Below are 56,247 nucleotides of genomic sequence, written 5' to 3' on the forward strand. Positions count from 1 at the left end.
CGGGCGGCCTCGGAGCCGGCCGATGGCTGACTCCCCCCGCCGCGGAGCCCCCGCACCCGACTCCGAGGCCGCCCGCGTCTACCGCCACCTCAAGGAGGTGTTCGGCGCCGACGGCCCGCGCCGCATCCGGAAGACCGTCGAGCGCGCCGAGCCCAAGGGCGACGCGATCCCGTTCGGCAAGGGCCGCGACCCGCACGACCTCGGCGACGTCCTCGACTCCCTCACCGTGAAGCTCGGCTGGACGGCGCCGCTGACGCAGGGCGACCTGATGTCGTCGTGGACGGCGATCGCCGGCGAGGAGACCGCGAAGCACTCGACTCCGGTGGGCGTCGTCGACGGCGTGCTGACGGTCGCGTGCGAGTCCACGGCGTGGTCGACGCAGCTCCGGCTGATGCGGATCGAGATCATGAACCACATCGCCGTGAACTTCCCCGACGCGGGCATCGCGTCGATCCGTTTCCAGGGCCCGGACGTCCCGAACTGGAAAAAGGGTCCCAGGTCGATTCCAGGGCGTGGTCCGCGCGACACCTACGGCTGAGGACGCATTTTCGGTCGACCGCCGATCTTTCGCGCCTCAGATCGCCGTCCAGCGCTTCGGATCGACCCGGCACGCGGTAGAATGGAGGGCCGCCGAACCGCAGTGACGCCGCCGCGCGGGCGATCTCCAGATCACCGTGCGCGTCGCGACGGACCGTCAGAGGAGAACTCCACAGCTATGACTCACGAGCCGAACGACTCCACGTCACCCGCAGCGAACGACCTGGACGCGAACGGCTCAGCAGCCCCCTCCGCTCCGCACGAGAGCATGTCGACCAAGTCGTCCGGCGACTACGGCGCGAACCAGATCCAGGTCCTCGAGGGCCTCGAGGCGGTCCGCAAGCGCCCCGGCATGTACATCGGATCCACGGGTCCGCGCGGTCTGCACCACCTGGTCTACGAGATCGTCGACAACGCCGTCGACGAGGCGCTCGCGGGCTACTGCGACAACATCGAGATCCTGATGCGCGCCGACGGAGGCGTCACCGTCTCCGACAACGGCCGCGGCATCCCGGTCGACATGCACCCGACCGAGGGCATCTCCACGGTCGAGCTGGTCCTCACCGTGCTGCACGCCGGCGGCAAGTTCGGCGGCGGCGGCTACGCGGTCTCCGGCGGCCTGCACGGCGTCGGCTCCTCCGTGGTCAACGCGCTGTCGACGCGCCTCGACGTCGAGGTCAAGCGCCAGGGCGCCGTGTACCGGATGAGCTTCACCGACGGAGTGCCGGACGCCCCGCTCGAGAAGGGCGAGGCCAGCGACGAGACCGGCACGACGATCACCTTCTGGCCCAACGCCGGCATCTTCGAGACGGTCGAGTTCGACTACGAGACCCTGCGCGCGCGCTTCCAGCAGATGGCGTTCCTCAACAAGGGCCTGCGCATCGCGCTGACCGACCAGAACGAGGTCGAGTTCGAGGGGGAGGGCGAGAACGAGACCGAGGGCGACCGGACCGACGTCTTCCACTACGAGAAGGGCCTCGTCGACTACGTCGAGTACATCAACTCGCTGAAGAAGTCGGACCTCGTGCACTCCGAGATCATCGATTTCGAGTCCGAGGACACCGAGCGCCGCATCTCGCTCGAGGTCGCCATGCAGTGGACCACGGCCTACACCGAGAGCGTCCACACCTACGCGAACACCATCAACACCCACGAGGGCGGCACCCACGAGGAGGGCTTCCGCGCCGCGCTGACCACTCTGGTCAACCGCTACGCGCGCGCGAACAACCTGCTCAAGGAGAAGGACGAGAACCTCTCGGGCGACGACATCCGCGAGGGCCTCACCGCCGTCGTGTCGATCAAGCTCGGCGAGCCGCAGTTCGAGGGCCAGACCAAGACGAAGCTCGGCAACACCGAGGCGAAGGCGTTCGTGCAGCGCGTGGCCGGCGAGCAGCTGGCCGACTGGTTCGACCGCAACCCGAGCCAGGCCAAGGACATCATCCGCAAGGCGATCCAGGCGGCCTCGGCCCGCATGGCGGCGCGCAAGGCGCGCGAGACCGCCCGCCGCAAGGGCCTGCTCGAGGGCGGCGGCATGCCGGGCAAGCTCAAGGACTGCCAGTCCAAGGACCCGTCGATCTCCGAGATCTTCATCGTCGAGGGCGACTCGGCGGGAGGATCCGCGGTGCAGGGCCGCAATCCCGAGACGCAGGCGATCCTCCCCCTCCGCGGGAAGATCCTCAACGTCGAGAAGGCCCGGCTCGACCGCGCTCTCGGCAACAACGAGGTCCAGGCGATGATCACGGCGTTCGGCGCCGGCATCGGCGAGGACTTCAACCCCGACAAGGCGCGGTACCACAAGATCATCCTGATGGCCGACGCCGACGTCGACGGCCAGCACATCACGACGCTGCTGCTGACGCTCCTCTTCCGCTACATGCGCCCGCTGATCGACCTCGGCTACGTCTACCTCGCGCAGCCGCCGCTGTACCGCCTCAAGTGGTCGAACTCCCCGCACGAGTACGTCTACAGCGACCGCGAGCGCGACGCCCTGATCGCGCACGGCTCGGCGACCAACAAGCGCATGCCCAAGGAGAACGGCATCCAGCGCTACAAGGGCCTCGGCGAGATGGACTACAAGGAGCTGTGGGAGACCACGATGGACCCCGCCACGCGGACCCTCCTCCAGGTCACGCTCGACGACGCGGCCGCGGCCGACGAGATCTTCTCCACTCTCATGGGCGAGGACGTCGAGTCCCGCCGTTCCTTCATCCAGAAGAATGCGAAGGACGTGCGCTTCCTCGACATCTAGTGGTCGAGGAAGCGGACGTCCTTCGAAAGACGGCGGCCGGGCGGTCCAGTGGACCGTCCTCGCGACCACCTCGAACACGTGACGGCGGCCCTCGATGGGCCGCATCCTCGACCAGAACACGACAGTAGCCCTCACCGGCCCGCACACCTGACACCCAGCGCGACCGCCGCCCCCGCTTCTCCGGGGCACGGACCCACCTGAGAGACCAGAGATCATGGCAGAAGAATCCACCACCCCCACCGGCCCGGACGAGAGCGACGACATCGTCACCGAGACCGGTGTGGTGATCCACGGTCACGACAAGATCGAGCCGGTCGACCTGCAGCTCGAGATGCAGCGCTCCTACCTCGACTACGCGATGAGCGTCATTGTCGGGCGCGCCCTGCCGGAGGTGCGCGACGGCCTGAAGCCCGTGCACCGCCGCGTGATCTACGCCATGTACGACGGCGGCTACCGTCCCGACAAGGCGTTCTCGAAGTGCTCGCGCGTCGTCGGCGACGTGATGGGCCAGTTCCACCCGCACGGCGACTCCGCGATCTACGACGCGCTGGTCCGCCTGGTGCAGCCGTGGAGCCTCCGCTACCCGCTCGCGCTCGGGCAGGGCAACTTCGGCTCCCCCGGCAACGACGGCGCCGCCGCCCCCCGGTACACCGAGACCAAGATGGCGCCGCTCGCGCTCGAGATGGTCCGCGACATCGACAAGAACACCGTCGACTTCCAGGACAACTACGACGGCCGCACGCGCGAGCCGGCGATCCTGCCGGCCCGGTTCCCGAACCTGCTCGTCAACGGCTCCGTCGGCATCGCGGTCGGCATGGCGACCAACATCCCGCCGCACAACCTGCGCGAGGTCGCCGCCGGCGCGAAGTGGGCGCTCGAGAACCCGGACGCGACGCGCGAGGAGCTCCTCGAGGCGCTGCTGCAGCGGATCAAGGGACCCGACTTCCCCACCGGTGCGCAGATCCTCGGCGTCCGCGGCATCCAGGACGCGTACCGCACCGGCCGCGGCTCGATCACGATGCGCGCCGTCGTCTCCATCGAGGAGATCCAGGGCCGCACCTGCCTCGTCGTCACCGAGCTGCCGTACCAGGTGAACCCGGACAACCTGGCGATCAAGATCGCCGAGCTGGTCAAGGACGGGCGCGTCTCGGGCATCGCCGACATCCGCGACGAGACCTCCGGTCGCACCGGCCAGCGCCTCGTCGTCGTCCTCAAGCGCGACGCCGTGGCGAAGGTGGTGCTGAACAACCTCTACAAGCACACGCCGCTGCAGGAGAACTTCGGCGCGAACATGCTCGCGATCGTCGACGGCATCCCGCGCACGCTCTCGCTCGACGGCTTCATCCGCGCGTGGGTCGACCACCAGGTCGAGGTCATCGTGCGCCGCACCCAGTACCTCCTCGACGAGGCGGAGGCGCGGATCCACATCCTGCGCGGCTACCTCAAGGCGCTCGACGCGCTCGACGAGGTCATCGCCCTCATCCGCCGCTCCCCCACCGTGGAGGAGGCGCGCGACGGCCTGATGGAGCTGCTCGACATCGACGAGGTGCAGTCCCGCGCCATCCTCGACATGCAGCTGCGCCGCCTCGCGGCCCTCGAGCGCCAGAAGATCATCGACGAGCACGACCGGATCCAGGCCGAGATCGAGGACTACAAGTCGATCCTCGCGAGCCCGGAGCGCCAGCGCACGATCATCTCGGACGAGCTCGACGAGATCGTCGACCGCTTCGGCGACGACCGCCGCACCGAGATCCTCTTCGGGTTCGACGGCGACATGAGCGTCGAGGACCTGATCCCCGAGGAGGAGATGGTCGTCACCGTCACCCGCGGCGGCTACCTCAAGCGCACCCGGAGCGACTCCTACCGGGCGCAGCACCGCGGCGGCCGCGGTGTGCGCGGCGCGCAGCTGAAGGCCGACGACATCGTCGAGCACTTCTTCGTCACCACTACGCACCACTGGCTCCTGTTCTTCACGAACACCGGCCGCGTGTACCGCGCCAAGACCTACGAGCTGCAGGAGGCCGGCCGCGACGCCAAGGGCCAGCACATCGCGAACCTGCTCGCGCTCGAGCCGGGGGAGCAGATCGCGCAGATCCTCGACATCCGCGACTACGAGGCGGCCCGCTACCTCGTGCTCGCCACGCGCGACGGCCTCGTGAAGAAGACGGCCCTCTCGGAGTACGACACGAACCGCTCCGGCGGCATCATCGCGATCAAGCTGCGCGACGGCGACGAGCTCGTCTCGGCGCTCCTGGTCGAGGAGGACAGCGACGTGCTGCTGGTCTCCCGCAAGGGCATGTCGATCCGCTTCACCGCGTCCGACGAGGCGCTGCGTCCGATGGGCCGCTCCACCTCCGGAGTCCGCGGCATGTCGTTCCGCGGAGAGGACCGCCTCCTCGACGCCAACGTCGTCAGCGACGAGGGCTTCGTGTTCGTGGTCACCGAGGGCGGCTACGCCAAGCGCACCGCGGTCGACCAGTACCGCCTCCAGGGACGCGGCGGGCTGGGTATCAAGGTGGCCAAGCTGGAGGAGAAGCGCGGCGACCTCGTGGGCGCCATCATCACCGGAGAGGACGACGAGGTGCTCGTCGTGCTCGCCAGCGGCAAGGTGGTACGCTCTGCGGTGGCCGAGGTACCGGCCAAGGGTCGCGACACCATGGGAGTCGTCTTCGCACGATTCGCTGAGGACGACCGCATCATCGCACTCGCCAAGAACACCGAACGCAATCTCGACGCCCAGGACGAGGATCCCGACGCCGCGGCGCCGGCCGAGTCCGCCCCGGTGTCGGAGGAGGATGGGTCCGTAGATGAGTAGCACCGTCGCCGAGAAGCTCGCCAGGAAGTCCGCGAAGAGCCCGGCGGCGAAGCAGGTCCGCCTGAAGCTGGTCTACGTCGACTTCTGGTCGGCCGTGAAGCTCTCGTTCCTGCTGGGCCTGACGCTCGCGATCATCACGATCGTCGTCGTCTACCTGGTCTACACGGTCCTGGCCCAGACGGGAGTGTTCGACGAGGTCAACGGCCTCGTGCAGGACATCGCCGGCGCCGAGGCGTTCGACCTCAACACGATCATCTCGCTGCCGCAGGTCATGGGCTTCGCGATCGTCGTCGCGGTGCTGAACACCATCGTCACCACCGCGCTCGGCGCGATCGTGGCGCTGCTGTACAACCTCAGCGTCAAGATCACCGGCGGCCTCCTGGTGGGCTTCACCAACCAGTAGGGCGCACGGTCCGGCCGATTGGGATTCCTGCTCGATGTCGGGTAGAGTCTCCTCTGGCCATTCCGGGGGTATAGCTCAGGCGGTTAGAGCGCTTCACTGATAATGAAGAGGTCCCAGGTTCAAGTCCTGGTACCCCCACCCGGTCCGAACGGCCCGTCACCTCGCGGTGGCGGGCCGTTCGACTCTCGGAGACGGATCGCCCCGTCTCCGGCCCGGGGCCTTAGCTCAGTTGGTAGAGCGCCTGCTTTGCAAGCAGGATGTCAGGAGTTCGAATCTCCTAGGCTCCACACTTCCTCCCCGCTCGCGGGTGCTCCCCCTTCGTCGGCCCTTCTGGTCCACCGGCCCACGGCACTCCGGGTCCTCCGCCGTCGCGGGGTCACCGTGTCGAGGTCTTCGGCGGCCTCTCCTGTCGCCGACCGTGCGGTCCCCGCGATCGAGGTCGCCACTCGGACGGCCGAGTCGCCCGCTCAGCGGTCCACGCAGGCGAGGCCGAGGAACTGCTGGACCGAGAGGGTCTCGGACGTGCCGTCGCGGATGTCGCCGACGATGATCTCACCGACGGAGAGCGTGTCGAACTGCTCGGCCGTGAAGACGACCGGGCGGGCGAGCACGGAGCGGTCGGTCGCGTAGGCGCCCAGCGCGAGGTCGACGCCGAGCGGGAACCGCTCGATCACCGTGTCGGCCGGCCAGACCGTGGATCCGGAGAGGTCGGTCGCGCCCAGCTGCGTGACCGGGGACGGGGAGACCCAGCGGGTGACCCTCCGCAGCCCGTCGCCGATGGTCAGGGGGGCGGAGTCGGAGGCGGCGAGGTCGAGGCCGTCGACGGACCCCGAGCACACGACGACGACCCCGAGGACCTCGCCTCGCTCGCCGCCCCGTCCGAGCCCGACCGCGGCCGTGGTCACCGGCTCCTCGGAGGCGCACCCCGAGAGCGCGAGGTTGCCGAGCAGAACGACGGTGCTCGCGAGCGCGGCGCGACGGTGCATGGGTCCTCCCGCGGCCACCCTACGCGGGCAGGGCGAGGGCCAGAGCGGCGAGAGCCTGCGGAAGGGAGGGAGCGCCCTCCGCTCGGAAGACCACCTCTCCGGCCGTGTCCCGCACGACGACCGTGGGGGTCGAGCGGATGCCGGCGGCCTCGGCCTCGACGGGGTGGAAGGCCACGTCGCGCTCGCGGATCTCGGCGGCGGGGACGAGCTCCGCGGCGCGCTCCAGCACCGAGCGCGCGGCATGGCAGGCGCCGCAGAAGGCGGAGGTGTAGAGCTCGACGATCACGACGAAGGGAACGCCGGGGCGCGGCCGGGGATTCCCGGGCACCGTCAGCGGAGGAGCCAGGCCTCGTTCATGGTGAGGGCCGCGTCGACGAGCTCGACGCGCTCCAGCTCCTCGACGTCGCTCAGGGGGAACCAGGCGGCGGCGTCCGTGGAGCCGTCCACCTCGTGCGTGAGCTCCCCGCCCACGATGCGGGCGCGGTACACGACGCGGATGGCGTGCAGGGGGCCGGCCTCGGGGTCGCTGCGGCGGTGCGCGGGGATCACGTGCGAGTCCACGCCGATGAGGGCCTCGAGCTCGGCACGGTAGCCCGTCTCCTCGAAGATCTCGCGGACCGCGGCGTCGGCGGGCGACTCGCCCTCGTCGATCCCGCCGCCCGGAAGCGTCCAGGCCGACCAGGGGCCCTGGCTCCAGTGCGCGAGCAGCATCCGCTCACCGTCGATGATCACGCCGTACGCGGCGACCCGGATGTCCACCGCAGAAGCCTAACCCGGGCATGCAAAGGAGCCGGACCCCTTGAGGGGCCCGGCTCCAGCGACGAGAACGTCAGGAAGCGGTCGAGGCCGCGTTCTGCGCGGCGCTCTGCGGCTCGTCCTCGGCGACCCACAGCTCGTCGTCGGCGCGGAACGTCTGCCAGACGGCGTAGCCGATGCCGCCGACGGCAACCAGCGCGGCGCCGATCGCGAAGACCGTGCCGACCTTGCTCTTCTTCTTCGGGGGAGTGGTGAGCTCCTCCCAGCGCGCCTTCGAGATCTCGGCGAGCTTCGCGCGGTTCTTCGAGTCCTTGGCGGCCTCGAAGGCGGCGGCGGCCGTGCCGCCCACAGCGGCGAAGGTCGGGACGACCTTGTGCTTGTAGGCGTGGCGGGCCGAGGAGTACGTGCCCTCGACGGCCGAGACGCCGTTGTCGTAGACCGGCTTGACGCGCGAGTCGTACGTGTCCTTGACGAAGGGGACGAGCTCCTTCTTGGCGTACTTCGACGCGTGGCGGCGGCTCTTCTCGAGCACGGAGGCCGCGTGCGCCAGCACCTCCTGCTGCTCGCCCCAGACCGCCTCGGCGTTCTTGCGAAGACGCTTGAGGTCCTTCTTGTGCTTACGTGACAGACCCATGTTGGTCCTCCATCGGCTACGAGCAGCGAACGCCTCAATACTGCCACTCATCGATCGGCGTCCGCATCGCGCACCCAGCGCATTGACACCGGGCGTTGCAGGGGCCTACAGACGCGCTGTGCGAGAATCCGAGCATGCCTTTGCACACCGCAGTCGCGACGTTCCACACCAACAAGGGCGACATCGTCGTCAACCTCTACGGGAACCACGCTCCCAAGACGGTCCGCAACTTCGTCGGTCTCGCGACCGGCGACATCGAGTGGACCCACCCCGCCACGGGTGCGAAGACGAAGGAGCCGCTCTACAACGGCACCGTCTTCCACCGCATCATCCCCGACTTCATGCTCCAGGGCGGCGACCCGCTCGGCCAGGGCATCGGCGGCCCGGGGTACCAGTTCGACGACGAGATCAACTCGGAGCTCGACTTCACCCAGCCCTACATCCTCGCGATGGCGAACGCCGGCAAGCAGGCGGGCCGCGGCACCAACGGCTCGCAGTTCTTCATCACCGTGGCGCCGACCACCTGGCTCCAGGGCAAGCACACCATCTTCGGCGCCGTCGCCGACGAGGAGTCGAAGAAGCTCGTGCAGTCGCTCTCGGCTGTTCCCACCGACGGCCGTGACAAGCCGCTCGAGGACGTCGTGATCGAGAGCGTCGAGATCACCGAGGTCTGATCGCCTCATCCACCACTCATTCGAGGGCCGGGTCCGTCAGGGCCCGGCCCTCGTTCTCCCCGGAGGCACGTCCGTGACCCAGGTTCCGCCGAGCAGCATCTACTCCTGCTACCGACACCCCGACCGGCAGAGCTTCGTGCGCTGCCAGCGGTGCGGCCGCACCATCTGCGGCGAGTGCCAGACGCCGGCTCCGGTCGGCGTGATCTGCCCGGACGACATGGCGCAGCAGCGCGCCACCGCACCGCGCACCCGCGGTCCCCTCCTCTCCCGCGTGCGGGCCATGACCCGTGCCGACCAGCCGACGGTGACCTACGCGATCATCGCGCTCTGCATCGTGCTGTGGATCGTCGAGATCCTCCCCTTCGTCGGCGGGCCGGCGGTCAACGCGCTCCTGTACGCCCCCGCCTACACGCTCCCCGGCTTCGGCGCCGGCTTCGAGCCGTGGCGGATGCTCACCTCGGTGTTCCTCCACAGCACGTCGCTCTTCATCGTCATCCCGTTCCACCTGGTGCTGAACATGTACACGCTGTGGGTGTTCGGCATGGTGCTCGAGCGCATGCTGGGCCGCGGGCGCTACCTCACCCTCTTCCTCCTGAGCGGTTTCGCCGGATCGGTGGGCGTCCTGCTCCTCGCGAACCCGTTGACCCCGGTGATCGGCGCCTCCGGTGCGATCTTCGGGCTGATGGGCGCGTACCTGGTGATCCTCCGGCACCTGGGCGGTCAGGCGTCGCAGCTGCTGGTGCTGGTCGGACTGAACCTCGTCATCGGCTTCCTGCCCGGGATGAACGTGGCGTGGCAGGCGCACGTCGGCGGTCTGGTGGCGGGCGCGCTCATCGGGCTGGTCTTCACGAAGACGCGGCAGCGCGCCCAGCGGCGCACGCAGAACCTCCTCGTCGGGCTCATCGGAGTCGGACTGGTCGCGATCACCGCCGGCGCCTACGTCCTCGGCTGATCCCTCCCCCTCCCGCAGCGGCGGGTCCGGCAGTGCCTCGCGCACTCCCGGGCCCGCCGCTTCGTCGTTCCCGTGGCGACCGTCTCCACCGCTGTCCACAGGTGCTCTCAACAGGTGGGGAGGAAGTTATCCACAGAGTTGTTAACACTGGGGAGAACGTCCCGGGTGTCCTCCTCGGGAGGACGATCCGGGGACGGCGGCGCGTCCGAGGACCGGCGGACTGGTGCGGATCCGGGCCCTCCTCACCTCGAGCAGGCCAGCGCGGCGGGGACCGCGGAGTTCTCCACAGGAGATTCCACAGCTGGGGATAATTACAGCGGTGTAGTTCTCCGGCGGACGGCCACCAGGGCCGTCGCCTCACGGTCGTTGTCGCGGTGCAGCGAGGTGGCGAACCCGGCCGCCTGGAACGCCGAGGCACTCGCCGCGGCCTGATCCGCGCCGACCTCGATCACGACGACGCCGTGGGGTGCGAGCCACGCCCCCGCCTCCTGAGCGATACGGCGGTGCAGGGCGAGCCCATCCGACCCGCCGTCGAGCGTGAGCATCGGCTCGTGCACCCGGGCCTCCGGCGGCATGAGCGCGATCGCCGCGGTGGGGACGTAGGGGGCGTTGACGACCACGACGTCGATCCGCCCGCGCTCACTCCGGGGGAGCGCGTCGAAGAGGTCGCCCTCGTGGACGTCGCCGCGGCCTGCGAGCGTGCGGCGCGCGCAGGCGACGGCGGCGGGGGAGAGGTCGGCCGCGAGCAGGCGGACGTCCGGCCGCTCCTCCGCGATCGACCGGGCGAGCGCGCCGGATCCGCAGCAGAGGTCGAGCAACACCGCGCCGTCCGGGAGGACCTCCAGGGCGCAGTCGACCAGCCACTCGGTGCGCACGCGGGGCACGAAGACGCCGGGTGCGACGGGGACGCGCAGGCCGCGGAAGGCGACCCAGCCGAGGATCTGCTCGAGGGGCTCGCCCGTCTCGCGGCGACGGAGCAGCAGCTCGAGGTCGGAGGGGGAGTCGGCGGCCTCCTCGAGCAGGCCCGCCTCCTCCTCAGCGAAGACGCAGCCGGCGGTGCGCAGACGCTCCACCGACGACGAACGCCCCGTCGGCGGACCGGACGGGGCGTCGTTCACGACTGGGGGAGGCTCAGCGCCAGCGCGTCGTCATCAGGAAGCCGATGAACGCGATGCCGAAGCCGATCAGGATGTTGAGGTTGCCGAGATCGGGGATCGGCAGGGTGCCCTGGCTCACGTAGAAGACGATGATCCAGGCGAGTCCGAGCAGCATGAAGCCGAACATCACCGGCTTGAACCAGACCGGATTCGGTGCGTTCTCGCCGGTCCGGGCCTCGTCGCGCTCGGGCTTCGGGCTCTTCGTCGCTCGTGCCATGCCGACCACTGTACCTGGCGGAGGCTCCGGGCCGGGAGCGCCGGGGCTGCGCGGGTGCTGTGCGGACTCGCGGAGCGGCCGGTGCAGGCGCTCGAGTGGTCCCATCGGCCCTCCTCAGGCGGCGACTCGGGAGGGCTCTCCACAGGTCCGGATCATGCGCCACAGCCGGTCACGGCTCGCGCCTAGACTCGTCGCATGACCGCCCAGAACCCCGACGGGGCGGCTCTGCGGCCGCGAGCGAAGCGACGGAGGGCCCGCCCGGTCCGACGACTCTCGTTCTTCGGAGTCGTCGGCGAGCTCCTGATGACCGCCGGCGTCCTGGTCCTGCTCTTCCTGGCCTGGCAGCTCTGGTGGAACGACGCGGTGATCGCGGGCCGGCAGACGACGCAGGCCGCGGAGCTCCGCGAGACCTGGGGCGATTCCTCTCCGGCACCGCAGCCGACCGAGGCCGCCCCGACGGAGCCGGTCGTCGCGTCGGTCGCCGCCCTCGACACCTCCTTCGGCAACCTCTACATCCCGCGCTACGGCGAGGGGTGGGTGCGCACGATCGCCGAGGGCATCGACGCCGAGAACGTGCTCGACGAGGGGAGCATCGGCCACTACCCCGGGACGCAGATGCCCGGGCAGGCCGGCAACTTCGCGCTCGCCGCGCACCGCAGCGCGTACGGCGGAGGCATGCACTTGATCGACGAGCTCCAGCTCGGCGATCCGATCTACATCGAGACGGCGGACGGCTGGTACACCTACCGCTTCCGCAACCTCGAGTACGTCCAGCCCTCCGACGTCCAGGTGATCGACCCGGTTCCGTGGACTCCGGACGCGGCTCCGACCGACCGCCTGATCACGCTGACGAGCTGCAACCCGCTCTACTCGACGGCCGAGCGGATCATCGCGTACGGCGTCTTCGACTCGTTCCAGCCGCGGTCCGCGGGCGCCCCCGCCGAGATCGCCGCCTCGCTGGCTCAGGAGGGCTGACCGTGTACGCAGCGCTGTGGCGGCTTCTGCCCGGGCCGTGGTGGGTCCGGCTCCTGATCGTCCTCGTCCTCGTCGCGGCGGTCCTGGTCGCGCTCGACGAGTGGGTGTTCCCCTGGGTGCAGTCGCTCGTGCTCGACCGGAACGTGACCGTCGGCTCGTGACCGGCGGCGCGGCCCCGCGGATCCTGGTCGTCGACCACCACGACAGCTTCGTCTTCACGCTCGTCTCGTATCTCCGCGAGCTCGGTGCCGAGGTCGACGTGGTCGAGTTCGACGACCTCGGGACGACGGCGCTCCTGGCTCTCGCGGAGGAGGCGGACGGAGTCCTGGTCTCACCCGGACCGGGCCGCCCCGAGGACGTCCCCGCGTCGACGGCGCTCGTGCAGCGGGCGGAGGCGACCGGGCGGCCGCTGCTCGGAGTCTGCCTCGGCCACCAGGTGCTCGCCCACGCTCTCGGCGCCCGCGTCACGGAGGCGCCGGAGCTGCTGCACGGCCGGACGTCCGCGGTCCTCCACGACGGAGATCCGCTCTTCGACGGCCTGCCCTCCGGATTCGCCGCGATGCGGTACCACTCGCTCGCGGTCGACGGTGAGAGCCTTCCCGAGGAGCTGCGGGTGACGGCGCGGACACCGGAGGGAGTGGTCATGGCCGTCCGGCACCGGAGTGCTCCGCTCGTGGGCGTGCAGTTCCATCCGGAGTCGGTCCTCACCGAGGGCGGGCGGCGCCTTCTCGAGAACTGGCTGCGCGAGGTGAGGCCGGGCGGAGCATCCGTATCGGCCGACGACACGCCCGGACTCTCGATCCCGGCTCGATGAGGCGGAATTCGCCGGGCTTATCGGGCTCGTTATCGAGTCGGAAGCATTGAGAATGATCAGCGACCACCGTCCCCCGAACGGGGATGCCGCCCTGAGTGCGTTCTCACGTAGAAATCCGCCATCTGACGGCTAAATGACGGCGGGCGGAGGAGAACGCCGCGACAGGGTATGAGCGTGACCTTGTCCACCCCCTTGCGCACCCCCCGATCAGGTGGCGGGATTTGACGGGCTCCCGGCGGAGGATGCGGCCCCTTTTCGCTGCATAATCAGAGGGCGTCGACAGGGGGTCGGCGCCACAAGAGAAGTCCGGGGGGACCAGATGGTCGCATCGATCTCCTGGGCTTTCTCGGGAATCCGAGAGCTCGAGAATCTCGGACCGCGCATCGTCGTCAAACCCGGCACCGTTCCGAGCATCACCGGTTCGGGATTCGGCACCGCCGATCTGAGCGTCGTGCTGATGACGGTCTCGCCTCTGCGCGTCCTCCGCGGGACGTGGCCGGCCGACGACACCTCCTTCCTCACTTTCAGCTTCCTCATCGACGGCTTCGTGCGCATGGTCGCCCCGGACCGAACGGTGCTGCTGCGTCCGGGCTCGATCTCGTACCAGCAGGGGACGACGACGTTCACGACCGAGTCGACGACTCCGGCCACGATCCTCCACCTCTCGCTGCGCGCCGACGAGATGCGCCGCTACGGCTTCGACACGTCGGCCCCGGTCTACGCGCTCGACCCCGACGCCCGGTCCACCCGCGCCGCGTACGCCTTCACGACCGCCTTCGCCCTCGCGGCGGAGTCGGGGACGGGGCTGCCCGGCGAGGGCGAGGTCACCGGCTTCGCCCACGTGGTCAAGCAGCTCCTCACCAGCGCGTTCCTCGCGGCGGCGAGCTCGCAGCCCGGCACCACGAGCGTGCGAGCCGCCACGCTCGGGCGCGCGCGCACGGTCATCGACCGGACGCACCGCACGCCGCGCTGCACTCCGGAGGCGGTGGCCGACGCGGTCAACGTGTCCACCCGCTCCCTCCAGCGGCTCTTCGAGGATGCGGGCACCACGGTCGCGAGCGAGATCGAGCGATCCCGGGTCGCCAGCGCCGTGGAGCTCCTGCGCCGCCGCCCGCGGGAGGTCCCGCTCGAGGCGATCGCCGCCGCGTCCGGATTCTCCTCGGCGGACCACCTCCGCCGTGCGCTCAAGCGCCGCGAGGGGCTCACCCCGAGCGACATCCGCGGCAGGATCGCGCGCCCCGCCGATGGATCGGCAGCCGGCGAGGTCGTGCTGCTCCAGCCCCCGCTCGCCGACGCGCGCAGGGCCTAGCCGTTCAGCTCGGGGCCGTCGGCCCCCGTGGAGCATCGAACCCGACGAGCAACGTCCGGACGAGCCCTTCTCGGCGCGCAGAGCAGCGACCCGGCCTCCACCGGGCACCGTCGGCCGACGCCGCAGCCGCAGCGGGCTGCAGGCCGGGTCAGCCCGCGCAGTATCCGAGCTGGACGGTCGATCCCTGCGGGACGTCGCCCGGAGCCAGGGACTGGGTCGTGATGGGCGGGTTCGCCCGGGTCGCGTCGCAGGTCTCGTCCGGGACCTCGACCCCCACGAGCTGCAGCTTCTCGGAGGCGAGGGTGGCCAGTGCGCTGCTGAGGGACGTCCCGACGAGGTCGGGGAGCGTGACCTGGCCGGAGGAGACCGTGAGGTCGACCGGCGTGCCCGGGGCGACCTGCTGTCCCGCTCCGGGGGAGGCGGAGAGCACGACGTCGCCCGGGACGGTCGGCGAGTTCTCGCGGGTCTGGGAGCCCTCGACGAAGCCGACGGCGGTGAGCGCGTCGATGGCCTCGGCGAGGCTCTGCCCGACGGTGTCCGGCACGGCGACGGGCTGGGGGCCCTGGGACACGACGATGCGGATGACCGTCTCGGGCGCGACGATCGTGCCCGAGCCAGGATCCGTGCGGATCACCTCGCCCTCGGGGACGGTCGAGCTGTACTCCGCGACCTGGCTCGGCACGAGGTCGAGCTCGGTCAGGGTCGACTGCGCGCTGTCGTAGGTGGTCTCGGTGAGGGTGGGGACCTCGCGCGACTGCGACGGCAGCGTCGACGCGGGCTGGAGCGTCAGCACCCAGATCACGAGTGCGGCGACGATCACGGCCAGCACGACGATCGAGGACCAGATCCAGAGGACCGGCGGGCGGCGCTGGGTGCGGACGATCGAGTTGTCCTCGGCCAGCTGGCGGAGGGCGAGCTCGGAGTCGTTGACTCCGCCCTGGCTGCGGGCCGCGAAGAGCGAGGTGGTCAGCTCGTCGATCGGGCGGTGGTCGGGGAGGCGTCCGGCGGCGGCGTCGCGCAGGTCGTCACGGAACTCCGCAGCTCCCTGGAAGCGCTCGTAGCGGTCCTTCGAGAGTGCTCGGGCGACGACCGCGTCGAGTGCTGGGGTGACGGCCGGGTTGATGGAGCTCGGCGCCGGCGGCGTCTCGCTGACGTGCTGGTAGGCGACGGCCACCGGGGTGTCGCCGCGGAAGGGCGCACGGCCGGTGAGGAGCTCGAAGAGCACGATGCCGGCGGAGTAGAGGTCGCTGCGGGCGTCGACCTGCTCGCCCTTCGCCTGCTCGGGGGAGAAGTAGGCCGCGGTGCCGAGGATCGCCGTGGTCTGAGCGACCGTGGCGGCGGAGTCGGAGACGGCGCGGGCGATCCCGAAGTCCATCACCTTCACCTGGCCCGACGGGGTCAGCATGATGTTGCCGGGCTTGATGTCGCGGTGGACGACGCCTGCGCGGTGCGAGTACTCGAGGGCGGTGAGGATGCCCTCCGTGATGCGGACGGCCTCGTCCACGTCGAGGGGGCCCTCCGCGATCAGGTCCTTGAGGAGGCGGCCCTCGATGTGCTCCATGACGATGAAGGGCCGGCGCGACTCGGCGCCGTTGTCGTCGAGCGAGACCTCCTCACCCGCGTCGAAGACCCGGACGATCGTGGGATGCGACATGCGCGACGCGGATTGCGCCTCCTGGCGGAACCGCAGGCGGAAGGCGGAGTCGGAGGAGAGGGAGAGCTTCAGCTCCTTGATGGCGACGGTGCGGCCGAGCCGGGTGTCGGTGCCGAGGTACACCTCGGACATCCCGCCGCGGCCGAGCCGGGGCCCGACCTGGTACCGTCCCGCGATCAGGCGACCCTCATCCGTCACGCGCACGCTCCCGCCCTGTACTTCCGTGTGGTGCGGCCCCGAGGAGCCACGGCAAGTGTACCTATGGGCCCCTGGTGTTCCGGGCGGGGGCGCGACGCGACGGCCGCGAGGCGCCGGGCCGGAGCGGTGCCCCGGCCCGGCGCGCCGCCGCTACTCGGAGGGGGTGGGCGTCGAGGTGGCCTTCGAGGTGGGGGTCGGCGCCGGGGTCGGAGCCGGTTCCTCGACGGTGACGGAGAGGGTGGGCGAGGCCGCCGACTCCGACTCGCCGCAGAGCACGGTGTACGTGACGTCGATCGTGCCCGCCGTGGTGCCGGCCTGGATCGTCGCGGTCGTCGAGTTCGACGGGTTGGTGCTCGTCACGCTCGCGCCCTCGCCGGTCGCGGTCACCCGGTAACCGCTCACGGAGGTTCCGCTCGGGCACTGGTTGTAGTTGCTCCAGGTGACGTTGAACGTCGCGCCCGCCTCGACGCTGGAGGCGGCGGGGGTGACGGTCGGCACGGCGGTCGGTGCGTCCGGGGTCGCGACCTCGGTGAAGACGGAGACCTCGATGGTCGTGCCCTTCACCACGTTCGCGGTGGGGTTCACGTCCTCGACGAGTCCGACCTGCTCGGCGGTGGGGGCGCTCGGGCCGTCCGCGCGGCGGACGCCCATGCCCAGGGCCTCGAGCTCGGTCTCGACGTCGTCGAAGGAGCGCCCGACGTAGTCGGCCTTGTCGATGACGACCGTGTTCGAGGTCGGCGTCGGCGTGGGACTCGGAGTCTCGGACGGCGTCGGCGACGGGGCAGTGCTGGTCGTCGCGGTGGGGGAGGCGGCCGGGTCGCTGCTCCCGCCGGTCGTCAGGGCGAAGATCGTGCCCGCGATGACGACGGCGAGGATCACGATGAGGGCGATCAGCGGCCAGGTCCAGGGGCTGCGCCTGCGCGGCTCCTCGGAGGCCTCGAGCGGCTCCTCGATCGGCACGAACGGAGCGGCGGCCGCGGCCGCGGGCGCGCCGGAGGGGAGCACCGTGGTCGCCTGCGTCGCGCCCTGGTTGGAGGGGAGGACCGTGGTCGCCTGCGTCGCGGGCAGGTCGCTGAGGACCGCGGGGACGGCCAGCGCCGCTCCGCGCACGTCGCCCGAGCGCAGCGCCTGGGCCGCCCGCGCGAGGTGCGCGGCGGTGGCGGGGCGGTCGGCCGGCTTCTTGGCGATGCAGGAGTAGACGAGATTGCGCACCGGCTCCGCGACCGTGACCGGCAGCTCCGGCGGGGTGTCGTTGATCTGCGCCATTGCGATGGCGACCTGCGACTCGCCCGTGAAGGGGCGGCGCCCGGCCAGGCACTCGTACGCGACGATGCCCAGCGAGTAGATGTCGGTGGCGGGGGAGGCGGGCTGGCCGCTCGCCTGCTCCGGGGACAGGTACTGGACCGTGCCCATGACCTGCCCGGTCGCCGTCAGCGGGACCTGGTCGGCGATGCGCGCGATGCCGAAGTCGGTGATCTTGACGCGGCCGTCCGGCGTGATGAGCAGGTTGCCCGGCTTCACGTCGCGGTGCACGAGGCCGGCGGCGTGCGCGGCGTGCAGGGCGAGCGCGGTCTGCGCGACGATGTCGAGGACCTTGTCGGTCGAGAGGACGCGCTCGCGCTCGAGGACGGTCGAGAGCGCCTCGCCGGGGACGAGCTCCATGACCAGGTAGGCCGAGCCGTCCTCCTCGCCGTAGTCGTAGACGTTGGCGATGCCCTCGTGGTTGACCAGCGCCGCGTGGCGGGCCTCGGCGCGGAAGCGCTCGAGGAATCCGGGGTCGCCGAGGTACTCGTCCTTCAGGATCTTGATCGCGATGGTGCGGCCGATGACGAGATCGGTCGCCTGCCACACCTCTCCCATGCCGCCGATGGCGATCCGGGACTGCAGCTCGTAGCGTCCCCCGAAGGTGAGGCCTGTCGTGGGTCTCATTTGTTCAGCACCGCCTCTAGTACCTGTTGTCCGATGGGTGCGGCGATCAGGTTGCCGTACCCGGTCTGGCCGAGCCCTCCACCGTTCTCCACGAGCACGGTGATGGCGTACTGCGGGTCGTCCGCAGGCGCGAAGCCGGTGAACCAGAGGGTGTACGGGTCGTCCCCGCCGTTCTCGGCGGTACCGGTCTTACCGGCCACAGTGACGCCCCCTATTGTTGCATTCGTCGCCGCGCCGCCCTGGACGCTGGCGACCATCATCGCCTTGACGGCGTCCGCGGTCTGCGTGCTCACCGCCCGGCCGAGCGACTTCTCCTGGAACTGCTGCAGCACGCTGAGGTCCTGCGAGCGGATCGAGTCGACCAGGTTCGGCTGCATCACCTCGCCGCCGTTCGCGATCGCCGCGGAGACCATGGCGATCTGCAGCGGCGTCGCACGCACCTCGTACTGTCCGAAGGCGGTGAGGGCCGTCTGGGCGTCGTCCGTCTTCGTCGGGTACGTGCTCGCCTCGACCGACATCGGGATCTCGAGCTCGGTGTCGAAGCCGAACTTCTCGGCCTGCGAGCGGATCGCGTCCGCTCCCAGCTGCACGCCCATCTCGGCCATCGGGACGTTGCAGGAGAGCGAGACGGCGGTGGCCAGCGTGACCGTCTCTCCGGAGCCGCAGAGACCGCCTCCGGAGTTGATCACCTGCGACGAGGAGCCGGGCAGCGTGTACGACTCGACGTTGGGGAAGCTCGAGTCGGCCGTGAAGCGGCCGGACTCGAGGGCGGCCGAGGCCACGACGAGCTTGAAGACGGAGCCGGGCGGGTTGAGCGAGCCGCCGATGGCCCGGTTCACGAGGGGCTCGGAGGAGTCGTCGTTCAGCGCCCGGTAGGCGGCGAGGACGTCGTCGGTGTCGTGGGAGGCGAGCGCGGTGGGGTCGAAGGTGGGCTTCGAGACCATCGCGAGGATGCGGCCGGTGGCCGGCTCCGTCACGACGACGGCCCCCGTGTAGTCGCCGAGCGCGTCGAAGGCGGCCTGCTGGGCGACCGGGTCGATCGAGAGCTCGACCGACGCGCCCTTCGGGTCCTGGCCCGTGACGAGGTTGTTGATCTCGTCGAAGAACTGCGAGTTCGAGGTGCCCGAGAGGTAGTCGTTGAGCGTGCGCTCGATGCCGGTGGTGCCCTGGTTCAGAGTGAAGTAGCCGGTCACGGCGGAGTAGAGCGGGCCGTTCGCGTACTGCCGCTGGAACTTGTAGAGGTCGTCCGACGGCGTCGAGGAGGCGATCGGCTGACCGCCGGCGAGGATCGCACCGCGCTCGGTCGAGAAGCTCTCGTAGAGGGTCCGCGTGTTGCGGCCGTCCTCGTCGAGGGAGTCGGCCTGGATCACCTGGATGGTGGTGGTGGAGAGGAAGAGTGCCACGAACATCGTCAGCACGACGAGGCTCACCCGTTTGAGTTCTCGGTTCATCGACGGATCACACCACCAGACGAGGCTGACTGCGGACTGTGTCGGACAGGCGCAGCAGCACCGCCACGATCATCCAGTTCGCCACGAGGGAGGAGCCGCCGGCGGCGAGGAACGGCGTGGTCAGGCCGGTCAGCGGGATGACACGGGTGACGCCTCCGATGACGATGAAGCACTGCAGAGCGATCACGAACGAGAGGCCGACTCCCAGGAGGCGCCCGAAGTCGTCCTGCCCGGCGAAGCCGATGCGGAACCCGCGCGAGACCAGCAGGAGGTAGAGGCCGAAGATCGCGAAGAGCCCGGCGAGGCCCAGCTCCTCGCCGAGGCTGGCGATGATGTAGTCGGACTGCGGGACCGGCGTGAGATCCGGCATCCCCTGGCCGAGGCCCGTGCCGAGCAGCCCGCCGTGCGCGAGGCCGAAGAGGCCCTGCACGAGCTGGTAGCTGCCGCCCGGATCCGCCCCGTAGCGCTCGGCGCTGAAGGGCTCGAGCCAGTTGGCGAAGCGGTTGCCCACGTAGTCGAGCGTCTGGCTCGCCAGCAGCGCGCCGCCGAGGAACAGGCCGACGCCGATGAGGACCCAGCTGGTGCGGCCGGTCGCGACGTAGAGCATGACCAGGAACAGGCCGAAGTAGAGCAGAGCCGTCCCCAGGTCGCGCTGGAAGACGATGACGCCCATCGTGACCGCCCAGACCACCAGGATCGGGCCGAGGTCGCGCAGGCGCGGGAAGCGCATCCCGAGGACGGTGCGGCCCACCATCGAGAGGGAGTCGCGGTTGCGCACGAGGTAGCCGGCGAAGAAGACCGCGAGGGCGATCTTGGCGATCTCGCCGGGCTGGAAGCTCGCCACGTCGCCGATCCCGATCCACACGCGCGCGCCGCTGACCTCGCGGCCGATGAAGGGCAGGAGCGGCAGCAGGAGCAGCACGATCGCCGCGAACCCGGCGACGTAGGTGTAGCGGAACAGCACGCGGTGGTTGCGGATGACCAGCAGCACCACGATCGCCGCCACGACGGCCAGGGCGCTCCAGAAGATCTGCCGCACCGCCACCGACTCCCAGCCGGTCGCGCCGTCGGCGATGTCGATCCGGTAGATCTCGGCGACGCCCAGGCCGTTCAGCACGGTGGCGATCGGGAGGAGGAAGGGGTCGGCCGCCGGGGCCGCGAAGCGCAGCACGACGTGCACGGCGAGCACGAGCGCCGAGAGGCCGGCGCCCAGCGAGACCAGCGTGGTGTCGATCGAGCCGAGGGCGCCGAGCTGCACGAGCACGATCGCGCCGGCGTCGATGAGGCATGCGCCGATCAGGAGCAGGAGCTCGAGATTGCGCAGCTTCTGGCGGAAGAAGCCCTGCCGCTCGGGGGCGGGGCGGGCGGTGGCCGTGGCGGCGTCCGTCATGGTGCTCCGTTCGCGTCCGTGAGGCGCTCGACGATGTCGACCGCGCCGGCGTAGGAGTCGGCGCTGATCGTCTGCTCCAGCTGCTCGACGTCGTAGGCGCGGAGGGAGTCGAGCGGGATGCCCGTGTCCTCCTTCACCTCCGAGAGCGAGAGCGGGCCGACCGACTGCTGGATGCCCTGGTAGATGATCACGGTGTCCCCGTCGGTGCCGACGTAGAAGCGCGACTGCGTCCAGTCGTAGGCGAAGAGGATCCCGAGGAATCCGATGATGAGCACGAGGGACAGGCCGACGAGCCAGGTGATGCGGCGGCGCAGGTGCCGGCGGCGGTCCTCCTCGATCAGCTCGTCGAGGTAGTCCTCGGACGCGGGCTCGAAGTGGGTGGGGCCCTGCGCGGCGGGAGCGCGGGTGTGCAGGCGGAGGCCGGGGATCCGGACGCGGTTCTGCGAGTCGTCGGTGCTGAAGGGCGTGGGCGCGGCGGCGGATCCGACGACCACCGGCTCCTCCACGGGGGCGAGGATGCGCGCGGTGTCGCCCGCCCCGGGGATGTCGAGGACGACGACGGTGACGTTGTCCGGGGCGCCGTGCGAGAGGCTGTCGCGGATCAGGCGGTCGGCCACCTGCTGGGCGGTCTCGTCGCGGCTGAGCTCCTTGAGGATCTCGTCGTGCGGGACGACGCCGGAGAGGCCGTCGGAGCAGATCAGCCAGCGGTCGTGCGGCTCGGTCTCGAGCGTGAGCGTGTCGATCTCGGGGTTGGTGTGCACGTCGCCGAGGACCCGCATCAGGACGGAGCGGCGCGGATGCGTCATCGCCTCCTCCTCCGTGATGCGGCCGGAGTCGACGAGGCGCTGCACGAAGGTGTGGTCCGTCGTGACCTGCTCGAGCCGGCCGTCGCGGAGGACGTAGATGCGGGAGTCGCCGATGTGCGCGATCGCCACCGACTCGCCGACGCGGGCGATCGCGCTGACGGTGGTGCCCATGCCGGTGAGCTCGGGGTGGTCGACCACGGCGTCGGCCAGCAGGGTGTTGGCCGCCAGCAGGGTGCGCTTGAGCTCGTCCTCGGCCTCGTAGGTGGAGGCGTAGACGCGGTCCGCCTCCGCGATGCGCTTGATCGCGATGGAGGAGGCGACGTCGCCGCCCGCGTGGCCGCCCATGCCGTCGGCGACGACGAAGAGCTGCCGGCCCGCGTAGCCGGAGTCCTGGTTGTTCGAGCGGATCCTGCCGACGTGCGAGACGGCGGCGCTCTCGCGCACCGCGCCGTGGCCGGAGCCGCTCTCCGGAGTGGGGGCCACGCGCTACGACCGCCGCAGTTCGAAGGTGGTGGTGCCGACCTTCACGGGCGTGTCCAGCGGCACCTTGGTGGGCGCGCCGACGCGGCGGCCGTCGAGGAAGGTGCCGTTGGTGGAGTCGAGGTCCTGGATCATCCACTCGTCGTTCCAGAGGAGCAGGCGCGCGTGGTGGGTCGAGGTGTAGTCGTCGCGGATGACCAGCGTCGACTCCGCGGAGCGGCCGATCGTCAGCGGGTCGCCGGTCAGCTCGAGCTCGGTGCCCCGCTTGGGGCCCGAGGTGATCACGAGGCGCTGCGCCGTGTGGACCGTGGCGGCGCCTCCCTGCTCGGCGCGCTCGGCGGCGGCCTCTCGGCTCCTCCGGGCCGAGGGGGCCGACGGAGAGGCGGGCTGCGCGGGCGTGGGAGCCGCGGCGGCCGCGGCGACCACGGGCTGGGCCGCCGTCACGAACGGGGCCTCGGGGGACGCGGCCTGCGCGCCGGGCGGCAGCTTGCGCACGCGCTGCCCGAACAGGTCGGAGCGCAGCGCGTAGACGATGCCGAACACGAAGAACCACAGCAGCGCGAGGAACGCGATGCGCAGGAGGAAGAGAGTGAGCTCGCTCATAGCCGGTCGTCCCAGAATCCCTCGGAGCCGCGTCCGGCTGCCCTGCCGGACGACGGGCGGTCGGTGCGTGCGGGCGCGGAGCCCTGCACGACGCGGTAGACGATCGAGGTGCGCCCGATCGTGATGGTCTGCTCGGGGGCCAGGGGCGCCTGCGTGACGGGCCGGCCGTCGAGCTTGGAGCCGTTCGTGGACCCGAGGTCGTGCACCTGGGCGCGGGAGCCGTCCCAGAGGATCTCGACGTGCTTGCGGGACGTGCCCGAGTCGTCGACGGTGATGTCGGCGTCGCTGCCGCGGCCGATGACGGTGCGCGCCTTCGTGATCGGGTGGCGCCGGCCGTCGATGTCGAGGACGGGCGTGTAGGCGACGGTGCCCTTCACGCTGCGGGAGTCGACCTCGACCATGCCGTCGCTGAGCGCCGGATCGACGGCGAGGGAGATGTCGATCGGGCCGGGGAAGCGGAAGCCCTGCTTGGTGGCGTGCTCGGTGGCGACCGTGGTGAGTTCGTCGATCAGCGTGGCGCCGAGGCGCTGCATCCGGTCGAGGTCGGTCGCGGACATCCGCAGGACGAGGCTGTTGGGGACGAGGATGCGGTCGCGGCTGACCACGGCGGCGGAGGTGTCGAGCTCCCGGCGGAGGGCGGAGGCGAGCTCGACCGGCTGCAGACCCGACTTGAAGGTCCGCGCGAACGCGCCGTTGACGACGCGCTCGAGTCCCTTCTCGAAGTTGTCCAGTATGCCCACAGTCTTCCGATCTTCCGGTTCTTCGCCTTCTCGGCGGTCGCGCACGGATCGAGATGTCTGCGCGCCCGTCGCCGCTTCCTCTTCTTGGTCTGCGCCGCGCACGGCTACGGGCATGTTACTGGGATGGTCTGGATGCGCGATCCTCCGCGGTGGTTTCGCGGCCGGAGTGCCGTGTGCGCGCTCTCACCGGGGCGGCTCGGCGGCGGCTCCCGGGGGAGCGGCGGCCCGGGACGGTGAGCGCCGGTTCGGCTCGGGGGCCGGGGGATGCTACGATTTCTCGTCGGCGCTTCGGTGCCGCTGGTGAGCGCGAGTGGCGGAATAGGCAGACGCGCACGGTTCAGGTCCGTGTGCCCGAAAGGGCGTGGGGGTTCAACTCCCCCCTCGCGCACCAGAGTTCACGAGAACCGGAGTTCGAGAGAACCGGGTTCGAGAGAACCAGAGGAGAAGCCCCCGATCGGATGTCCGGTCGGGGGCTTCTCCCGTTCCCGGGTGCGGTGCGCCGCGGGGCGGGCTCCTGTCGTGTCGTTCTCGCGGACGGCGTCCCGCGGAGGGGCGGTGTTCACCGGGAGGTCGGCGCGAGGTCGTCCGGCGCGGGCACGCTCGCGGGGTGATCGCCCTCCGTGCCGACGTGTCCGCCCTCGATACGCAGGCGCTGCCCGAGCTGCTCCGACGCCTCCGCCGGCACCGGAGCGTGCAGGTGGGGGAGTGCCAGTGGATCGCGGTGCTGCCCGGATCGGGCCCGGTGCTGCTGACGGCCGGCGACCGGCTCGTGCTCGACCTGCTGATCGAGCGGCGCGCGCTGCTCCCCGTGGTGATCGACGCGCTCGAGGCGGAGCTGCGCAGCGGCGGCTTCCGCGAGCGGATCGCGCTGAGCTGGAGCACGCCGGACACGGTGCCCGTGCTGCTGCGCTGACGAGCCGCGGTCAGCGGCGGGTGAGCTCCACGACCGGGATGATGCGGGTGGTGCGCTTCTCGTAGTCGAGGAAGCCGGCGGAGGCGGTGGTGAAGCGGGCCCAGCCGGCGTCGCGCTCCTCCCCGGCGAGGACGCGCGCCCGGACGTCGACGGTGCCGTCGTCGGGGGTCTCGATCGCCAGGTCCGGGTGGGCGACCATGTTGTGGAACCAGGCGGGGTGCTTCGGCGCACCGGCGGCGGACGCGGCGAGCAGCCAGACGTCCTCGGAGGGGTGCAGCGCCATCAGCGGAGTCACGCGCTCCTCACCGGAGCGGGCGCCGCGGTGGTGCACCAGCACGAGGCTCCTCCCGAAGCCGCCCGTGGTCACGGTCCCGCCGTTCGCGCGGAACTCCTCGATGATCGTGTCGTTCCAGTCGGCCATGCTCGTCCTCCTCGACGCGGTGCCGGCACTCGAGTGCCGGGGTCAGGCGCGGGCGCCCAGAGCGTCCTCGCGGCTGCTGCTCCCACCCGGCGGCTGTGCGCCCCCGGTGACGGCGGCGGGATCCGCCAGCGCCCGCCGCCAGGGTAGCTCCGCGGCGCCGACGAGTTCCAGCCTCGAGCGCAGGGCCGCGCGCTCGATCCGCACGCCGCGCGCGAGGTCGCTCAGGGCGCGGGCCGAGACGCGGGCGGCGAGGCGCTCGCGGTCGACGGTGAGCAGCGAGCCGAGGAAGCCGCCGAGCACGACCGCGGTGGGGTTGAAGAGGTTGATGTAGGTGGACAGGCCCTCCGAGAGCAGGTCGACCTGGCGGGCGACCTCGCCCAGGACGGCGGGGTCGCGGGAGGTGCCCAGGGCGATGTCGAGCTCGTCCTGGTCGAGGACGCGGGCGCCGAGGACGTCGAGGAGGGAGCGCATCCGGACCTCGGCCTCCAGGCAGCCGCGCCGGCCGCAGCCGCAGAGGCGGCCGTTCGTGGCGACGAGGGTGTGGCCCAGCTCGGCCGCGAACCCCGAGGAGCCCTGGAGCGGGACGCCGCCGATGATGACTCCTCCGCCGATGCCGCCCGCGCCGCCGGTGACGTAGACCACGTCGGCCACGCCGTGCGCGGCTCCGAAGAGGGACTCGCCGATGGCGCCGAGGGTCGCGTCGTTGCCGACGGCGACCGGGAGGTCGAGGGCGCGGCTCAGCTGAGTGGCGAGGTCGACGTCGCGCCAGCCCAGGTGCGGGGCGCGGTGGACGAAGCCGGAGTCGGCCTGGACGAGGCCGGGGACGGCGACGCCCGCGCCGACCAGCGTGCGCAGCGACTCCCGCTCGGAGCGGAAGCCCTCGACGATTCCGGTGACGACGCGGACCACCGTGGCGGGGCTCGCGGGCTTGGGGGTGTCGAAGCGGACGCGGCGGAGCAGCTCGCCGTGCAGCCCGACGAGGCCGACGATGATCGCGTCGGTGTCGAGGTGGACGCCCACGGCCGCGAACCGGTCGCCGGGGACGACGGTGGCGCTGGGGCGGCCGATGCGGCCGTCGGGCGCGGTGGTCTCCTCCGCCACCCAGCCGAGCTCGCTCAGCTCGCCGACGAGGTTCGCGACGGCGGAGCGGTTCAGCCCGGTGAGGCGGCCGAGCTCGGCGCGGCTGGTGGGACCGGAGCGGTGCACCAGCGTCGCGAGGCTCGCGAGGTTCGTGCGGCGCAGCAGCGCGTTGCTGGAGGCTCCGACTGCTCCTGCCATGATCGCCTGCCTGTCGCTGGACCCCGACGGGTCTCGGATGCACTCGGGCGCGGCTCCCCCGAGGAGAAGCCGCGCCCGAGAACTGTAGAAGAGAAGGACGAGGAGCGCCGCTGGGCGGCGCCCGGCGTTCGCCTAGCGGCCGCCGGCGCGGCGCTTGTTGAAGATGTCGAACGCCACCGCGAGCAGGAGCACGAAGCCCTTGATCGCCATCTGCCAGGCCGCGTCGACCGAGAGGATGGAGAGGCCCATGTTGAGCACGCCCATCACGAGTCCGCCGATGACGGCTCCGACGACGGTGCCCACGCCTCCCTGGACGGCGGCGCCGCCGATGAAGACCGCGGCGATCGCGTCCAGCTCGTAGTTCTGTCCGGCCGAGGCGACCGCACCGCCGGCGCGGGCGGTGCTGACGATGCCCGCGACTCCGGCCAGTGCGCCCATGTTGACGAAGATGAAGAAGTTGACCCACTTCGTCTTGACGCCGGACATCATCGCGGCGAACAGGTTGCCGCCCATCGCGTAGATGTGGCGGCCGAAGACCGTCCGGCCGAGCACGAAGCTGTAGGCGAGGATCAGCACGGCGAGCACGATCAGGATGATCGGGGTTCCGCTGTAGCCGGCGAGCAGCCAGGAGAGGGCCATGATCGCGATGACGGCGATGGCCGACTTCGCGACCAGCGAGCCGATGGGCTCTCGGGGCAGCTCGAGGCGGCGGAGGGTCGCGCGGCTGCGGAGCTGCTGGGCCACGAGGACGACGCAGACGATCAGGCCGAGGACCAGGGTGAGCGCGTCGCGCCCGGCGATGCCGCCGAGGACGCCCGGGAGCCAGCCGGCGCCGATCGCGGTGAACTCGGTGGGGAGGCCGTTGATCGTCCCGCCGGTGAGGAGGACGAGGGTGAAGCCGCGGAAGATCAGCATGCCAGCGAGGGTCACGATGAACGCCGGTATGCCGACGAAGGCGACCCAGAAGCCCTGCCATGCTCCGACGGCGGCGCCGGTGACGAGGGCGACGACGACGGCCGCCCACCAGGGCAGGCCCCAGTTGTTCATCGCGATCGCCGAGATGGCGCCGACCATCGCCACGACCGAGCCGACCGAGAGGTCGATGTGGCCGGCGATGATGACCATCACCATGCCGATCGCGAGGATCAGCACGTAGGCGTTCTGCTGGATCAGGTTGTTGACGTTGCCGGGCAGGAGCAGGCGCCCGCCGGTCAGCACCTGGAAGAGCAGGATGATGATGGCCAGTGCGGCGAGGATGCCGTACTGCCGGAGGTTGATGTTCAGCCGGCGCGAGCGCTTGGGCGGGGTGGAGGGCGTGTTGGCGGGCGTGTCCGCCGGCGCTGTGGTGGTCGTGGCGCTCATCGGGCCTGTTCCTTTCCGGCGGTCATGTAGTGCATGAGGTGCTCCTGGGTGGCGTCGGCGCGATCGATCTCGCCCGTGATCCGTCCCTCGGAGATGGTGTAGATGCGGTCGGCGAGGCCGATCAGCTCGGGCAGCTCGGACGAGATGACGACGACCGCCTTGCCCTGGGCCGCGAGCTCGTTGATGATCCCGTAGATCTCGTACTTGGCTCCCACGTCGATGCCGCGGGTGGGCTCGTCGAGGATCAGCACGTCGGGACCGGAGAAGATCCACTTCGAGAGGACGACCTTCTGCTGGTTGCCGCCGGAGAGCTTCCCCGTGACGGCCGAGACGGTCGGCGCCTTGATGTTCATCTTCGATCGGTACGAGTCGGCGACCTTGTACTCGCGGTGCTTGTCGATCACGCCGAGCCGGGCCAGGCGCGAGAGCGCGGCGGCCGAGACGTTGACGGTGATGTCGCCGATGAGGTTGAGCCCGTAGCGCTTGCGGTCCTCGGTCGCGTAGGCGAGGCCGTTGCGGATCGCCTCGTCGACGGTGCGGGTCTGGATCTCCTCGCCGTCCTTGTAGACGCGGCCGGAGATGCCGGTGCCGTAGCTCCTCCCGAAGATGCTCATCGCGAGCTCGGTGCGTCCGGCACCCATCAGGCCCGCGAAGCCGACGATCTCGCCGGCGCGGACGGTGAAGGAGGCGTCGTCGACGACCACGCGGTTGATGTCGACCGGGTGGTGGACCGTCCAGTTCTCGACGCGCAGCTTCTCCTCGCCGATCTGCGGGTCGCGCGGCGGGAACATGCTGTTGAGGTCGCGGCCGACCATCGCGCGGATGATCCGGCTCTCGGACGCCTCCTCGCCGGCCATCGGGAAGCTCTCGATGGTGCGGCCGTCGCGGATGATCGTGACGGTGTCCGCGATGGCGCGGATCTCCTTCAGCTTGTGGCTGATGATGATGCAGGTGATGCCCTGCTTGCGGAGCTGGTCGATCAGGCCGAGCAGGTGGTCGCTGTCCTCGTCGTTGAGGGCGGCGGTGGGCTCGTCGAGGATGAGGAGCTTCACCTCCTTGGCGAGGGCCTTGGCGATCTCGACGAGCTGCTGCTTGCCGACGCCGAGCTCGAGGATCTTGGTCGCGGGGCTCTCGGCGAGGCCGACGCGGGCGAGCAGCTTGGCCGCCTCCGCGTTGGTCGCGTTCCAGTTGATGACGCCGCGGGTCGACTTCTCGTTGCCGAGGAAGATGTTCTCGGCGATGGAGAGGTAGGGGCTGAGGGCGAGCTCCTGGTGGATGATCACGATGCCGTCGGCCTCGCTGTCGTTGATCGACCGGTACTGCGCCTCCTCGCCCTCGAACTCGATGGTGCCCTCGAAGCTGCCGTACGGGTACACGCCGGAGAGGACTTTCATCAGGGTCGACTTGCCGGCGCCGTTCTCGCCGCAGATGGCGTGGACCTCGCCGGGCTGGACCGAGAGCGAGACGCCGTCGAGGGCGCGGACGCCGCCGCCGAACTCCTTGACGATGTCGCGCATGATGAGGATGGGACTGGCCAACAGGGCCTCACTTCGTTGGGGGGGGAGTGGTGTGCGGACGGGGAGGCGGGGGCGGGGAGGATCGCTCCTCCCCGCCCCCGCCCGACGGATCAGAGTCCGACGTCGCCGGCCTTGAGGAAGCCGGAGTCGACGAGGACCGACTGCACGTCGTCCTTCGTGACGACCTGCGGCTCCAGCAGGTAGGACGGGACGACCTTCTCGCCGTTGTCGTAGGTCTCGGTGTCGTTGACCTCGGGCTCCTCGCCCGCGACGATCGACTGCACCATCTGGAAGACGCGGTCGCCGAGGGTGCGGGTGTCCTTCCAGACCGTCATGGACTGCTCGTCGGCGAGGATCGCCTTGACGTTGGCCTTGTCGGCGTCCTGGCCGGTGATGACCGGGTAGTCGGCGCCGGGGGTGTAGCCGGCCGACTTCAGCGAGGCCTCGATGCCGATGGCCAGGCTGTCGTTGGGGGAGAGCACGACGTCGACCTTCTGGCCGCCGGTGTAGAAGGAGGAGAGGCGGTTGTCCATCTCGGACTGCGCCTTGTCGGAGGCCCAGCCCTGGATGCCGATCGAGGCCCAGTCGTCGTCCGACGCGGGCGACTTGCCCGAGGGGACGGTGAGCTTGCCGCTCTCGATGTAGGGCTGCAGGACGTCCCACGCGCCGGAGAAGAAGAACTTCGCGTTGTTGTCGTCGGGGCTGCCGGCGAAGGGCTCGAGGGTGAAGGGACCCGCGGCGTTCTTCAGGTCGAGGGTCGACTCGATGTACTGGCCCTGGAGCTGGCCGACCTTGTAGTTGTCGAAGGTCGCGTAGTAGTCGACGTCCGCGGTGCCGTTGATGAGACGGTCGTAGGCGATGACGGTGGCGTTCTGCTTCTTCGCCTCGGCGAGGACGGGCGCGAGCGCCTCGCCGTCGATCGCGGCGATGACCAGGATCTTGGAGCCGCCGGCGATCTGGTTCTGGATCTGCGAGATCTGCTGATCGGTCTTGTTGTCGGCGTACTGGAGGTCGACGGTGCAGCCGTCGCCCTCGAGCTGCGACTGGAGGCCTTCGCCGTCGTTGATCCAGCGCTCGAGGCTGCGCGTGGGCATCGAGATGCCGACGGTGCAGTCGCCTTCCGCGCCGGCGCCGGCAGCGGCGCCTCCGGAGTTGGCGGGGCTCGCGGAACAGGCCGCGAGGCCGAGGGAGATGATGCCGGCGGCGGCCAGCGTGGTGATGCCGCGGGAGAACTTCATGGAGTGCATTCCTCTCTGAAAGCAGTGTCCGAGGGAGAGGACGACAAGAGGCGTGCACGTGTGGCGCACGTCGTCGTGTCGTCGCCCGGGAGGGCGGGAGAGCCCCGAGGGGCTTTGTCCACGGAGAGAACATATTCCTTCGATCGGGGGGAGTAAAGCGCGGGCGGCGTATTTGTCCAGGCGATGCCGAAATGTGATCTTCGGGACGTCGACCCCCGCCGTTGCTGGGGGAGAACGCTCTCACCACTCGGCTCCCGCCCGGCTCGCGCCCCTCCGCCGGGCGCCTCCCGCCGTCCGCGTGAGGGAAACGCGAGGACTCCGGGCCGGGCCGTAGGGGAACCGTGAGGACCGCTCCGAGGGGCCCCCGCGAGGTGTTGCATCGCTTCCTGTGCCGCTTCCCGGCAGGCGTCCGGTCCCGGGCGTCGTCCGCTCCCCGGATGGAGTCCTCCGTGCTCGACCTCGCCTACCTCCTCGGCGTGCTCGCCCTCTTCTCGCTCATCGCTCTCGCTGCGAAGGGGGTCGAGCGGCTGGGCGGACCGCCCCCCTCGGCGACCCGCGGGACCCGCGAGAAGGAGGCGGGCCGGTGATCGTCTTCGACGCCCTCGCGGCCGTGCTGGCGCTCGCCGCCGTCGTCTACCTCGTCGCGGCCCTGATCCGACCGGAGCGCTTCTGATGGATCCGCTCCTCGCCGTCCTCCAGGTCGCGACCGTCGGCCTGGCCGTCGCCCTCCTCCACCGCCCCCTCGGCGACCACATGTTCCGCGTCTACACCTCGACGCGCGACCTCGCCCTCGAGCGCGGCGTCTACCGCCTCATCGGCGTCGACTCCGCGGGCGAGCAGAGCTGGCGCGCCTACCTCCGGGCCGTGCTGGCCTTCTCGCTCGTCGGCGTGCTCCTGCTCTACGGGATGCAGCGCCTCCAGGCGGTCCTGCCCGGCTCCCTCGGCCTGCCCGCGGTGCCGGAGGGGCTGGCGTTCAACACCGCCGTCTCGTTCGTCACCAACACCAACTGGCAGTCCTACTCCCCGGAGGCGACCCTCGGCTTCGCGGTGCAGCTCGGCGGCCTCGCCGTGCAGAACTTCGTCTCGGCGGCCGTGGGCCTGGCCGTGGCGGTGGCGCTGATCCGCGGATTCGCGCGCCGCTCCTCCGGAACGCTCGGCAACTTCTGGGTCGACCTCGTGCGCGGCACGCTGCGCCTCCTGCTGCCCCTCGCGGTGGCGGCAGCGGTCGTGATGATCGCGGGCGGCGTGATTCAGAACCTGAACGGCCCGCTGACGGTGACCACACTCACCGGCGGCGAGCAGAGCATCCCGGGCGGCGCGGTGGCCTCGCAGGAGGCGATCAAGCTGCTCGGCACCAACGGCGGCGGCTACTTCAACGCCAACTCCGCGCATCCGTTCGAGAACCCCTCGGCGTGGGTGTCGCTGCTGCAGATCGTGCTGATCCTCGCGATCCCGTTCTCGCTGCCGCGCACCTTCGGCCGGATGGTCGGCGACGTGCGGCAGGGGCGCGCGATCCTCGCGGCGATGGCGACGATCTTCGTCGTGTCGCTCGCGGCCCTCACCGCGCTGGAGGCGGCGGGCGGCGGATCCGCGGCGCAGGCCGCCGGAGCCGCGATGGAGGGCAAGGAGACGCGCTTCGGCATCGCCGGCTCCGCCCTCTACGCGACCGCCTCGACGCTCACCTCGACCGGCGCCGTCAACGCGATGCACGACTCCTTCACCGCGCTCGGCGGCATGCTGCCGATGCTCAACATGATGCTCGGCGAGGTCGCCCCCGGCGGCGTCGGCTCGGGCCTCTACGGGATGCTCGTGCTCGCGGTGCTGGCCGTGTTCGTCGGCGGGCTGCTGGTCGGCCGGACGCCCGAGTACCTGGGCAAGAAGCTCGGCCCGCGCGAGATCAAGCTCGCGAGCCTCTACATCCTCGTGACGCCGACGCTCGTGCTGGCCGGCACGGCCCTGAGCTTCGCGATCCCGGCGGTGCGGGAGGACGTGGAGAGCACGTCGATCCTGAACCCCGGGCTGCACGGGCTCTCGGAGGTGCTCTACGCCTTCACCTCCGCGTCCAACAACAACGGCTCGGCGTTCGCGGGGCTGACGGCGAACACGCCCTGGCTCAACACGGCGCTCGGCGTCGCGATGCTCCTCGGCCGCTTCCTCCCGATCCTGCTGGTGCTCGCCCTGGCCGGCTCGCTCGCGGCGCAGTCGCCGGTGCCCTCCAGCGCCGGCACGCTGCCCACCCACCGGCCGCAGTTCGTCGGCCTCCTCGTGGGCGTCACGGTCGTCGTGACCGCGCTCACCTACTTCCCCGTACTCGCGCTGGGCCCCCTGGCGGAAGGACTGCGACTCCGATGACCACTGCACTGACCGAGGCCCCCGCGGAACCCGCGCGCCCCACCCGCGCCGCCCTCGGGCCGCGCCAGCTCGCCGCCGCCCTCCCCGGAGCGCTGCGCAAGCTCGATCCGCGCCTGATGTGGCGCAACCCCGTGATGTTCATCGTCGAGGTCGGCGCCGTGCTGACCACGGTGCTGGCGATCGCCGAGCCGTTCCTCGGGGGGCCGGAGGAGTCGGGCGGATCGACGGTGCCCGTCACCTTCACGGCCGGCATCGCGATCTGGCTCTGGCTCACCGTGGTGTTCGCGAACCTCGCGGAGTCGGTGGCCGAGGGCCGCGGCAAGGCCCAGGCCGAGAGCCTGCGCGCCACCCGCACCAGCACTCCGGCCCGGCGCGTGGCCGACTACGACCCCGCGGACCCCTCCGCCCTGTCGGCCCGCCTGGTCGAGGTCTCCTCGGCCGAGCTGCAGCTGGGCGACGTGGTCGTGGCGGAGGCGGGCGACCTCGTCCCCGGCGACGGCGACATCGTCTGGGGCATCGCCTCCATCGACGAGTCGGCGATCACGGGCGAGTCGGCACCGGTCGTCCGCGAGAGCGGAGGCGACCGCAGCGCGGTGACGGGCGGCACGCGAGTGCTCTCGGACCGGATCGTGGTGCGCATCACCTCGCGGCCGGGCGAGACCTTCGTCGACCGGATGATCGGCCTGGTCGAGGGCGCGTCGCGGCAGAAGACGCCGAACGAGATCGCGCTCGACATCCTCCTGGCGAGCCTCTCGATCGTGTTCGTCGTGGTCGTGCTGACCCTGAACCCGATCGCCTCGTTCGCGGGAGCCTCCGTGAGCGTCCCGGTGCTGGTCGCCCTGCTCGTCTGCCTCATCCCGACCACCATCGGCGCCCTCCTCTCGGCCATCGGCATCGCCGGCATGGACCGGCTCGTGCAGCGCAACGTGCTCGCGATGTCCGGCCGGGCGGTGGAGGCGGCGGGCGACGTCACGACGCTCCTGCTCGACAAGACGGGGACCATCACCTACGGCAACCGCCGCGCGGTGGCGTTCCTCCCGCTCGACGGAGTGGCGCAGGCCGCCCTCGTCGACGCGGCCGCCTCCTCCTCGCTCAGCGACCCGACACCCGAGGGGAAGTCGATCGTCGACCTCGCGGGCGACTCGGGCCGTCCCGCCGTCGAGCCCGCTCAGGCCGCCGTGGTGCCGTTCACCGCGCAGACCCGGATGAGCGGGCTCGACCTCCCCGACGGCTCCTCCATCCGCAAGGGCGCCGGCTCGGCCGTGCGCGCCTGGGTGGAGGAGGAGGGGCCGCTGCCTTCCGCGGTCGCGGCGCGCCTCACGGTGCTCGTCGACGGCGTCTCGGAGAGCGGCGGCACGCCTCTCGTCGTCGCGGTGAAGGACGCCCACGGCGCCCGCCTGCTCGGCGTCGTGCACCTGAAGGACGTGGTGAAGGACGGGCTCGCCGAGCGCTTCTCGGAGCTGCGCGCGATGGGCATCCGCACCGTGATGATCACGGGCGACAACCCGCTGACCGCGAAGGCGATCGCGGCGGAGGCGGGAGTCGACGACTACCTCGCCGAGGCGACCCCCGAGGACAAGCTCGCCCTGATCCGGCGCGAGCAGGAGGGCGGCGCGCTGGTCGCGATGACCGGCGACGGCACCAACGACGCCCCGGCCCTCGCGCAGGCCGACGTGGGCGTGGCGATGAACACCGGCACCTCGGCGGCGAAGGAGGCGGGCAACATGGTCGACCTCGACTCCGACCCCACCAAGCTCATCGACATCGTGCGGATCGGCAAGCAGCTGCTGATCACCCGCGGCGCGCTCACCACGTTCTCGATCGCGAACGACGTGGCGAAGTACTTCGCGATCATCCCGGCGATGTTCGCGGGGGTCTTCCCTGGGCTCGCGGTGCTGAACGTGATGCAGCTGCACTCGCCGGCCTCGGCGATCCTCTCGGCGATCGTGTTCAACGCGCTGGTGATCGTCGTGCTGATCCCGCTCGCGCTGCGGGGAGTGGCGTACCGCCCGGTCGCCGCCTCGCGCATCCTCAGCCGCAACCTCCTGGTCTACGGGCTGGGCGGAGTGATCGCTCCGTTCCTCGGGATCAAGCTCGTCGACCTGATCGTCGCTGCGATCCCCGGCTTCTGACCCGCCCGTCCCGACCACCGAAGACAGAGAGAAGAGACCATGTTCCGTCCCTACGGTGTCGCGCTGCGCGCGATGATCGTGCTCACCGTGCTGCTGGGAGCGGCGTACCCGCTCGCGGTGCTCGGGATCGGGCAGCTCGCCCTGCCCGCCCAGGCGAACGGCTCGCTGCTGCGCCAGGACGGCGCGGTGATCGGCTCGCCGCTCATCGGGCAGTCGTTCACGGACGCCGACGGAGCGCCCCTGCCGGAGTGGTTCCAGTCGCGTCCCTCCGCCGCGGGCTACGACGCCGCGGCCTCGACCGGCAGCAACCTCGGCCCCGAGAACGCCGACCTGGTCGCGTCCGTCGAGGAGCGCCGGGCCGCGATCGCCGCCTTCGAGGGCGTCGACCCGGCCGCGGTGCCGGCCGATGCGCTGACCGCCTCCGCCTCGGGGCTCGACCCCGCGATCAGCCCCGCCTACGCGCAGCTGCAGGCGCCCCGCGTCGCCGCCGCCCGCGGGCTCGACGTGAGCGCCGTGCGCGCGCTGGTCGACGAGCACACCGCGGGCCGCGAGCTCGGGTACCTCGGCGAGCCGACGGTGGACGTGCTCGAGCTCAACGCCGCTCTCGCGCGGCTGTGACCGCTCCGGTGGCGCCTCCGGCTCGTAGAATCGCGATCGGCTCGTCGGGACCGTCCGATCGAGCGGATCGACGCCGGTCCTGCGAGCCCGGGACACCCCGGAGCCGCGAGCACGAGGGGAGGCCGGGAGCATGACGAAGGGCCGCCTGCGCGTGCTCCTCGGAGCCGCGCCCGGAGTGGGCAAGACCTACACGATGCTCGAGGAGGGCCGCCGGCTCGCCGCCGAGGGCCGCGACGTCGTGGTGGCCGTGGTCGAGACGCACGGCCGCTCCGCCACCGCCGCGATGGTCGAGGGGCTGGAGGTCGTGCCGAGGAGGGCCGTCGAGCACCGCGGTGTGCTGCTCGACGAGATGGACCTCGACGCGGTGCTCGCCCGCCGGCCCGACGTCGCGCTGGTCGACGAGCTCGCGCACACCAACGCCCCCGGCTCCCGGCACGAGAAGCGCTGGGAGGACGTACGGACGCTCCTCGACGCCGGCATCACCGTCTTCTCGACCGTGAACATCCAGCACATCGAGTCGCTCAACGACGTCGTGCACGCGATCACCGGAGCGCCGCAGCGCGAGACGATCCCGGACGCGGTCCTCCGCGCCGCCGACCAGATCGAGGTCGTCGACCTGGCGCCCCAGGCGCTGCGCGACCGCCTCGCCGACGGCCGCGTCTACCCGCCCGAGCGCATCGACGCGGCGCTCTCCAACTACTTCCGGCTCGGCAACCTGACCGCCCTGCGCGAGCTCGCGCTGCTCTGGCTCGCCGACGAGGTCGACAGCGCGCTCCGCGACTACCGCGTCGAGCACGGCATCGACAGCACCTGGGAGGCGCGCGAGCGCGTGGTCGTGACCCTCACCGGCGGGCCGGAGGGGGAGACCCTGCTGCGGCGCGGCGCGCGGATCGCGGCCCGCGCCTCCGGGGGCGACCTGCTCGCCGTGCACGTGGTGACCCCCGACGGCCTCCGCACCCCGCGCCCGCACGTGCTCGAGGCGCAGCGGGTGCTGGTCGAGAAGCTCGGCGGCAGCTACCACCAGGTGGTCGGCGAGGACGTGCCGCGCACGCTGGTCGAGTTCGCCCGCTCGGTCAACGCGACGCAGCTGGTGATCGGCGTGAGCAGGCGGAGCCGCCTCGCCTCGGCGCTGACGCCCGGCACCGCGTCGACGGTGATCCGCGAGTCCGGCAACATCGACGTGCACATCGTCAGCCACTCCGCCGCCGGGCGCACCGCGGTGCTGCCGAGGCTCGACGGCGCCCTGACGCTGCGGCGCCGCCTCCTGGGACTGGCACTCGCCCTCGTGGGCGGCCCGCTGGTGACCTGGCTGCTCTCGAGCCTCCGCAGCGACGAGTCGATCACGAGCGACGTGCTCTCGTACCAGCTGCTGGTGGTGGTGGTCGCGCTGGTCGGCGGGCTCTGGCCGGCCCTCTTCGCGGCCGTGCTCTCGGGGCTGACCCTCGACTTCTTCTTCGTCGATCCCCTCTACACGATCACCGTCGACGAGCCTCTGCACGCGCTCGCGCTGGTGCTCTACGTGCTCAACGCGGCGCTCGTCAGCGCCGTGGTCGACCGCGCGGCCCGGCGGGCGCGGGCCGCCAAGCGGTCGGGGGCGGAGTCGGAGCTGCTGGCGACGATCGCGGGCGGCGTGATCCGCGGGCAGGGGGCGCTGCAGGCGATCCTCGAGCGCTCGCGCGAGGCGTTCGGGCTGACCGGCGTGCGGCTGCTGCGCGGCGGCGAGCTCGTCGCGGCCGACGGCGAGCCGCAGCCGGAGGGCGATCCCGCGCGCATCGCGGTGGGCGAGGGCGCGGTGCTCGAGCTGCACGGCCGCGAGCTGGAGGGGAGCGAGCGGCGGCTGCTCCAGGTCGTCGCCGCCCAGCTGGACTCGGTGCTCGAGAACGCGGCTCTCAGCGAGACGGCCAGCTCCCTCGCTCCGCTGGCCGAGACCGACCGGGTGCGCAGCGCCCTGCTCTCGGCCGTCAGCCACGACCTGCGCCGGCCCCTCGCCGCGGCCACCGCGGCGGTCAGCGGGCTGCGCTCGCCCGAGGTGGTCTGGAGCGAGCGCGACCGGGAGGAGCTGCTCGCCACCGCCGATGAGAGCCTCACCGTGCTGGCCGCGCTGGTCACCGACCTGCTCGACGTGACGCGGCTGGAGGCGGGGGCGCTCGCCGTGGCGCTCGCTCCGCTCGACGCCGCCGACGTGGTGCTCCCCGCGCTCGACGAGCTCGGTCTCGGACCCGGCGAGGTCGACCTCGACCTCGATCCGGAGGGCCCGGCGCTGCTCGCCGACGCGGTTCTGCTGCAGCGCGTCGTGGTCAATCTGCTCGCGAACGCCGTCCGCTACGCGCCGTCCGGCACCCGGGTGCGCGTGGCCGCCAGCGCCTTCGGCGGGAGCGCGCAGCTGCGGATCGTCGACCACGGCCCCGGGGTGCCCGAGGAGCGGCGCGCCGAGATCTTCGTGCCGTTCCAGCGGCTCGGCGACGACGACAACCTCACGGGCCTGGGCCTCGGCCTCGCGCTCTCGAAGGGGTTCACGGAGGGGATGGGCGGCACGCTCGAGACGGAGGACACTCCGGGGGGCGGGCTGACGATGGTGGTGACGCTGCCGCTGGCGCCGGAGACTGCTGCCGCTGCTCCTGCGGCTCACGTCGCTCCTGCCGCCCCGCACGACGGCGGGTCGGGCACCGCTCCGCACGAGGACTCCGGAGGAGCCGCATGAAGATCCTGATCGCCGACGACGACCCGCAGATCCTGCGCGCCCTGCGCATCACCCTCACCGCCCGCGGATACGACGTGGTGACAGCCGGCGACGGCACCGAGGCGATCAACCGCGCGGTGGACGAGCATCCGGACCTCTACATGATCGACCTCGGCATGCCACGGCTCGACGGGGTCGAGGTCATCCACGGACTGCGCGGCTGGACGAGCGCGCCGATCCTGGTGGTGTCGGGGCGGACGGGCGCGGCCGACAAGGTGGGCGCGCTCGACGCCGGCGCGGACGACTACGTCACCAAGCCGTTCTCGATGGACGAGGTGCTCGCGCGCATCCGGGCCCTCTCGCGGCGGGTGCAGCCGGCCGACGGCGAGCCGCTGGTCGTGATCGGCGAGGTGACCGTGGACCTGGTGGCCAAGAGCGCGACGCGGGACGGCGTCTCCGTGCGGCTCACCCCGACCGAGTGGCAGGTGCTCGAGATCCTCATCCGCAACGCGGGCAAGCTGGTCACCCGCCGCTCGCTGCTGGCCGAGATCTGGGGCCCCGCGCACGTCACCGACACCGGCTACCTGCGCCTCTACCTCGCGCAGCTGCGCAAGAAGCTCGAGCCCGACCCCGCGCATCCGCGGCACCTGCTGACCGAGGCGGGCATGGGCTACCGCTTCGTGCCCTGACCGGCCTGTGCTCGGCGGGGGAACCCCGGACCGTCGAGGGGGCCCGCTGGCCGTGGCTCCCTCGACGGGCCGGGATCGCCGGGCAGGTCACCAGTCGTGGACGGTGCCGTCGGCGAGGCGGTTGAAGGGCAGGTACGCGCGCACGTAGGGGTACTTCCCGGCGGCGTCGACGTCGAGCTCGACGCCCAGACCGGGGGCGTCGCCCGGGTGCAGCCGTCCCTCGCTCCAGGTGAACGACTGCTGGAAGACGCTGTCGGTCCGCTCGCCGTGCTTCATGTACTCCTGGATCCCGAAGTTGTGGATCGCCAGGCCCAGGTGCATCGCGGCCGCCATTCCCACCGGGGAGACGTCGGTGGGTCCGTGCATCCCGGACTTGATCTGGTACTGCGCGGCGTGGTCGAGGATCCTCCGGAGGTGGGAGACGCCTCCGGTGTGCGTGACCGCGCTGCGGATGTAGTCGATCAGCTGCTCGCGGATGAGGAGCTGGTAGTCCCAGACGGTGTTGAAGACCTCGCCGATCGCCAGGGGCGTCGTGGTGTGCTGCCGGACGAGGCGGAGGGCCTCCTGGTTCTCGGCGGGCGTGCAGTCCTCGAGCCAGAAGAGGTCGTACGGCTCGAGGGACTTGCCGAGGGCCGCGGCCTGGATCGGTGTCATCCGGTGGTGGCCGTCGTGGAGGAGGGGGAGCCCCGGCCCGAACTCGTTGCGGACGGCCTCGAAGACGCGGGGGACGTGGCGCAGGTAGGCGCGGGTGTCCCAGTCCTCCTCGGTCGGCAGGCCGCCGCGCTGCGCCGGCTCGTGGTCGTAGCGCACACCGGCGTTGCCCTCGAGGACGGCGTTGGAGGCGATGCCGTAGATCGAGGTCAGTCCCGGCACCGCGGTCTGCACGCGGATCGCGCGGTACCCCTGCTCCTGGTGCTCGCGGATGCTGTCGAACAGCTCCGCGTCCGTCCGCCCGGACGCGTGGCCGTAGGCGAGCAGGCCGGTGCGGGACGCGCCTCCGAGCAGCTGGTAGAGCGGCATGCCCGCGGCCTTGCCCTTGATGTCCCAGAGGGCGGTGTCGACCGCCGCGATCGCCGCCATCGTGACCGGCCCGCGGCGCCAGTAGGACGACCGGTAGAGGAACTGCCAGGTGTCCTCGATGCGCGAGGCGTCACGGCCGAGGAGCAGCGGCACGACGTGGTCGGCGAGATAGGAGACCACGGCGAGCTCGCGGCCGTTGAGGGTCGCGTCGCCGAGGCCGGTCAGCCCGTCGTCGGTCGTGAGCTTGAGGGTGACGAAGTTGCGGTCGGGACTGGTGACGACGACCTCGGCCTTGTCGATCTTCATGGGGTGCCTTTCGTGGTGGGGGATCGGGTCAGGGGTTCCGGCCGGGAGCGCGGTCCATCGAGAACGCGGCGGTCGAGAGGCCGGGCGCCACGGGCGCGGCCTGCCCCGTGCTCTCGCGGCGCTCGGCGATCTCGGCGACGATCTGCGCGTGCCGGCGGTCGGTCAGCGGGTAGAACGCCATGATCAGCACCGCGAGCAGGGCGGCGACGGCCGGGATGAGGCCGGCGGCGGCGCGGATGCCCCACTCGGCGTGCTCGCTCTGCTCCGCGGCCCCGGCCACGTAGCCGCCCCAGGCCAGCGCGTACGCGGCGAGGGCGCCTCCGACCGCCTGGCCGGTCTTGCGGGTGAAGGAGAACAGGGCGTAGATCGTGCCCTCGGAGCGGATGCCGGTCTTCCACTCCCCGTACTCGACGGTGTCCGCCTCGATCGCCCAGACGAGCATGTTGACGAGCTGGATGCCGACGTAGGCGAGGACCAGTCCGCCGAAGCCGACCGCCACCGCGTCGCCCGGGGCGAGGAAGACGACCGTTCCGCCGCTGATCAGGACCCCGACTCCGGCCATGTAGGCGTTGCGCTTGCCGAACCGCCGCACGATCGTCGGGACGAGGGCGGCCAGGCCGAAGGTCAGGGCGAGCTGGATCAGCGACATCGCGGCGTAGAGCTGGACCGATCCGAGCACGTCGCGCAGGTAGTAGAGCTGCACGGTCTGGAGCGCGAGCGTCCCGGTGAGGAACAGGAACGAGCTGAGGCAGAGGAAGAGCAGCGGCCGGTTGGAGCGGAGGGTCGTCATGCTCTGACGGAACGTGACGTGCGCGACGTCGCGCTGGACGCGCTCCTTCGCGGTCAGGATCGTGAAGAGGTAGAGCGCGGAGCCGACGACGACGAAGCTCAGCGTGACGATCGAGAAGAGCGACTGCAGATCGGCGCCGGGGACGACCAGCGGGGCCATGAAGGTGCCGAGCCCGGCCCCCACGATCGCGCCGCCGATGGCGCGGGCGCTGGCGAGCTTCGCGCGCTCGGTGCCGATCTGCGTCATCGCTCCGGCGAGCGAGCCGTAGGGGATGTTGACGAGGCTGTAGGCGAGGCCGAGCGCGGCATAGCTCAGGTAGGCGTAGAGCAGGGTTCCGCTCTCGCCGATCTGCGGGACGGAGAAGGTCGCGGCCGAGAGCAGCAGGAGCGGGACCGACCCGAACATCAGGAAGGGCCGGAACTTGCCGAAGCGCCTGCTGTAGGTGCGGTCCACGACCCGGCCGGCGAAGACGTCGGCGAACGCGTCGAAGATCCGCACGACGAGCAGCAGCGTGCCCGCCGCGGCCGCGGAGATCCCGGCGACGTCGGTGTAGTAGACGAGCAGGAACATCGTGGCGGTGGTGAAGGCGAGGTTGTTCGCCGTGTCGCCGGCGCCGTAGCCCACGATGCTCAGCTTGGAGAGCTTCTCAGCGGCGGGCGCTCCGGGCGCGGTGGTGCGGGGGGTCATGCGGGCTCCTTTACCCGGGCGCGGACCCGTCGGGGATCCGCGCCGCATCGAGACGGTGCGAAGGTGGCAATCGGTTGCCGACGGTGCCGGAAGGCACCGCGCGGAGAGGCGGGGTGGAGGTCTAGGCCGCCTGAGCGGCGACCGCGGCGACGAGGGCCGGGTCGTCGACGAGGCGCGGGTCGACGAGCCGCAGCAGCGCCTCGAGGGGCCGGGCGGAGCCGAGGGCGCGGTCGAGGGCGGGGCGCTGCGCGTCGGGCAGGCGGTCGCCCTGGAGCAGCAGTGCGATCCAGTCGGCGACGGCACGGAGGGAGGCGGCTCCGCCGTGTCCGCCCGCGCGCTCGGCGAGGAGCACGGGCACGATCCGGATGCGGAGCTTGGCGGTCGCGTCGGCGCCGATCTGCTCGAGCCGGTGCTCGATCCGGGGGTTGCCGAAGCGCTCGAGGAGGGCGGCGCAGTAGGCGTCCGCGTCGAGACCGGCGGGGAGGCCGGCCGCCGCCTCCGCCCAGAACGCCTCGACGGCGCTCCGGCAGGCGGGGTCGGCGATCGCCTCCGCGACGGTGGCGAGGCCCCGCCGGCGGCCGGTGGCGGCGAGGAGCGTGTGCGCGCCGTTGAGGAGTCGCAGCTTGCGCCGCTCGAAGGGCTCGATGTCGTCCACGAAGCGGGCTCCGACGCGCTCCCAGGCGGGTCGGCCGGCGGGGAACCCGCCGCAGAGGACCCAGTCGCGGAACGGCTCGGTCACGACGGACGCGGCGTCGCTGATGCCGGTGAGCTCGGCCGCCGCCTCCCGGTCCGCCGCCGTGGTCGCCGGGGTGATCCGGTCGACGGAGGTCGACACGAACGAGACGGTGCGGTCGATCCAGTCGGCGAGCGACGGGTCGAGCCGCTCGGCGAGCAGGAGCAGTCCACGGCGCACGAGAGGGCCGTTGCCGGAGAGGTTGTCGCAGGGGACGACGGCGAGCGGGCCGGAGCCCGCGTCGCGCCGGGCCGCGAGGCCGAGGAGGAGGCGGCCGAGTGCGGTCGCCGGCGCTCCTCCCGATCGGAGGGCGTCGAGGTCGCTCCGGACGGCGGGGTCGTCCAGGTCGGGGCCGCCGTCCGCGGCGAGACGGTACCCGGCCTCCGTGATTGTCAGCGTGACGATCGCCGTCCCTGGAGCCGCGACGAGCTCGACGAGACGCGCGACGTCCGCGCCGTCGACCGCCTCGACGATGCTGCCCACGACCGTCGCCGAGTCGCCCTCCGGTCCGCGCTCGATCAGCGTGAACAGGCCGTCCTGCGCGGCGAGCTCCTCGGCCGCGCGGGGGCTCCGGCCGGTGAATGCGGCGATGCCCCACTCGTGGTCGTCGTCGACGGCGTGCGTGTACCAGGCCTGATGCGCTCGGTGGAAGGCGCCGAGGCCGAGGTGGACGATGCGGACGGGAGCCGCCGGCAGGCCCGTCGATGCGCGATCGAGACCGCCTCCTCCGCCGTGCCCGCTCACAGCTTGAAGACCTTCCGCGGCTGGGAGTCGACGAGGTCCAGGATGACGGCGCTCGCCGTCTCGGAGTCGATCCGCCCCTCGGCGACCAGGCGCGCGAGGAACGCGGCGTCCAGCCTCCGAGCCATGTCGTGACGGGCCGGGATGGAGAGGAACGCGCGGGTGTCGTCGATGAAGCCGGAGCTCCGCGAGAAGCCGGCGGTCTCCGTCACGGCGGCGCGGAAGCGCAGCACCGCGTCGGGCGCGTCGAGGAACCACCACGGCGCTCCGAGGAACACCGACGGGTAGTAGCCGGCGAGGGGAGCGAGCTCGCGCGAGTGGGTGCTCTCGTCGATCCCGAAGAGGACGAGGTGGAAGCCCGGTGCGTTGCCGAGCTCCTGCAGCAGCGGGCGGAGGGGCTCGGCGAACCGGGTCGCGACGGGGATGTCGTGGCCGGTGTCGGGACCGAAGCGCTCGAAGGTCGGCCGATCGTGGTTGCGCAGCACGCCGGCGTGGACGGTCATCACCAGGCCGTCGTCGACGCTCATGCGGGCGGACTGCAGCAGCAGGTGGGCGGCGAGGACGCGGCTGCCCTCGGCGTCGATCGTGCCGGCGCGGGCGCGGGCGAAGAGGGACTGCGCCTCGGCGGGGTCGAGGTCGACGGTCAGCGGCTCCAGCACTCCGTGGTCGGCGGAGACGGCGCCGTGGTCGAGGAAGTGCCGGCGCCGGGCGCGGAGGGCCTCGAGGAATCCGGGGAAGCTGGACTCCTTCGTTCCGGTGGCGGCGGCCAGGGCGGCGACGCGCTCGGGCCAGCCGGGGGCGGAGGGATCGAGGTAGGCGTCGGGGCGGAAGGTCGGCAGCACGCGGCCCGGGAACGCCGGATCCTCCGCCAGAGCCCGGTGGACGGCCAGGTCGTCCAGCGGATCGTCGGTCGTCGCCAGCACCTCGATCCCGAACCGCTCGAAGAGCGCGCGCGGGCGGAAGGCGGCGGACGACAGCCGGGCCCCGATCGCCGCGAAGAGGGCGTCGGCGGTGGAGGCGTCGGGCTGCTCGGTGATGCCGAACTGCTCGGCGAGGATCGACTGGAGCCAGTAGCCCGAGGCGGTTCCCGCGAAGATCCGCCAGTGCGCGCAGAACGTGCGCCACACCTCCTCCGGGCCGGCGAGGCGCTCGCCTCCGGGGATGCCGAGATCGCCGAGGTCGATCCCGGCGGAGTGGAGCAGCCGGGTGACGTAGTGATCGTGCCGGAGGAAGAGCTCGGATGCGTCGGCGAAGGGGCGGTCCTCGAGCAGGAGGCGCGGATCCACGTGCCCGTGCGGGGAGAGGATCGGCAGGTCGGCGACGCTCGCGTGGAGATCGCGGGCGATCGCCCGGGTCGTCGGGTCGATCGGCAGGAGTCGGTCGGGATCGTTCAGCAGCTTCGTCGGCACGGGGCCATCCAAGTATGGGTGCCGAGGAGTGTCAACCGATTGCCAGAGATGTCGCACCGGATGGCGCGCCGGGCGCGGACCGGGGTCAGGAGTCGCGGCGAGGCCCCGTCGAGGCGCGCGGGACGAACTCCGTCGGCAGATCGTCGGCCCGCTCCGGAGGCTCCTCGTCGCCGAGCACCCGGCGGACCGCCCGCTCGCCCATCCGGCCCAGCGGTGCGCTGATGGTCGACAGCGGCGGCGAGGTGAAGTCGCTCCCGAAGATGTCGTCGAAGCCGATGATGCTGAGCTGCTCCGGGATCGCGACGCCCGACTCCTGAGCCGCGCGCATCAGTCCGATGGCGACCAGGTCGTTGTAGGCGATCACCGCGCCGACGCCGGAGGCGGTCACCCTCGCGAGCGCGCTCCTCCCGCCCTCGAGGGTCGAGACGCCCGGCCCGATCTCGACGACCGTCATGCCCCGCTGCGGAGCGCGGTCGAGGAGGAGCTCCCATCGCGCGGCGCTCATCCACGAGTCGGGCGGACCGGCGATGAAGGCGAGGGAGCGGTGGCCGAGGGCCGCGAGGTGGTCGAGCGCGGCGTCGATCCCGGGGGCGAGATCGGGCACGATCCCCGCGACGCCGGGGACCACGCGGTTGAGGACGACGACCGGGATGCGCCCGGCCAGCGCGATGATCTCCTCGTCGCTGAGGCGGGTGCTGACGAGGACGAGCCCGTCGGTGGAGGCGGCGATGCGGTCGGCCGCCTCGGCCTCGCGCTCCCCGGACTCCTGCGACTCGGCGAGGATCATCGTGAAGCCGCGGAGCGACGCCGCCCGCTCCGCTCCGCGCACGGCGGGGAAGAAGGCCGGGTTGGTGATGTCGGCCACCAGCAGCCCGAGGGTCGAGGTGCGGCCCGTCGGCAGCGCGCGCGCCATCGGGTTGAGCCGGTAGCCCAGCTCCTTCGCGGCGGCGCGGATCCGCTGCTCGGTCGCGGCGTTCAGCCGTCCGGGCGTGCTCAGCCCGCGGGAGACGGTGGAGGGGGCGACGCCGGCGAGTCGGGCGACGTCGTAGATCGTCGTCGCGGAGCGGCCGCGGCGTCTCGCGGCGGAGGGGCCGGTGGGCGCGTCTTCGCTGGGCACGATCGCGGTCTTCTCTCGAGGGGCACGGCGGCGGACGGGGCGCCGTCCGCCGCCCATGCTGCCACAGGGCCGAGAAGCCCGCCCGGCCCGTCGCTCGCGTCCGGGTCGGGCCGGATCGGGGAGCCCGCGCTCCGGGAGGCCGCCGTCGCCGGTCGGCCGCCCACCGCTCCGGCCCCTCCAGCGCGGGTCCGCGCGGCTCCGCCCCGTCAGCTCCGCTCCGGGAAGGCCCCCTCCTTGCGGATGCGCTCGTTGAGCGCCGCCAGGAACACGCCCTCGTCGAGGTCGAGCGGTACCTCGCGTCCCGTCCAGCTCGAGTAGTGGATGGCGTTGGCGAGCCGGACCCCGAGGATCCCCTCCGCCCCGGGTGCGAGCAGCGGCGTGCCGTGCAGGATGCTGTCCGCGAAGTCCTGCAGGACGGCCGTGTGCTGCTCGCCCCAGACCGACGCCGACTCGATCCGCTCCGTCGTGGAGAGGCCCGCGGTGTCGTAGCGACCGCTGAGCAGGAGGCCCACGTCCTCGGCGCTGAGGGCGGCGCTGACCTCGCGCTCGGGGGCGTTCAGCCGGGTGATCGTCGCGACCCGGGAGTCGTCGACGACGATCCGGCCGCGGTCGCCGATGATCTCGAGGCGGTCGGTGCCGATCGGGTCGTGCGTCGTGGTGACCAGCACGCCGGTCGTGCCCCCGCCGAAGTCGGCGAGCACCGTCACCTCGTCCTCCACCGCGATGTCGCGGCACCGCCCGTAGCCGGCCTTGGCGACCACCGACTCCGGCACTCCGCACAGCCACTGCCACAGGTCGAGCTGGTGGGGCGCCTGGTTGACCAGGACGCCTCCGCCCTCGCCTCCCCAGGTCGCGCGCCACGCGCTCTGGTCGAAGTAGGCCTGCGGCCGCCACCAGGTCGTGATGATCCAGTTCGAGCGCAGGATCCGGCCGATCCCGCCCTCGTCGACGACCTCCTTGAGCCGGCGGTAGAGCGGGTTCGCCCGCTGGTTGAACATGATCGCGAAGCGCTGACCGGGACGGGCGGCGGCGGCCTCGTTCAGCTCCGCGACCTGCGCGGCGTAGACGCCCGCCGGCTTGTCGACCAGCACGTGCAGCCCGTGCTCGAGAGCGTCGATGCCGATCCCGGGGTGGAGGTAGTGCGGAGTGCAGACGACGACGGCGTCGACCTCCCCGCTCGCGAGGAGGGAGCGGTGGTCGGCGTGGAAGGACGCTCCGGGCGCGAGCGCGGCGGCCGCCGCCTCCCGGGCGGGGTCGACGTCGGCGACGGCGGTGACGACGAGGTCGCGCACCCTGCCGTCGGCGAGGAAGCGGGCGTAGGAGGAGCCCTGGGCGCCGAATCCGATGATGCCGAGGCGGACGGTGGTCATGGAAGGAGTCCTTCGTTCGGGGTGGAGTGGGGGATCCGCGCGGGCGCGCTCGGGGCGTAGGCGGCCTGGACGATCGCGAGCGACCTCGCCGCCTCGCGGGGCGAGATCCAGAAGGGCTCGTCCTCGCCGAGGCGGGCGTAGAAGTCGTGCACGAGCAGCTCGTGCGAGGCGCCCCAGTACGAGCGCCCGCCGGATCGGCGCTCCGTGTCCGGGACGACCTCGACGGATCCGTCGTCGCGCCGCACGGTGAGGGCACCGCGCAGCGAGACGATGGCGCGCTCGGTGCGCAGGCGGAGCTCGACCGGCTCGTCCCACGCGTTCGCCACGGTCGCGTAGAGGACGCTGCGCGCGCCGGAGGCGTGGGTGAGCACCAGGTCGGCGGTGTCCTCGACCTCGATCGGCAGCAGGCGCGTGGAGGCGGAGCCGCTCACCGCGACCACCTCGCCGAGGAGCCACTGCAGGAGGTCGACGGTGTGGATCGCCTGGTTCATCAGCATCCCGCCGCCGCCCTCGGCCCGCATCCCGCGCCAGGGGCGGTCGAGGTAGTAGCCGGGAGCGCGGTGCCAGAGCACGGTCGCGGCCGCACCTGTCACGGCACCCAGGGAGCCGGACGCCAGCAGCTCGCGGAGGCGCTGCACGGGCGGGTTGTAGCGGTTCTGGAAGCAGACGCCGATGCGCGCCCCGCCCCGCTCGGCCGCGGCGATCACCTGCTCGCCCTCGGCGACGGAGGAGGCGAGCGGCTTCTCGAGGAGCACCGCGACGCCGCGGTCCAGGGCCGCGACCGCCAGCGCGGCGTGCGTGCTGTGCGGAGTGCAGACGTGCACGACGTCGGGGCGGACGGAGTCGAGCATCCGGACCGCCTCGGGGAAGCCCGGCACCGCGTGCCTCTCGGCGGCCGCGGCGAGCCGGCCCGGGTCGGTGTCGCAGACCGCCACCAGCTCCGCGCCGGGTGCGGTGCCGATCGCCGCGAGGTGGACGGAGGAGATGTCGCCGCAGCCGATCACCGCCGCGCGGACGGTCATCGCAGGTCGATCCCGAGCGAGGAGGCGAGCCCCCGGAAGGCCCGAGCGGCCACTCCGAACGACTCGGGGCCGGAGAATCCGCCGAGGGCGTCCGTGATCGCGAGGTGCGGCTCCAGCGAGGCGACGCCCGTCCAGCCGTCGTCGCGCAGGGCGGTGAGCGTCTCGCGCAGCTGGCCGTCGCCCTCGCCGGCGGGCACCACGGTGCCGGTCGCGGCCACCGCGTCCTTCACCTGCAGGTAGTCGACGTAGGGCCGCAGCGCCGTCCAGCCGTCGTCGAAGGGCCGTACCCCGCACTGCACGAAGTTCGCGTTGTCCCAGGCGAGGCGCAGGGCGGGCGAGCCGACGGACTCGACCAGGTCGAGGATCCGCTCGGGGACGTCGCCGTAGATGTCCTTCTCGTTCTCGTGCAGCAGCATCACGCCCTCGCGCTCGGCGCGATCGGCGAGCCTGCGCATGCGCAGCAGGACGTCGTCGCGGATGCTCTCGACCGGCACTCCCTCGCCCCGGTAGAACGAGAAGACGCGGATGCTCGGTGTGCCGAGGGCGTGCGCGGCGCGGATGACGCGGTCGAGGCGCGCCACCTCGAGCTCGGGGTCGAGGGCGACGTCGACCTTGCCGATGGGCGAGGCGACGGCCGAGACGGACTGGCCGCCGCGCTCGAGCACGGCGGCCAGGCGGGCGAGGCGCTCGTCGTCGAGGTCGACGACGTTCCGGCCCCAGGCGCTGCGCACCTCGATGCTGTGCGCGCCGAGCGCTCGGAGGACGGCGACCTGGACGACCGGGTCGGGGTCGATCTCGTCGCCGAAGCCGGAGAGGGTCCAGGGTGCGGGGTTCGCGGGTGCGGTGGTCACGGTGCGTGCCTCGTTCTCGTCGTCGGGAACCGGCGCGCAGGAGCGCCGCCGTGCCACGACCATACGCGTATTGGCAACCGATTGACAAGATCGGAGGCGCGCCTCTACCGTCGGGGGCGTTCCGGGCCGCGGAGACGCCGGCCCCCACCGCGACCGGGAGGACTGCCGTGACCAGGATCGGCGTGCAGGCGATGATGCTGAAGGACGCGTTCGCCTCGGCGGGCGCCTTCGCGACGCTCCGGGAGGTCCGAGCGATCGGCTACCGGTCGGTGGAGATCTCGCAGATCCCGCTGACGGCGGCCACCGTGGCCGAGCTGCAGCGGGCGCGGGACGAGCTCGGCGTCGAGATCGCGGCGATCTCGGCGGGCCTGGCACCGGGGGACTCCCCGGGCGCCGCGCTCGAGGGCGGGCTCGCCGGGATCGTCTCCGACGCCCGCGCGCTCGGCACGCGCACGGTCCGGATCGGCATGCTGCCCGCCTCCGCGGCGGCCTCGCCGGCCGCTCTGCTCGACTTCGCCGACCGCTGCCAGACCGCCGCGGCGAGGCTCCGCGACGACGGGCTGCGGCTGCTGCTCCACAACCACCACCACGAGTTCGCGCGGCACGGCGGCCGCCTCCTGCTCGACGTCGTCGCCGACCGGGCTCCGCTGCTGGGGCTCGAGCTCGACGTGCACTGGGTGCAGCGGGGCGGGCTCGATCCCGTGACGACGCTGCGCCGGTACGGGGAGCGCGTCGCCCTGGTGCACCTGAAGGACTACCGGGTCGGGCCGCCCGCCGACATGTCCGGCGGGTGGTCCGTGCACGCCTTCACCTCGAACGTGCAGTTCGCCGAGGTGGGGGAGGGAAACCTCGACTTCCCGGGGATCATCGGGACGAGCCTCGCGCTCGGCGTCGACCACCTCCTCGTCGAGCAGGACGAGCGCTACGGGCGGAGCGCGCTCGACTGCCTGCGGACCTCGCACGCGAACCTCGTCGCGATGGGCTTCTCGGACCTGTTCTGAGGAGCGGCCGAGGCTCCTCCCCAGGGATCGGAGCGGCCCGTTCTCCACCGCTCAGGGGCCCGGGTCCCCGCCGCGTCGGGCGCGACGGCATGCTCGACCCGTCGACGGAGGAGGTGGTGGCGGTGGTCGTTCCGGACAGTGTGCTCGGCGTGACGGCGCTCGTCGCGCTGGTGCTGTCCGGGGTGCTCCACGCCTCCGTGCGGGTCTGGGCGGCGGGGTCCCGCTGGACGACCGCACGGTCTCCGCGCGCCTGTTCAGGGCGGTCCTGGTGATCATCGCGCTCGACACGGCGTACCTCGTCGTGGCCGGCGAGGAGCTCTTCGCATCCGGGCGCAGCCCCGGAGAAGAAGCAGCCGGATCCGCCGGGGTCCGCCTCCGCTCCGCGGAGCGGAGGACAATGGAGGGACCCCCAGCGAAGGAGACCACCGTGGATCAGCCGCGCATGAACGTCGAGTCGTTCAACCTCGACCACCGCACCGTCGCAGCGCCGTACGTGCGCCTCGCCGACGCGAAGACGCTGCCCGGAGGCGACCACCTCGTCAAGTACGACGTGCGCTTCACCCAGCCCAACCGCGGGCACCTCGAGATGCCCACCGTGCACTCGCTCGAGCACCTGTTCGCCGAGAAGTCCCGCAACCACTCCGACCGCGTGATCGACTTCTCGCCGATGGGCTGCCAGACCGGCTTCTACCTGCTCCTCTCGGGCGAGCCCGAGCTCTCCGAGGTGCTCGGCCTGGTCGAGGCGACGCTCCAGGACATCACCGAGGCCGACGAGGTCCCGGCCGCCAACGAGACCCAGTGCGGCTGGGGCGCCAACCACTCCCTCGAGGGGGCGCAGGAGGCGGCGCGCACGTTCCTCGCGCACCGCTCGGAGTGGGAGACGGTCACCGCGTGAGCACGGCGATCGTCCTGGTCGCGATGGACGAGGAGGCCGCGCCGTTCCTCGCCGCCGCGTCCAGCGCCTCCGAGCCGCGCGCCGTCGGCAACGCGCTGCAGTGGGAGCTCGAGCTCGACTCCCGCGCGGTGCTGCTCGTCCGCACCGGCATCGGCCTCGTCAACGCGGCCGGCGGTCTCACCGCAGCGATCCTGCGGGAGGGCGGCTCCCGGCCGCTCGTGGTGAGCGCGGGGACCGCCGGCGGCCTGGGCGCCGACGTCCGCGTGGGCGAGGTCGTGATCGGCGCCGAGTACGTGCAGACCGACGCCGATGCGCGGGCGTTCGGCTACGCGCTCGGGCAGGTCCCGGGGATGCCCGCCCGCTACTCCGGGGACGACGCGGCGCTCGCCGCGGAGCTCGAGCTGCTGGAGGGGCCGCCGGTGCGCCGCGGCCTGATCGTCTCGAGCGACGTCTTCGTCTCGAGCGCCCACGTGGACCGCGTGCGGAACGACTTCCCCGGCGCGCTCGCCACCGACATGGAATCAGTCGCCCTCGCGCAGACGGCGCACGTGCACGGGCTGCCGTTCGTCTCGGTCCGCGGGATCTCGGACCTCTGCGCCCCCGGCGAGTTCGAGGCGCACGTCGACGACGCGGCCGATCGCTCCGTCGCCGTGGTGCGGGCGCTGCTGCGCGGGCTCGGCGACCGGGACTGATGGACGGGCGGCCCTCCGCGACAGCGCGGAAGGGCCGCCCGGCGGTCAGTCGTTGCCGACGTGCTGGTCGCCGGCCTCCTGGGCCTTGTCGACCTGGCCGGCGAACTTCCCGCCGGTCGCGGAGTCGGCGGCGTCGCCCGCCTTGTCGAGTCCCTTGTCGGTCAGCTCCTCGCCCTTGTCGCTGTTCACGGCGTTCTTCGCCTTGTCCGCGAGTCCTCCGAGATCCACCATGGGGTCGTTCCTTCCGTCGATGAGCGCCCGTCGAGCAACGGGCCGCCGCCAGTCTCCGCCGCTCGGCGAGGATCTGCGCGGGGTTGCGTCTCACGGCCGCGCCGAGGACGATGCGCCTCCGGCCCGGCCCGTCAGCCCGCTGCGCCGAGCCCCGTCACCGCACCGGCGATCGCCGTCGTCTCCTCGCCGTCCGGCCAGCGCAGCCGCACGCCCGGCTCCGTGACGACGCTCCCCACCGCGGCCGTCGCGGTCCAGGGTGTGCCCATCCTCGACTCCCCCCGCCGGTCGGCGGTGATCATCGCGAAGCCGGGGAAGCAGCCGAGCCAGTCGGCGGTGCCGGCCGCCTCGGGGACGGGGACCGCCGCGAGGTCGATCACCGCTCCTCCTCCGCTGGCCTCGGCGAGCATGCCGGCCGTCCCCACCAGCCCGGCCATGCTCACGTCCTTCGCCGCCCTCGGCCGCGCGAGTCCGACGGAGGCGGCCATCGCCCGGAGCTCCTCCGCGCGCCGGGACGACGTCGAGTCCCACTGGGCGCCCGCGAAGCCGGGCCGCCAGCCGCCGCCGAGGTCGGCCGTCAGCGAGAGCTCGTCGCCCGGAGCGGCCGCGCCCGGCACCGGCGCCGCGGTACGGCCGAGACCGGTGACGCTCAGGGCCGCCGGCACTCCGAGCTGGGTGTGCCCGCCGAGCACGGGGACGCCCCAGGCGGCGGAGGCGGCCCGCAGACCGCTCACGATGCGCGCGGCGGCGGCCGCGTCGCGAGCGCCGATCGCGTCCATCAGCCCGATGCCGGTCGCGCCCATCGCGGTGAGGTCGTTGACGTTGACCAGCACCGAGCACCACCCCGCCCACTCCGGGTGGCGCTCCACCATGGACGGGACGATCGCGTCGCAGACGGCGATCAGGTCGCTGCCCGGGACCGGTGCTCCGTCGTCGCCGACGAAGCCGGCCCCACCGAGGCCCCCCTCGGCCGCCAGCGGAGCCAGAAGGGCGCCGAGGGCCGCCTTGGCCGCGGTGGCCGCCCGGTCGAGCCGGTCGACCGGCCAGCGCATCCGGGCGTGCTCGACTCGGGCGACGGTGCTCGTGCCGATCCTCCGCCAGCCGAGCCGCCGGAACAGCACCTCGTTGCGCAGCTGCACCGAGGCCTCGAAGCGGAGCACCCCGCGCGCCTCCGCCTCCGCGCAGGCCGCGCGCACGAGGGCGGCACCGATCCCGGAGCCGCCCCGCGCCTCGCGCGCCACCACCAGGCGGCTGCCGGTCCACCAGCCCAGATCGCGTCCGCCGCCGACAGGCGCGATCCGGACCCCGCCGAGCACCGCGCCGTCCGGAGCCACCGCGACGAGCACCACCGAGCGCGGATCGTCGTCGGCGTCGTCGTGGTCGTCGCCCGCGAACAGCCCCTGCTCGGCGACGAACACCTCGCGCCGCAGGGCCCGGTGCGCGGCGAGCTCGCGCTCCTCCGCCCGCACCACCGTGAACGCAGGCGCGACCCGAACACCCTCGAGGATCGAGAGCTCCACCATCAGGCGCCGGCCGTCTTCAGGACGCCGCAGGCCCCGCACGCCGCGCAGCCCGCACTCTGCCCGCTGCTCAGCATCCCGGCCTCGATCAGGAGCGCGGCGACCTCGGCGCTGACCCGCTCCAGCAGTGACCCGGCCGGCGGGAGCACGTGGTCGACCTCGGTCGCCAGGGTCCCGCGCAGCGGACGGAAGGGCACCACGAAGGGGTAGACCCCCATCCCGATCAGCTCGCGGGCGCTCGTGACCAGCTCGTCCGGGTCCTCGCCGAGGCCCACCAGGAGGTAGGTCGAGACCTGGTTGCGGCCGAAGATCCGCACTGCCTCGCGCCACGCCCAGCGGTACTCGTCCAGGCTGACCCGCGCCTTGCCCGGGGTCCAGCGCTGCCGCACCGCGTCGTCCATCGACTCCACGTGGATGCCGATCGAGACGGCGCCCGCGTCCTTCAGCGCCTGCAGCGCCGAGACGTCGGAGGGCGGCTCGCACTGCACCTGGATCGGCAGCCCGGGGACCGCCGCGAGCACCGCGCGGACGCAGCGCGCGAGGTGGGCCGCTCCGCGGTCGCGGCCCTTGGAGGTGCCGGTGGTCATCACCATCTGGCGCACGCCGTCGAGGCGGACCGCCGCCTCCGCGACCTCGGCGAGCTGGGCCGGGGTCTTGACCGCGATGGTCGCACCGGCTTCGAGCGAGGCCTCGATCGCGCAGAAGCGGCAGCGCTCCGCCTCGTCATAGCGCATGCAGGTCTGGACGACGGTGGTCGCGAGGATGTCACGGCCGTGCAGCCGGGCGATCTTCTCGTAGGAGACGCCGTCGGCGGTGTCGAGATCGTAGAAGCGCGGGCGGCGGACGGGAGTCACGTCCAGGCCGATGTCGGCGCCCTCGAGCAGGAGGCGGTTCCCGCTCACCACGTAGGGGCTGTCGGGGTTCACCGGGATCGCGGCGCCCAGGCCGCCGAGCATCACGTGCCCGTCGTCGCTCGGGCCGGCGCCGGCCTCGCGGTGCACCGGTGCCTCGACGCGGATGCCCTGCAGGGCGATGTCGACGCGAGTGCGGAGGGCGGAGGGGCCGGTGCGGCGGATCCCGGTCGAGTGCGCCCCGCCCGGGGAGTGCGCCCCGCCGACCGGGTGCGGGCCGGCGGCCGGGTGCGCCGCACCGGTTGCCGGCGGCGAGGACGCGGGGGAGGGACTGCGGAGATCGGTCACGAGGACTCCTTCGTGGCACCGCGGAGCGGGCCGGACGGGCCGCGCACAGCGGCGGCCGGGATGTCGGTGCGGTCGTCTCACCCCCCAGTCAAGGCGCCTCGTGTTTCGCCCTCGTGACGGGAGGAACGCGGTCTCGTTACGGATCCGCCGTCACGGGAGCTTCTTCCGGTGGAAACCACTCCGAAACATCCCGGCCGTTGACTGGACGCGTTCCACTCCGCACCACTGCTCCACCCCGGCGGACGTCGTCCCGCGTCGTCTCAGCGCATCCCGCCGGAGCCATGCACTCGCACGCCGCTTCGGCGGACCGACACCAGGAGGAACCATGTCCGTCTCCCAGGAGATCGAAGACCAGGTCAGCGCCAACATCGAGATGTCGCGCTCCGAGATCGCCCACCCGGCGCTCCCGAAGGGCAGCAACCTCTACGGCTCCACCAAGGTCTTCCCCGACTACCAGGCCGAGCCCGGGGAGTCGTACCTGACCCTCGTGCACGGCATCGCCCACGAGTCCTCGGTCAGCTTCGTCGCAGTGCTCCAGGCCACCCGCGCGGCGCGGAAGGGCTACGAGTCCGCGCTCTACTTCTACGGGCCCGGCACCATCAACGCGATGGCCACCCGCGGCTTCCCGACGGTCGGCGACTCCGGATTCCCCGGCGAGCAGAACCTCAACAACGCCATCGAGACCTTCATCCAGGAGGGGAACCGCGTCTTCGTCTGCCGGTTCGGCATGGCGCTCCACGGCCTCCGCGAGGAGGACCTGATCGAGGGCTGCATCCCCTGCCACCCGCTCGACGTGCAGGACGCGCTCATCCACTACGCCCGCAAGGGCGCGATCATCAACTCCACCTACAACCTGTAGGCGATCGCGATGACCCTCGTCGGATCGGTCGCGGCGAACTTCACCCGCGACCTGGATCAGAACTACGCGCTCATCGCCTCCCTGGCCGAGGAGGCCCGCGAGAGGGGAGTGCGCTTCCTGGTGCTCCCCGAGGCCGCGATCGGCGGCTACCTCTCCTCGCTCGGCAACCACGGCGACACGGTCGCCACCACCCGCCGCTCCCTCCCGCCGGCGGTGCGCCTGGACGGGCCGGAGCTGCGGCGGGTGCAGGAGATCGTCGGCGACCTGGTGGTGGCGATCGGCTTCTGCGAGCTCGACGACGACGGCGAGACCCGCTACAACGCGGCCGCGCTCCTGGACGGCGGGCAGGTCTACGGCAGCTACCGGAAGGTGCACCAGCCGCTGGGCGAGCACCTCTCGTACTCGCCGGGCCCGGGCTACGGCACCTTCGAGACGCCGGTCGGCCGGGTGGGCCTGCAGATCTGCTACGACAAGGCGTTCCCCGAGGCGGCGCGGTCGATGGCGCTGGACGGCGCCGAGATCATCGCCTCGCTCTCGGCGTGGCCGGCCGCTCGGACGGCGACGGCCGAGAACCTGCAGGAGGACCGCTGGACGTACCGGTTCAATCAGTTCGACATCGCCCGCGCCCTCGACAATCAGGTGTTCTGGCTCGCCTCGAACCAGTCGGGGACCTTCGGCTCGCTCCGCTACGTCGGGAACGCGAAGGTCGTCGATCCCGGCGGCAACGTGCTCGCGACGACGCTGCTCGGAGCAGGCATGGCCGTCGCCGACATCGACGTGCGCGGCGCCTTCGAGGCGATGCGCGGCGGGATGTTCCACCTGCGCGACCGGCGGCCCGACGCCTACGACATCGACCGGGTCTGGAACGGAGGACTCGTC

52 protein-coding genes and 3 tRNA genes (1 of these 55 only partly in view) are annotated in these 56,247 nt (G+C 71.9%); 26 read left to right on the forward strand and 29 right to left on the reverse strand.

The features are described from left to right. Positions 1–22 precede the first annotated feature (22 nt). The 6 genes from C5C37_RS11420 to C5C37_RS11445 all read left to right on the forward strand — a co-directional run bounded on the left by C5C37_RS11420 (position 23) and on the right by C5C37_RS11445 (position 6,290). On the forward strand, positions 23–538 hold the full coding sequence (locus tag C5C37_RS11420; RefSeq protein WP_104338961.1) for a DUF721 domain-containing protein: 516 nt from the start codon (positions 23–25) through the stop codon (positions 536–538). Positions 539–805: 267 nt separating this feature from the next. Beyond that, positions 806–2,785: a DNA topoisomerase (ATP-hydrolyzing) subunit B gene (gene gyrB / locus C5C37_RS11425; protein WP_208543372.1), complete on the forward strand. Its 1,980-nt coding sequence runs from the start codon at positions 806–808 to the stop codon at positions 2,783–2,785. 214 nt (positions 2,786–2,999) lie between these two features. Next, positions 3,000–5,600, forward strand: a complete 2,601-nt coding sequence (gene gyrA / locus C5C37_RS11430) for a DNA gyrase subunit A (RefSeq protein WP_104337102.1) — start codon at positions 3,000–3,002, stop codon at positions 5,598–5,600. Beyond that, entirely contained in the window at positions 5,593–6,003 is a 411-nt protein-coding gene (locus tag C5C37_RS11435; RefSeq protein WP_104222673.1) for a DUF3566 domain-containing protein, read from the forward strand. Before gyrA ends, C5C37_RS11435 begins: the two co-directional genes overlap by 8 nt. A gap of 64 nt (positions 6,004–6,067) precedes the next feature. Beyond that, positions 6,068–6,141: transfer RNA gene (locus C5C37_RS11440), tRNA-Ile, on the forward strand. Between the two features lie 76 nt (positions 6,142–6,217). Next, positions 6,218–6,290: transfer RNA gene (locus C5C37_RS11445), tRNA-Ala, on the forward strand. A gap of 180 nt (positions 6,291–6,470) precedes the next feature. Here the strand turns inward: C5C37_RS11445 and C5C37_RS11450 are convergent. The 4 genes from C5C37_RS11450 to C5C37_RS11465 all read right to left on the reverse strand — a co-directional run bounded on the left by C5C37_RS11450 (position 6,471) and on the right by C5C37_RS11465 (position 8,379). After that, positions 6,471–6,989, reverse strand: coding sequence for a hypothetical protein (locus C5C37_RS11450; protein ID WP_104268819.1), 519 nt, complete (start codon positions 6,987–6,989; stop codon positions 6,471–6,473). Between the two features lie 19 nt (positions 6,990–7,008). Next, positions 7,009–7,317 (reverse strand): thioredoxin family protein, encoded by a 309-nt coding sequence (locus tag C5C37_RS11455; protein WP_258059325.1) that lies wholly within the window; start codon positions 7,315–7,317, stop codon positions 7,009–7,011. 2 nt (positions 7,318–7,319) lie between these two features. Then, positions 7,320–7,748, reverse strand: a complete 429-nt coding sequence (locus C5C37_RS11460) for an NUDIX hydrolase (RefSeq protein ID WP_104222671.1) — start codon at positions 7,746–7,748, stop codon at positions 7,320–7,322. Positions 7,749–7,818: 70 nt separating this feature from the next. Beyond that, positions 7,819–8,379, reverse strand: a complete 561-nt coding sequence (locus C5C37_RS11465; RefSeq protein ID WP_104247539.1) for a hypothetical protein — start codon at positions 8,377–8,379, stop codon at positions 7,819–7,821. 134 nt (positions 8,380–8,513) lie between these two features. Between C5C37_RS11465 and C5C37_RS11470 the strand changes: the two genes are divergently transcribed. Both C5C37_RS11470 and C5C37_RS11475 read left to right on the forward strand, forming a co-directional pair. After that, positions 8,514–9,053 carry a peptidylprolyl isomerase gene (locus tag C5C37_RS11470; RefSeq protein WP_104222669.1) on the forward strand — a complete coding sequence of 180 codons (540 nt, stop codon included), beginning with the start codon at positions 8,514–8,516 and terminating at the stop codon, positions 9,051–9,053. Between the two features lie 73 nt (positions 9,054–9,126). Next, positions 9,127–10,005: a rhomboid family intramembrane serine protease gene (locus tag C5C37_RS11475; protein WP_104338962.1), complete on the forward strand. Its 879-nt coding sequence runs from the start codon at positions 9,127–9,129 to the stop codon at positions 10,003–10,005. Between the two features lie 311 nt (positions 10,006–10,316). On the opposite strand, the gene C5C37_RS11480 is transcribed toward C5C37_RS11475, so the two are convergent. Next, positions 10,317–11,123, reverse strand: coding sequence for a putative protein N(5)-glutamine methyltransferase (locus tag C5C37_RS11480; protein WP_219814482.1), 807 nt, complete (start codon positions 11,121–11,123; stop codon positions 10,317–10,319). Between the two features lie 13 nt (positions 11,124–11,136). After that, positions 11,137–11,379, reverse strand: a complete 243-nt coding sequence (locus tag C5C37_RS11485) for a cell division protein CrgA (protein WP_104222667.1) — start codon at positions 11,377–11,379, stop codon at positions 11,137–11,139. Positions 11,380–11,574: 195 nt separating this feature from the next. On the opposite strand from C5C37_RS11485, the gene C5C37_RS11490 reads away from it, so the two are divergent. The 4 genes from C5C37_RS11490 (at position 11,575) to C5C37_RS11500 (ending at position 14,477) form a co-directional block, all read left to right on the forward strand. Continuing rightward, entirely contained in the window at positions 11,575–12,354 is a 780-nt protein-coding gene (locus C5C37_RS11490; RefSeq protein WP_104338964.1) for a class E sortase, read from the forward strand. A gap of 2 nt (positions 12,355–12,356) precedes the next feature. Then, positions 12,357–12,515 carry a hypothetical protein gene (locus C5C37_RS17535; protein WP_167299010.1) on the forward strand — a complete coding sequence of 53 codons (159 nt, stop codon included), beginning with the start codon at positions 12,357–12,359 and terminating at the stop codon, positions 12,513–12,515. Continuing rightward, positions 12,512–13,168, forward strand: coding sequence for an aminodeoxychorismate/anthranilate synthase component II (locus tag C5C37_RS11495; RefSeq protein ID WP_104309312.1), 657 nt, complete (start codon positions 12,512–12,514; stop codon positions 13,166–13,168). Before C5C37_RS17535 ends, C5C37_RS11495 begins: the two co-directional genes overlap by 4 nt. A 319-nt stretch (positions 13,169–13,487) precedes the next feature. Further along, positions 13,488–14,477 (forward strand): helix-turn-helix domain-containing protein, encoded by a 990-nt coding sequence (locus tag C5C37_RS11500; RefSeq protein ID WP_104273227.1) that lies wholly within the window; start codon positions 13,488–13,490, stop codon positions 14,475–14,477. A gap of 148 nt (positions 14,478–14,625) precedes the next feature. On the opposite strand, the gene pknB is transcribed toward C5C37_RS11500, so the two are convergent. From pknB to C5C37_RS11535, 7 genes are all read right to left on the reverse strand, one after another. After that, positions 14,626–16,329, reverse strand: coding sequence for a Stk1 family PASTA domain-containing Ser/Thr kinase (gene pknB / locus C5C37_RS11505; RefSeq protein ID WP_104222663.1), 1,704 nt, complete (start codon positions 16,327–16,329; stop codon positions 14,626–14,628). Between the two features lie 150 nt (positions 16,330–16,479). Further along, complete coding sequence (locus C5C37_RS11510) at positions 16,480–18,258, reverse strand: protein kinase (RefSeq protein ID WP_104273226.1); 1,779 nt, start codon at positions 18,256–18,258, stop codon at positions 16,480–16,482. Further along, positions 18,255–19,709 (reverse strand): penicillin-binding protein 2, encoded by a 1,455-nt coding sequence (locus tag C5C37_RS11515; RefSeq protein WP_104232999.1) that lies wholly within the window; start codon positions 19,707–19,709, stop codon positions 18,255–18,257. The genes C5C37_RS11510 and C5C37_RS11515 overlap by 4 nt, the downstream gene beginning before the upstream one ends. Before the next feature lie 7 nt (positions 19,710–19,716). After that, entirely contained in the window at positions 19,717–21,099 is a 1,383-nt protein-coding gene (locus C5C37_RS11520) for an FtsW/RodA/SpoVE family cell cycle protein (protein WP_104225777.1), read from the reverse strand. Continuing rightward, complete coding sequence (locus C5C37_RS11525) at positions 21,096–22,388, reverse strand: Stp1/IreP family PP2C-type Ser/Thr phosphatase (protein ID WP_244229533.1); 1,293 nt, start codon at positions 22,386–22,388, stop codon at positions 21,096–21,098. The genes C5C37_RS11520 and C5C37_RS11525 overlap by 4 nt, the downstream gene beginning before the upstream one ends. Positions 22,389–22,391: 3 nt before the next feature. Then, the gene (locus C5C37_RS11530; protein ID WP_104222659.1) at positions 22,392–22,988 is read right to left on the reverse strand and encodes an FHA domain-containing protein; all 597 of its coding nucleotides are present in this window, start codon (positions 22,986–22,988) and stop codon (positions 22,392–22,394) included. Beyond that, a complete protein-coding gene (locus tag C5C37_RS11535) occupies positions 22,985–23,728 on the reverse strand; it encodes a DUF3662 and FHA domain-containing protein (RefSeq protein ID WP_104225775.1) in 744 nt (247 codons plus the stop codon). Before C5C37_RS11535 ends, C5C37_RS11530 begins: the two co-directional genes overlap by 4 nt. A 304-nt stretch (positions 23,729–24,032) precedes the next feature. Here C5C37_RS11535 and C5C37_RS11540 point away from each other — a divergent pair. Continuing rightward, a tRNA-Leu gene (locus C5C37_RS11540) sits at positions 24,033–24,119 on the forward strand. 216 nt (positions 24,120–24,335) lie between these two features. Then, a complete protein-coding gene (locus C5C37_RS11545) occupies positions 24,336–24,641 on the forward strand; it encodes a hypothetical protein (protein ID WP_104250258.1) in 306 nt (101 codons plus the stop codon). Positions 24,642–24,651: 10 nt separating this feature from the next. Here the strand turns inward: C5C37_RS11545 and C5C37_RS11550 are convergent, their stop codons facing one another. From C5C37_RS11550 to chvE, 5 genes are all read right to left on the reverse strand, one after another. Continuing rightward, positions 24,652–25,062 (reverse strand): nitroreductase/quinone reductase family protein, encoded by a 411-nt coding sequence (locus C5C37_RS11550; RefSeq protein WP_104338965.1) that lies wholly within the window; start codon positions 25,060–25,062, stop codon positions 24,652–24,654. Between the two features lie 42 nt (positions 25,063–25,104). Further along, the gene (locus C5C37_RS11555) at positions 25,105–26,340 is read right to left on the reverse strand and encodes an ROK family transcriptional regulator (RefSeq protein ID WP_104222655.1); all 1,236 of its coding nucleotides are present in this window, start codon (positions 26,338–26,340) and stop codon (positions 25,105–25,107) included. Positions 26,341–26,472: 132 nt separating this feature from the next. Beyond that, positions 26,473–27,702: a multiple monosaccharide ABC transporter permease gene (gene mmsB / locus C5C37_RS11560; RefSeq protein ID WP_104222654.1), complete on the reverse strand. Its 1,230-nt coding sequence runs from the start codon at positions 27,700–27,702 to the stop codon at positions 26,473–26,475. Further along, positions 27,699–29,219 carry a multiple monosaccharide ABC transporter ATP-binding protein gene (gene mmsA, locus C5C37_RS11565; protein WP_104222653.1) on the reverse strand — a complete coding sequence of 507 codons (1,521 nt, stop codon included), beginning with the start codon at positions 29,217–29,219 and terminating at the stop codon, positions 27,699–27,701. Before mmsA ends, mmsB begins: the two co-directional genes overlap by 4 nt. A gap of 110 nt (positions 29,220–29,329) precedes the next feature. Continuing rightward, entirely contained in the window at positions 29,330–30,457 is a 1,128-nt protein-coding gene (gene chvE, locus C5C37_RS11570; RefSeq protein ID WP_374952918.1) for a multiple monosaccharide ABC transporter substrate-binding protein, read from the reverse strand. 437 nt (positions 30,458–30,894) lie between these two features. Between chvE and C5C37_RS17540 the strand changes: the two genes are divergently transcribed. The 7 genes from C5C37_RS17540 (at position 30,895) to C5C37_RS11600 (ending at position 38,928) form a co-directional block, all read left to right on the forward strand. After that, positions 30,895–31,044, forward strand: coding sequence for a hypothetical protein (locus C5C37_RS17540; protein WP_167299012.1), 150 nt, complete (start codon positions 30,895–30,897; stop codon positions 31,042–31,044). Further along, positions 31,041–31,130 carry a K(+)-transporting ATPase subunit F gene (kdpF, locus tag C5C37_RS11575; RefSeq protein WP_068209492.1) on the forward strand — a complete coding sequence of 30 codons (90 nt, stop codon included), beginning with the start codon at positions 31,041–31,043 and terminating at the stop codon, positions 31,128–31,130. Before C5C37_RS17540 ends, kdpF begins: the two co-directional genes overlap by 4 nt. After that, positions 31,130–32,809 (forward strand): potassium-transporting ATPase subunit KdpA, encoded by a 1,680-nt coding sequence (gene kdpA, locus C5C37_RS11580; RefSeq protein WP_104268826.1) that lies wholly within the window; start codon positions 31,130–31,132, stop codon positions 32,807–32,809. The genes kdpF and kdpA overlap by 1 nt, the downstream gene beginning before the upstream one ends. Then, positions 32,806–34,941: a potassium-transporting ATPase subunit KdpB gene (gene kdpB / locus C5C37_RS11585; protein WP_104247546.1), complete on the forward strand. Its 2,136-nt coding sequence runs from the start codon at positions 32,806–32,808 to the stop codon at positions 34,939–34,941. The genes kdpA and kdpB overlap by 4 nt, the downstream gene beginning before the upstream one ends. Before the next feature lie 39 nt (positions 34,942–34,980). After that, positions 34,981–35,559 carry a K(+)-transporting ATPase subunit C gene (gene kdpC / locus C5C37_RS11590; RefSeq protein WP_104247547.1) on the forward strand — a complete coding sequence of 193 codons (579 nt, stop codon included), beginning with the start codon at positions 34,981–34,983 and terminating at the stop codon, positions 35,557–35,559. A gap of 130 nt (positions 35,560–35,689) precedes the next feature. Beyond that, complete coding sequence (locus C5C37_RS11595; protein ID WP_104268829.1) at positions 35,690–38,260, forward strand: ATP-binding protein; 2,571 nt, start codon at positions 35,690–35,692, stop codon at positions 38,258–38,260. Further along, positions 38,257–38,928 (forward strand): response regulator, encoded by a 672-nt coding sequence (locus C5C37_RS11600; RefSeq protein WP_104222647.1) that lies wholly within the window; start codon positions 38,257–38,259, stop codon positions 38,926–38,928. Before C5C37_RS11595 ends, C5C37_RS11600 begins: the two co-directional genes overlap by 4 nt. Before the next feature lie 87 nt (positions 38,929–39,015). On the opposite strand, the gene manD is transcribed toward C5C37_RS11600, so the two are convergent. The 8 genes from manD to C5C37_RS11640 all read right to left on the reverse strand — a co-directional run bounded on the left by manD (position 39,016) and on the right by C5C37_RS11640 (position 48,974). Further along, entirely contained in the window at positions 39,016–40,254 is a 1,239-nt protein-coding gene (gene manD / locus C5C37_RS11605; protein ID WP_104222646.1) for a D-mannonate dehydratase ManD, read from the reverse strand. Positions 40,255–40,282: 28 nt separating this feature from the next. Next, positions 40,283–41,731, reverse strand: a complete 1,449-nt coding sequence (uidB, locus tag C5C37_RS11610; RefSeq protein ID WP_104262588.1) for a glucuronide transporter — start codon at positions 41,729–41,731, stop codon at positions 40,283–40,285. Between the two features lie 121 nt (positions 41,732–41,852). Beyond that, positions 41,853–43,208: a mannitol dehydrogenase family protein gene (locus C5C37_RS11615; protein WP_258074121.1), complete on the reverse strand. Its 1,356-nt coding sequence runs from the start codon at positions 43,206–43,208 to the stop codon at positions 41,853–41,855. Further along, a complete protein-coding gene (uxaC, locus tag C5C37_RS11620) occupies positions 43,205–44,614 on the reverse strand; it encodes a glucuronate isomerase (protein ID WP_104225766.1) in 1,410 nt (469 codons plus the stop codon). The genes C5C37_RS11615 and uxaC overlap by 4 nt, the downstream gene beginning before the upstream one ends. Positions 44,615–44,699: 85 nt before the next feature. Further along, a complete protein-coding gene (locus C5C37_RS11625; RefSeq protein ID WP_159940282.1) occupies positions 44,700–45,731 on the reverse strand; it encodes a LacI family DNA-binding transcriptional regulator in 1,032 nt (343 codons plus the stop codon). Between the two features lie 206 nt (positions 45,732–45,937). Continuing rightward, entirely contained in the window at positions 45,938–47,101 is a 1,164-nt protein-coding gene (locus C5C37_RS11630) for a Gfo/Idh/MocA family protein (RefSeq protein ID WP_104338966.1), read from the reverse strand. After that, entirely contained in the window at positions 47,098–48,123 is a 1,026-nt protein-coding gene (locus tag C5C37_RS11635; protein ID WP_104262590.1) for a Gfo/Idh/MocA family protein, read from the reverse strand. Before C5C37_RS11635 ends, C5C37_RS11630 begins: the two co-directional genes overlap by 4 nt. Continuing rightward, on the reverse strand, positions 48,120–48,974 hold the full coding sequence (locus C5C37_RS11640; protein ID WP_258074122.1) for a sugar phosphate isomerase/epimerase: 855 nt from the start codon (positions 48,972–48,974) through the stop codon (positions 48,120–48,122). The genes C5C37_RS11635 and C5C37_RS11640 overlap by 4 nt, the downstream gene beginning before the upstream one ends. 167 nt (positions 48,975–49,141) lie before the next feature. On the opposite strand from C5C37_RS11640, the gene C5C37_RS11645 reads away from it, so the two are divergent. From C5C37_RS11645 to mtnN, 3 genes are all read left to right on the forward strand, one after another. Further along, positions 49,142–49,975 carry a sugar phosphate isomerase/epimerase gene (locus tag C5C37_RS11645; RefSeq protein WP_258074123.1) on the forward strand — a complete coding sequence of 278 codons (834 nt, stop codon included), beginning with the start codon at positions 49,142–49,144 and terminating at the stop codon, positions 49,973–49,975. 397 nt (positions 49,976–50,372) lie between these two features. Then, on the forward strand, positions 50,373–50,870 hold the full coding sequence (locus C5C37_RS11655; protein WP_308470742.1) for an S-ribosylhomocysteine lyase: 498 nt from the start codon (positions 50,373–50,375) through the stop codon (positions 50,868–50,870). Next, complete coding sequence (gene mtnN, locus C5C37_RS11660; RefSeq protein WP_258059322.1) at positions 50,867–51,562, forward strand: 5'-methylthioadenosine/S-adenosylhomocysteine nucleosidase; 696 nt, start codon at positions 50,867–50,869, stop codon at positions 51,560–51,562. The genes C5C37_RS11655 and mtnN overlap by 4 nt, the downstream gene beginning before the upstream one ends. A gap of 45 nt (positions 51,563–51,607) precedes the next feature. On the opposite strand, the gene C5C37_RS11665 is transcribed toward mtnN, so the two are convergent. The 3 genes from C5C37_RS11665 to C5C37_RS11675 all read right to left on the reverse strand — a co-directional run bounded on the left by C5C37_RS11665 (position 51,608) and on the right by C5C37_RS11675 (position 54,509). Next, complete coding sequence (locus C5C37_RS11665) at positions 51,608–51,793, reverse strand: antitoxin (protein WP_104222638.1); 186 nt, start codon at positions 51,791–51,793, stop codon at positions 51,608–51,610. Positions 51,794–51,924: 131 nt separating this feature from the next. Beyond that, complete coding sequence (locus C5C37_RS11670) at positions 51,925–53,313, reverse strand: MSMEG_0567/sll0787 family protein (protein ID WP_104338968.1); 1,389 nt, start codon at positions 53,311–53,313, stop codon at positions 51,925–51,927. Next, on the reverse strand, positions 53,313–54,509 hold the full coding sequence (locus tag C5C37_RS11675) for an MSMEG_0568 family radical SAM protein (RefSeq protein ID WP_258059779.1): 1,197 nt from the start codon (positions 54,507–54,509) through the stop codon (positions 53,313–53,315). Before C5C37_RS11675 ends, C5C37_RS11670 begins: the two co-directional genes overlap by 1 nt. 325 nt (positions 54,510–54,834) lie before the next feature. Between C5C37_RS11675 and C5C37_RS11680 the strand changes: the two genes are divergently transcribed. Together C5C37_RS11680 and C5C37_RS11685 are read left to right on the forward strand one after the other, a co-directional pair. Next, a complete protein-coding gene (locus tag C5C37_RS11680; RefSeq protein WP_104222636.1) occupies positions 54,835–55,368 on the forward strand; it encodes an MSMEG_0572/Sll0783 family nitrogen starvation response protein in 534 nt (177 codons plus the stop codon). 9 nt (positions 55,369–55,377) lie between these two features. Further along, positions 55,378–56,247, forward strand: partial view of a carbon-nitrogen hydrolase family protein gene (locus tag C5C37_RS11685; RefSeq protein ID WP_104222635.1) — the 5' portion only. The gene runs 9 nt beyond the window's last position; the window shows 870 of its 879 coding nt (coding positions 1–870); the start codon lies at positions 55,378–55,380; its stop codon lies off the right edge, out of view.

Origin of the sequence: Rathayibacter sp. AY1F9 (assembly GCF_002932155.1) — a bacterium.
Taxonomy (GTDB): Bacteria; Actinomycetota; Actinomycetes; order Actinomycetales; family Microbacteriaceae; genus Rathayibacter.

Bases quoted from the DNA above. Each gene is read 5' to 3' on its own strand.
- C5C37_RS11420 (WP_104338961.1), top strand. From the start codon at position 23: ATGGCTGACTCCCCCCGCCGCGGAGCCCCCGCACCCGACTCCGAGGCC.
- gyrB (WP_208543372.1), top strand. From the start codon at position 806: ATGTCGACCAAGTCGTCCGGCGACTACGGCGCGAACCAGATCCAGGTC.
- gyrA (WP_104337102.1), top strand. From the start codon at position 3,000: ATGGCAGAAGAATCCACCACCCCCACCGGCCCGGACGAGAGCGACGAC.
- C5C37_RS11435 (WP_104222673.1), top strand. From the start codon at position 5,593: ATGAGTAGCACCGTCGCCGAGAAGCTCGCCAGGAAGTCCGCGAAGAGC.
- C5C37_RS11450 (WP_104268819.1), bottom strand. From the start codon at position 6,989: ATGCACCGTCGCGCCGCGCTCGCGAGCACCGTCGTTCTGCTCGGCAAC.
- C5C37_RS11465 (WP_104247539.1), bottom strand. From the start codon at position 8,379: ATGGGTCTGTCACGTAAGCACAAGAAGGACCTCAAGCGTCTTCGCAAG.
- C5C37_RS11470 (WP_104222669.1), top strand. From the start codon at position 8,514: ATGCCTTTGCACACCGCAGTCGCGACGTTCCACACCAACAAGGGCGAC.
- C5C37_RS11485 (WP_104222667.1), bottom strand. From the start codon at position 11,379: ATGGCACGAGCGACGAAGAGCCCGAAGCCCGAGCGCGACGAGGCCCGG.
- C5C37_RS11490 (WP_104338964.1), top strand. From the start codon at position 11,575: ATGACCGCCCAGAACCCCGACGGGGCGGCTCTGCGGCCGCGAGCGAAG.
- C5C37_RS11500 (WP_104273227.1), top strand. From the start codon at position 13,488: ATGGTCGCATCGATCTCCTGGGCTTTCTCGGGAATCCGAGAGCTCGAG.
- C5C37_RS11510 (WP_104273226.1), bottom strand. From the start codon at position 18,258: ATGAGACCCACGACAGGCCTCACCTTCGGGGGACGCTACGAGCTGCAG.
- C5C37_RS11515 (WP_104232999.1), bottom strand. From the start codon at position 19,709: ATGAACCGAGAACTCAAACGGGTGAGCCTCGTCGTGCTGACGATGTTC.
- C5C37_RS11520 (WP_104225777.1), bottom strand. From the start codon at position 21,099: ATGACGGACGCCGCCACGGCCACCGCCCGCCCCGCCCCCGAGCGGCAG.
- C5C37_RS11530 (WP_104222659.1), bottom strand. From the start codon at position 22,988: ATGAGCGAGCTCACTCTCTTCCTCCTGCGCATCGCGTTCCTCGCGCTG.
- C5C37_RS11550 (WP_104338965.1), bottom strand. From the start codon at position 25,062: ATGGCCGACTGGAACGACACGATCATCGAGGAGTTCCGCGCGAACGGC.
- C5C37_RS11555 (WP_104222655.1), bottom strand. From the start codon at position 26,340: ATGGCAGGAGCAGTCGGAGCCTCCAGCAACGCGCTGCTGCGCCGCACG.
- mmsB (WP_104222654.1), bottom strand. From the start codon at position 27,702: ATGAGCGCCACGACCACCACAGCGCCGGCGGACACGCCCGCCAACACG.
- mmsA (WP_104222653.1), bottom strand. From the start codon at position 29,219: ATGCGCGACATCGTCAAGGAGTTCGGCGGCGGCGTCCGCGCCCTCGAC.
- chvE (WP_374952918.1), bottom strand. From the start codon at position 30,457: ATGAAGTTCTCCCGCGGCATCACCACGCTGGCCGCCGCCGGCATCATC.
- C5C37_RS17540 (WP_167299012.1), top strand. From the start codon at position 30,895: ATGGAGTCCTCCGTGCTCGACCTCGCCTACCTCCTCGGCGTGCTCGCC.
- kdpA (WP_104268826.1), top strand. From the start codon at position 31,130: ATGGATCCGCTCCTCGCCGTCCTCCAGGTCGCGACCGTCGGCCTGGCC.
- kdpB (WP_104247546.1), top strand. From the start codon at position 32,806: ATGACCACTGCACTGACCGAGGCCCCCGCGGAACCCGCGCGCCCCACC.
- kdpC (WP_104247547.1), top strand. From the start codon at position 34,981: ATGTTCCGTCCCTACGGTGTCGCGCTGCGCGCGATGATCGTGCTCACC.
- C5C37_RS11595 (WP_104268829.1), top strand. From the start codon at position 35,690: ATGACGAAGGGCCGCCTGCGCGTGCTCCTCGGAGCCGCGCCCGGAGTG.
- C5C37_RS11600 (WP_104222647.1), top strand. From the start codon at position 38,257: ATGAAGATCCTGATCGCCGACGACGACCCGCAGATCCTGCGCGCCCTG.
- manD (WP_104222646.1), bottom strand. From the start codon at position 40,254: ATGAAGATCGACAAGGCCGAGGTCGTCGTCACCAGTCCCGACCGCAAC.
- uidB (WP_104262588.1), bottom strand. From the start codon at position 41,731: ATGACCCCCCGCACCACCGCGCCCGGAGCGCCCGCCGCTGAGAAGCTC.
- C5C37_RS11630 (WP_104338966.1), bottom strand. From the start codon at position 47,101: ATGACCACCGTCCGCCTCGGCATCATCGGATTCGGCGCCCAGGGCTCC.
- C5C37_RS11635 (WP_104262590.1), bottom strand. From the start codon at position 48,123: ATGACCGTCCGCGCGGCGGTGATCGGCTGCGGCGACATCTCCTCCGTC.
- C5C37_RS11655 (WP_308470742.1), top strand. From the start codon at position 50,373: ATGGAGGGACCCCCAGCGAAGGAGACCACCGTGGATCAGCCGCGCATG.
- C5C37_RS11665 (WP_104222638.1), bottom strand. From the start codon at position 51,793: ATGGTGGATCTCGGAGGACTCGCGGACAAGGCGAAGAACGCCGTGAAC.
- C5C37_RS11670 (WP_104338968.1), bottom strand. From the start codon at position 53,313: ATGGTGGAGCTCTCGATCCTCGAGGGTGTTCGGGTCGCGCCTGCGTTC.
- C5C37_RS11680 (WP_104222636.1), top strand. From the start codon at position 54,835: ATGTCCGTCTCCCAGGAGATCGAAGACCAGGTCAGCGCCAACATCGAG.